Origin of the sequence: Anaeromassilibacillus sp. D41t1_190614_C2 (genome assembly GCF_015558525.1) — a bacterium.
Classification (GTDB): Bacteria; Bacillota; Clostridia; order Oscillospirales; family Acutalibacteraceae; genus Anaeromassilibacillus; species Anaeromassilibacillus stercoravium.
This window is the reverse complement of sequence record NZ_JADMOD010000004.1, coordinates 1-57,671: the sequence shown is the minus strand read 5'-3', so window position 1 is coordinate 57,671 and position 57,671 is coordinate 1. Positions and strand designations below refer to the sequence as shown.

General features: G+C 57.8%; 52 protein-coding genes (1 of these 52 running past the window's edge). 27 read left to right on the top strand and 25 right to left on the bottom strand.

All coding sequences use genetic code 11. The features are described from left to right. A protein-coding gene (locus tag I2G69_RS05365; RefSeq protein WP_087234906.1) for a helix-turn-helix domain-containing protein crosses the window boundary here: on the bottom strand, positions 1-116 show its 5' portion. 127 nt of this gene lie to the left of the window's left edge; the window shows 116 of its 243 coding nt (coding positions 1-116); it begins with the start codon at positions 114-116; its stop codon lies beyond the left edge, outside the window. Between the two features lie 106 nt (positions 117-222). Here I2G69_RS05365 and I2G69_RS05360 point away from each other — a divergent pair, with 106 nt between their 5' ends. Next, positions 223-606, top strand: coding sequence for an SLOG family protein (locus tag I2G69_RS05360; protein ID WP_195560369.1), 384 nt, complete (start codon positions 223-225; stop codon positions 604-606). On the opposite strand, the gene I2G69_RS05355 is transcribed toward I2G69_RS05360, so the two are convergent. The 3 genes from I2G69_RS05355 to I2G69_RS05345 all read right to left on the bottom strand — a co-directional run bounded on the left by I2G69_RS05355 (position 603) and on the right by I2G69_RS05345 (position 2,929). Then, complete coding sequence (locus I2G69_RS05355) at positions 603-884, bottom strand: helix-turn-helix domain-containing protein (protein ID WP_087234908.1); 282 nt, start codon at positions 882-884, stop codon at positions 603-605. The two genes, I2G69_RS05360 and I2G69_RS05355, sit on opposite strands and share 4 nt — an antisense overlap. Positions 885-914: 30 nt before the next feature. Then, a complete protein-coding gene (locus I2G69_RS05350) occupies positions 915-1,901 on the bottom strand; it encodes a hypothetical protein (protein ID WP_195560368.1) in 987 nt (328 codons plus the stop codon). Positions 1,902-2,230: 329 nt separating this feature from the next. Beyond that, positions 2,231-2,929, bottom strand: a complete 699-nt coding sequence (locus tag I2G69_RS05345; RefSeq protein ID WP_191441611.1) for a 4Fe-4S binding protein — start codon at positions 2,927-2,929, stop codon at positions 2,231-2,233. 131 nt (positions 2,930-3,060) lie between these two features. Here I2G69_RS05345 and I2G69_RS05340 point away from each other — a divergent pair, with 131 nt between their 5' ends. Continuing rightward, positions 3,061-3,738, top strand: coding sequence for a Crp/Fnr family transcriptional regulator (locus tag I2G69_RS05340; protein ID WP_087234911.1), 678 nt, complete (start codon positions 3,061-3,063; stop codon positions 3,736-3,738). Positions 3,739-4,014: 276 nt separating this feature from the next. On the opposite strand, the gene I2G69_RS05335 is transcribed toward I2G69_RS05340, so the two are convergent. From I2G69_RS05335 to I2G69_RS05305, 7 genes are all read right to left on the bottom strand, one after another. Further along, the gene (locus I2G69_RS05335) at positions 4,015-4,740 is read right to left on the bottom strand and encodes an acyl-[acyl-carrier-protein] thioesterase (RefSeq protein WP_191521315.1); all 726 of its coding nucleotides are present in this window, start codon (positions 4,738-4,740) and stop codon (positions 4,015-4,017) included. 145 nt (positions 4,741-4,885) lie between these two features. After that, the gene (serS, locus tag I2G69_RS05330) at positions 4,886-6,163 is read right to left on the bottom strand and encodes a serine--tRNA ligase (protein ID WP_195560367.1); all 1,278 of its coding nucleotides are present in this window, start codon (positions 6,161-6,163) and stop codon (positions 4,886-4,888) included. 47 nt (positions 6,164-6,210) lie between these two features. Then, positions 6,211-7,074 (bottom strand): ParB/RepB/Spo0J family partition protein, encoded by an 864-nt coding sequence (locus tag I2G69_RS05325; RefSeq protein WP_195560366.1) that lies wholly within the window; start codon positions 7,072-7,074, stop codon positions 6,211-6,213. A gap of 48 nt (positions 7,075-7,122) precedes the next feature. Continuing rightward, positions 7,123-7,890, bottom strand: a complete 768-nt coding sequence (locus I2G69_RS05320) for a ParA family protein (RefSeq protein ID WP_087234915.1) — start codon at positions 7,888-7,890, stop codon at positions 7,123-7,125. Positions 7,891-8,424: 534 nt separating this feature from the next. Further along, on the bottom strand, positions 8,425-9,315 hold the full coding sequence (locus I2G69_RS05315) for a hypothetical protein (protein WP_195560365.1): 891 nt from the start codon (positions 9,313-9,315) through the stop codon (positions 8,425-8,427). A gap of 144 nt (positions 9,316-9,459) precedes the next feature. After that, positions 9,460-10,158 (bottom strand): LytR/AlgR family response regulator transcription factor, encoded by a 699-nt coding sequence (locus I2G69_RS05310; RefSeq protein WP_191441614.1) that lies wholly within the window; start codon positions 10,156-10,158, stop codon positions 9,460-9,462. A 381-nt stretch (positions 10,159-10,539) separates the two neighbouring features. Beyond that, positions 10,540-11,454, bottom strand: coding sequence for a ParB/RepB/Spo0J family partition protein (locus I2G69_RS05305; protein ID WP_195560364.1), 915 nt, complete (start codon positions 11,452-11,454; stop codon positions 10,540-10,542). Positions 11,455-11,772: 318 nt separating this feature from the next. Between I2G69_RS05305 and I2G69_RS05300 the strand changes: the two genes are divergently transcribed. Continuing rightward, positions 11,773-12,306 (top strand): hypothetical protein, encoded by a 534-nt coding sequence (locus I2G69_RS05300; RefSeq protein WP_195560363.1) that lies wholly within the window; start codon positions 11,773-11,775, stop codon positions 12,304-12,306. Between the two features lie 231 nt (positions 12,307-12,537). On the opposite strand, the gene I2G69_RS05295 is transcribed toward I2G69_RS05300, so the two are convergent. From I2G69_RS05295 to rpmH, 9 genes are all read right to left on the bottom strand, one after another. Beyond that, entirely contained in the window at positions 12,538-13,107 is a 570-nt protein-coding gene (locus tag I2G69_RS05295; RefSeq protein WP_195560362.1) for a flavodoxin family protein, read from the bottom strand. A 332-nt stretch (positions 13,108-13,439) separates the two neighbouring features. Then, positions 13,440-14,150 (bottom strand): 16S rRNA (guanine(527)-N(7))-methyltransferase RsmG, encoded by a 711-nt coding sequence (rsmG, locus tag I2G69_RS05290; protein WP_191405229.1) that lies wholly within the window; start codon positions 14,148-14,150, stop codon positions 13,440-13,442. Further along, complete coding sequence (mnmG, locus tag I2G69_RS05285; RefSeq protein ID WP_195560361.1) at positions 14,147-16,018, bottom strand: tRNA uridine-5-carboxymethylaminomethyl(34) synthesis enzyme MnmG; 1,872 nt, start codon at positions 16,016-16,018, stop codon at positions 14,147-14,149. The genes rsmG and mnmG overlap by 4 nt, the downstream gene beginning before the upstream one ends. Before the next feature lie 342 nt (positions 16,019-16,360). Continuing rightward, the gene (mnmE, locus tag I2G69_RS05280) at positions 16,361-17,725 is read right to left on the bottom strand and encodes a tRNA uridine-5-carboxymethylaminomethyl(34) synthesis GTPase MnmE (protein WP_195560360.1); all 1,365 of its coding nucleotides are present in this window, start codon (positions 17,723-17,725) and stop codon (positions 16,361-16,363) included. A gap of 338 nt (positions 17,726-18,063) precedes the next feature. Continuing rightward, positions 18,064-18,915 (bottom strand): RNA-binding cell elongation regulator Jag/EloR, encoded by an 852-nt coding sequence (jag, locus tag I2G69_RS05275; protein ID WP_087234926.1) that lies wholly within the window; start codon positions 18,913-18,915, stop codon positions 18,064-18,066. Positions 18,916-18,975: 60 nt separating this feature from the next. Beyond that, positions 18,976-20,025: a YidC/Oxa1 family membrane protein insertase gene (locus tag I2G69_RS05270; RefSeq protein WP_087234927.1), complete on the bottom strand. Its 1,050-nt coding sequence runs from the start codon at positions 20,023-20,025 to the stop codon at positions 18,976-18,978. Positions 20,026-20,039: 14 nt separating this feature from the next. After that, complete coding sequence (gene yidD, locus I2G69_RS05265) at positions 20,040-20,276, bottom strand: membrane protein insertion efficiency factor YidD (protein ID WP_087234928.1); 237 nt, start codon at positions 20,274-20,276, stop codon at positions 20,040-20,042. Further along, the gene (gene rnpA, locus I2G69_RS05260; protein ID WP_237966939.1) at positions 20,273-20,611 is read right to left on the bottom strand and encodes a ribonuclease P protein component; all 339 of its coding nucleotides are present in this window, start codon (positions 20,609-20,611) and stop codon (positions 20,273-20,275) included. Before rnpA ends, yidD begins: the two co-directional genes overlap by 4 nt. Positions 20,612-20,935: 324 nt before the next feature. Further along, positions 20,936-21,070 carry a 50S ribosomal protein L34 gene (gene rpmH / locus I2G69_RS05255; protein ID WP_038322395.1) on the bottom strand — a complete coding sequence of 45 codons (135 nt, stop codon included), beginning with the start codon at positions 21,068-21,070 and terminating at the stop codon, positions 20,936-20,938. A 585-nt stretch (positions 21,071-21,655) separates the two neighbouring features. Between rpmH and dnaA the strand changes: the two genes are divergently transcribed. The 17 genes from dnaA to I2G69_RS05170 all read left to right on the top strand — a co-directional run bounded on the left by dnaA (position 21,656) and on the right by I2G69_RS05170 (position 37,563). Beyond that, complete coding sequence (dnaA, locus tag I2G69_RS05250; protein WP_087234930.1) at positions 21,656-22,975, top strand: chromosomal replication initiator protein DnaA; 1,320 nt, start codon at positions 21,656-21,658, stop codon at positions 22,973-22,975. A 484-nt stretch (positions 22,976-23,459) separates the two neighbouring features. Further along, a complete protein-coding gene (dnaN, locus tag I2G69_RS05245) occupies positions 23,460-24,569 on the top strand; it encodes a DNA polymerase III subunit beta (RefSeq protein ID WP_087234932.1) in 1,110 nt (369 codons plus the stop codon). Between the two features lie 88 nt (positions 24,570-24,657). Further along, entirely contained in the window at positions 24,658-24,897 is a 240-nt protein-coding gene (locus tag I2G69_RS05240) for an RNA-binding S4 domain-containing protein (RefSeq protein ID WP_195560359.1), read from the top strand. After that, positions 24,842-25,963: a DNA replication/repair protein RecF gene (gene recF, locus I2G69_RS05235; RefSeq protein WP_330610128.1), complete on the top strand. Its 1,122-nt coding sequence runs from the start codon at positions 24,842-24,844 to the stop codon at positions 25,961-25,963. Before I2G69_RS05240 ends, recF begins: the two co-directional genes overlap by 56 nt. After that, positions 25,929-26,201, top strand: coding sequence for an extracellular matrix regulator RemB (gene remB / locus I2G69_RS05230; RefSeq protein WP_087234935.1), 273 nt, complete (start codon positions 25,929-25,931; stop codon positions 26,199-26,201). The genes recF and remB overlap by 35 nt, the downstream gene beginning before the upstream one ends. A gap of 20 nt (positions 26,202-26,221) precedes the next feature. Further along, positions 26,222-26,719 carry a hypothetical protein gene (locus I2G69_RS05225; RefSeq protein ID WP_195560358.1) on the top strand — a complete coding sequence of 166 codons (498 nt, stop codon included), beginning with the start codon at positions 26,222-26,224 and terminating at the stop codon, positions 26,717-26,719. 172 nt (positions 26,720-26,891) lie between these two features. Further along, positions 26,892-28,832: a DNA topoisomerase (ATP-hydrolyzing) subunit B gene (gyrB, locus tag I2G69_RS05220; RefSeq protein WP_087234937.1), complete on the top strand. Its 1,941-nt coding sequence runs from the start codon at positions 26,892-26,894 to the stop codon at positions 28,830-28,832. Between the two features lie 120 nt (positions 28,833-28,952). Further along, positions 28,953-29,627 (top strand): hypothetical protein, encoded by a 675-nt coding sequence (locus tag I2G69_RS05215; protein WP_087234938.1) that lies wholly within the window; start codon positions 28,953-28,955, stop codon positions 29,625-29,627. 19 nt (positions 29,628-29,646) lie between these two features. Beyond that, positions 29,647-30,213 carry a hypothetical protein gene (locus I2G69_RS05210; RefSeq protein WP_191405235.1) on the top strand — a complete coding sequence of 189 codons (567 nt, stop codon included), beginning with the start codon at positions 29,647-29,649 and terminating at the stop codon, positions 30,211-30,213. A gap of 23 nt (positions 30,214-30,236) precedes the next feature. Beyond that, entirely contained in the window at positions 30,237-30,758 is a 522-nt protein-coding gene (locus tag I2G69_RS05205; RefSeq protein ID WP_191405236.1) for a flavodoxin family protein, read from the top strand. Next, a complete protein-coding gene (locus I2G69_RS05200; protein WP_207740544.1) occupies positions 30,728-31,396 on the top strand; it encodes a hypothetical protein in 669 nt (222 codons plus the stop codon). Before I2G69_RS05205 ends, I2G69_RS05200 begins: the two co-directional genes overlap by 31 nt. Before the next feature lie 109 nt (positions 31,397-31,505). Next, positions 31,506-31,856, top strand: a complete 351-nt coding sequence (locus tag I2G69_RS05195; protein ID WP_087234941.1) for a DUF6054 family protein — start codon at positions 31,506-31,508, stop codon at positions 31,854-31,856. A 229-nt stretch (positions 31,857-32,085) separates the two neighbouring features. Next, the gene (locus tag I2G69_RS05190) at positions 32,086-32,625 is read left to right on the top strand and encodes a YcxB family protein (protein ID WP_087234942.1); all 540 of its coding nucleotides are present in this window, start codon (positions 32,086-32,088) and stop codon (positions 32,623-32,625) included. A 95-nt stretch (positions 32,626-32,720) separates the two neighbouring features. After that, a complete protein-coding gene (gene gyrA, locus I2G69_RS05185; RefSeq protein WP_087234943.1) occupies positions 32,721-35,246 on the top strand; it encodes a DNA gyrase subunit A in 2,526 nt (841 codons plus the stop codon). Further along, the gene (locus tag I2G69_RS05180; RefSeq protein WP_087234944.1) at positions 35,236-35,889 is read left to right on the top strand and encodes a lysozyme inhibitor LprI family protein; all 654 of its coding nucleotides are present in this window, start codon (positions 35,236-35,238) and stop codon (positions 35,887-35,889) included. Before gyrA ends, I2G69_RS05180 begins: the two co-directional genes overlap by 11 nt. A 307-nt stretch (positions 35,890-36,196) precedes the next feature. After that, positions 36,197-36,742 carry an NUDIX domain-containing protein gene (locus tag I2G69_RS05175; protein ID WP_087234945.1) on the top strand — a complete coding sequence of 182 codons (546 nt, stop codon included), beginning with the start codon at positions 36,197-36,199 and terminating at the stop codon, positions 36,740-36,742. A 209-nt stretch (positions 36,743-36,951) separates the two neighbouring features. Beyond that, entirely contained in the window at positions 36,952-37,563 is a 612-nt protein-coding gene (locus tag I2G69_RS05170; protein WP_191448769.1) for a Type 1 glutamine amidotransferase-like domain-containing protein, read from the top strand. Positions 37,564-37,842: 279 nt separating this feature from the next. Here the strand turns inward: I2G69_RS05170 and I2G69_RS05165 are convergent, their stop codons facing one another. Continuing rightward, complete coding sequence (locus tag I2G69_RS05165) at positions 37,843-40,152, bottom strand: diguanylate cyclase domain-containing protein (protein WP_195560357.1); 2,310 nt, start codon at positions 40,150-40,152, stop codon at positions 37,843-37,845. Positions 40,153-40,469: 317 nt separating this feature from the next. Here I2G69_RS05165 and gluQRS point away from each other — a divergent pair, with 317 nt between their 5' ends. Beyond that, complete coding sequence (gene gluQRS / locus I2G69_RS05160; RefSeq protein ID WP_195560356.1) at positions 40,470-41,444, top strand: tRNA glutamyl-Q(34) synthetase GluQRS; 975 nt, start codon at positions 40,470-40,472, stop codon at positions 41,442-41,444. 106 nt (positions 41,445-41,550) lie between these two features. Then, a complete protein-coding gene (locus I2G69_RS05155) occupies positions 41,551-41,988 on the top strand; it encodes a GNAT family N-acetyltransferase (RefSeq protein ID WP_087234949.1) in 438 nt (145 codons plus the stop codon). A 274-nt stretch (positions 41,989-42,262) separates the two neighbouring features. Here I2G69_RS05155 and I2G69_RS05150 read toward each other — a convergent pair whose 3' ends face one another. The 4 genes from I2G69_RS05150 to I2G69_RS05135 all read right to left on the bottom strand — a co-directional run bounded on the left by I2G69_RS05150 (position 42,263) and on the right by I2G69_RS05135 (position 48,537). Beyond that, positions 42,263-42,721: a GNAT family N-acetyltransferase gene (locus tag I2G69_RS05150; protein WP_191448772.1), complete on the bottom strand. Its 459-nt coding sequence runs from the start codon at positions 42,719-42,721 to the stop codon at positions 42,263-42,265. Positions 42,722-42,839: 118 nt separating this feature from the next. Continuing rightward, a complete protein-coding gene (locus tag I2G69_RS05145; RefSeq protein ID WP_195560355.1) occupies positions 42,840-44,075 on the bottom strand; it encodes an ROK family protein in 1,236 nt (411 codons plus the stop codon). Between the two features lie 619 nt (positions 44,076-44,694). Beyond that, positions 44,695-45,945, bottom strand: a complete 1,251-nt coding sequence (locus I2G69_RS05140) for a [Fe-Fe] hydrogenase large subunit C-terminal domain-containing protein (protein WP_195451060.1) — start codon at positions 45,943-45,945, stop codon at positions 44,695-44,697. Between the two features lie 291 nt (positions 45,946-46,236). Further along, on the bottom strand, positions 46,237-48,537 hold the full coding sequence (locus I2G69_RS05135) for a helix-turn-helix domain-containing protein (RefSeq protein WP_195560354.1): 2,301 nt from the start codon (positions 48,535-48,537) through the stop codon (positions 46,237-46,239). A 984-nt stretch (positions 48,538-49,521) separates the two neighbouring features. On the opposite strand from I2G69_RS05135, the gene I2G69_RS05130 reads away from it, so the two are divergent. The 5 genes from I2G69_RS05130 to I2G69_RS05110 form a co-directional block, all read left to right on the top strand. After that, the gene (locus tag I2G69_RS05130) at positions 49,522-50,619 is read left to right on the top strand and encodes a glycoside hydrolase family 3 protein (RefSeq protein WP_195560353.1); all 1,098 of its coding nucleotides are present in this window, start codon (positions 49,522-49,524) and stop codon (positions 50,617-50,619) included. Next, positions 50,537-51,409, top strand: a complete 873-nt coding sequence (locus tag I2G69_RS05125) for a hypothetical protein (protein ID WP_330610127.1) — start codon at positions 50,537-50,539, stop codon at positions 51,407-51,409. Before I2G69_RS05130 ends, I2G69_RS05125 begins: the two co-directional genes overlap by 83 nt. A gap of 736 nt (positions 51,410-52,145) precedes the next feature. Further along, positions 52,146-53,408, top strand: a complete 1,263-nt coding sequence (locus I2G69_RS05120; protein ID WP_195560351.1) for an ROK family transcriptional regulator — start codon at positions 52,146-52,148, stop codon at positions 53,406-53,408. Positions 53,409-53,954: 546 nt separating this feature from the next. After that, on the top strand, positions 53,955-56,408 hold the full coding sequence (locus tag I2G69_RS05115; RefSeq protein WP_195560350.1) for a SpaA isopeptide-forming pilin-related protein: 2,454 nt from the start codon (positions 53,955-53,957) through the stop codon (positions 56,406-56,408). Positions 56,409-56,573: 165 nt separating this feature from the next. Further along, the coding region (locus tag I2G69_RS05110; protein WP_195560349.1) for a hypothetical protein at positions 56,574-57,671 on the top strand (1,098 nt) is incomplete at its 3' end.

Below are 57,671 nucleotides of genomic sequence, written 5' to 3'. Positions count from 1 at the left end.
ATATTCTTTACAGAGGATGGCGGCAATCCACAGATATTTGCTAATTTGTTTATAGAGATATTTCGCTCGCCACAGAGCTCCAAAATACGATTTCGCACAGCTGCAACTGTATTCATATCCTATTCTCCTTTGTTTTTTTAATAGGATATAAAAAACAGTTGCAATTTATAGGCTATGCATACTACTATATAGTCTATACATAGACGATAGGGATGTTCCATTATGAAAGTAGCAGTGATTGGCTCTAGAAATTTATACGTCGATCATTTAGAAAAATATCTTCCGGAAGATGTCACAGAAATCGTTTCCGGTGGCGCAAAAGGAATTGATACATGTGCAAGGAAATACGCCATAGAACATCACATCAAATTGACGGAATTTTTGCCTGAATACTATAAGTACGGGAAAGGGGCTCCTTTAAAACGAAACTTACAAATAATCGAATATACAGATGTTGTAATCGCGTTTTGGGATGGACAATCAAAAGGTACAAAGTATGTGATTGACAACTGTAAAAAAAAGGAATATCCCGATACGTGTATACAAAATTTGACATCTCGATTACACATCATCCATTTTATCAAAAGAAAAAGGCTTCCGCCCTAGAATTCCTCAGGGTGGAAGCCTTTTGTTTCCAGCAGCGCCTTGATCTCTGGGATGGACAACCCCTGCGCTTTCAGCCTCTGAATCTCCTGCAGGCGGGCGACCGCCTCTTCCCGCGGGAACCGCCGGGTGAGGTTTTCCTCCGGCTGCTCAAAGGGCAGCATCCCCTCTTCCGTGTAGAACTTTAGGGTGCTGTACCGGCAGCCGGTCAGACGCGCCAGTTCCCCAATGCTCACATAATCCGACGCCTGTATTTTTTCTATGGACCGCTGGCGCGACATACTCTTCCCCCTTTCCCGTTTGGTGAATCTTTACAGCGGGTATTTGCGCAGGCGCATCCCCTGCACCGGCACCTTCAGTTGCCTGATCGTCGGCACCGCCTCATACAATACATTGTCGATCTGGATGAGCGGCACAGCCCCCCGCCGCAGGACCGTGTATTGATGGCCATACTTTGCCAAACGCGCTTCCACATCCTGCAAGCGCTGTTCTTTGTTTTCAAACCACGCCTCTATGTCGATAAAGACCGACTGGGAGCGCTCCAAAAATGGGAATACAAAGTCGACCCCGATGCCGGTCGGGGTTTCCATGACCTCCTTCTTGCTCCGCAGGAAATTTTTCACGGCGATTTCCAGGGAACTGTGGATGTCCACCGCAAAGAGCATTTTTGCCAGCCGGTTGGCCCGGTGCAGCTCTGCCATGCGCTGTCCCACGCGCTTGCGCTCCTCCTTGGAGAAAAAGTCATAGATGCAGCTGCTCTCCCGCAGTAGCCACAGCAGCATCACCGTCTCGTCGGCCATTTCCCCGTCCTCGAGGACGTCGGCCCGCATGCCCTCGGTCAGCCGGGTATATGTGGCGGGGTCGCTCCGATATTCGCGCATCGTGACGCTCGCGCTGTCATAGTCCATATCGCAGCCGAGCAAGTTCGGAATCTCCTCCAGGAGATCCATGCCCTTGAGCGGGTCGGAAAAGGCGTGTTCAATCTTCTTCAGGGTGCGTCTGGAAAAATGCGTGACCTGGGCCAGCAGCTCCGGCAGCGGCATCTGGACGGCGTCTTTCTTTTTCAGGAGCGCACGGAAAACCTCCTGCCGGTGCGGGAACGCCGCTGCGTTTTCCACATCTTTCTCTGAAATGGTGGAAAATTCGCTTTGCAGCCCGTCCTCCTCCATGGCCCATTCCAGGATTGCGGCCGCGGCCATACAGCGCACCGCGATCTTTTTCACCGTCGTCATATGCAGGCTATCCTGCGCGTTGAGTGCGATCAGGGCGAATTGCTGTGCAAATGTCAATTCTTTCATGGTCCATTCCTCCTCATTGTGGATGGTACCGTCAGCTTACTTACTACTTACTACTTACGATTTAAATATACCATCTTTTTTTCCGTTGTCAATGGGTTTGAACGATTTTGATAAAATTTTTCACGCCATACGTTTCAACCATAGACGTTCCGCGCACGGGCCGCGCGCCGGTACGCCCTTTCCCGCTTCCCCGCGTCCGCCCGGAACGTTTCCCGCCGGTTTAAAACTAGCAAAACGCCCGCGAAGCCGAATCTTTTCCATCCGGCCCGCAGGCGTCCATTTGATTAATAAAACCATTTCACGCATCCAAGAGCGGGCTTATTTGCCGCTTATCGGGAGAGGACGTCCCCGTTGGTCGCGAGCACCACGACCTGCCAGGGGATCATCTTGCCGCTCTGCTGCAAGGCCCGCTTGACCGCGTTTTCAATCCCGCCGCAGCAGGGGACCTCCATGCGCACAACCGTCACGCTCTGGATGTCGTTTTGCCGCAGGATCTCCGTGAGCTTTTCCGCGTAGTCCCCCTCGTCCAGCTTCGGGCAGCCAATCAGGGTCACACGGCCGCGCATGAACCGGCGGTGGAAATCCCCGCAGGCGTAGGCGGTGCAGTCCGCGGCGATCAGCAGGCTTGCGCCGTGAAAATAGGGCGCGTTGACCGGGGCCAGCTTGATCTGCACCGGCCATTGGAGCAGTTCGCTCGGCGCTTCCTCGATGGGTTCCCGCACGGGCGGGGCCTTGCGCTCGATGCGCTTCGCCTGGCTCCCCGGGCAGCCGCACGGCAGGTTCCCGGCCTTTGCCTGTTTTGCCGCCTCCACCGCCGCCTGGTCATACGCCGGGGCCTCGCGCACTTCAAAGGAGATCGCCCCGGCCGGGCAGGCGGGCAGGCAATCCCCCAGGCCGTCGCAGTAGTCTTCGCGGAGCAGCTTTGCCTTGCCGTCCACCATGCCGATGGCCCCCTCGTGGCACGCCTGCGCGCACAGGCCGCAGCCGTTGCATTTGTCTTCGTCGATTTTGATGATTTTTCGTTCCATAGCGGATTTCCTCCTGTCGTCTCAAAACGGTTTCCCGAAGGGCCCTTGCCGGATTTCCCTTGCTTTCTTGCCCTTATCCTACTATACTGAATCCAGAATGTCTGTTGGAATTCCAACAAGCGGAGGGAACCATGAAAAAATACAACGAAATTTTGGAGTCCGTGCCCCTCTTCCGGGGGATTTCCGAAGAAGAAAGGCAGCAAATGCTGGACTGCCTGCGGGCGCAGCAACAGCGCTTTGCGGCGGGCGCGGTGATCCTGCTGGCCGGGGATCCGGCGGACCGCGTGGGCGTGCTTTTGGAGGGGCGCGCGCAGGTGATCCGGGAGGAATTTTCGGGCAGCCGGACGATTTTAACCGGCCTAAACCCGGGCAACCTCTTTGCCGAGGCGTTCGCCTGCGCCTCCGGGGAACACAAAACGCTCCCGGTCACCGTGCTGGCGGTGGCAGAGAGCGTTGTACTGTGGATGGATTACCGGAAAATTTTGCGTGCCTGCCCTGCGGGCTGCGCCTTCCACCACCGGTTGGTGGAAAATATGCTTGCGGTGGTCGCGGACAAAAATTTGATGCTCAACCGCCGGATCGGGCATCTCTCGAAGCGCAGCACGCGGGAAAAGCTGCTCTCCTATCTCTCGGAGCAGGCCGCCCTGCACGGCAGCGCGGCATTTTCCATTCCCTTTGACCGGCAGCAGCTGGCGGACTACCTCTGTGTGGAGCGCAGCGCCATGTCCACGGTTTTGTCCAAGCTGCGCGAGGAGGGCGTCCTCGAGGTGGAACGGAACCGCTTCCGGCTCAAGCAGCTCCCCCGGTAGGCGGCCGCTGCCGGAGGGATGGCGGGGTACGCGCAGGGCCAGAAGCCAAACAGCCGCAGCCGCTTGTACGAACGGAAGGGGAGCGCATTTGCCCGCAGCCGGAAAAACAGCAGGCTTCCCTGGACCTTTCCGGAAGGCCCTGTTCTTGGTAAAATCATTCCCCTTCTTTTTCGCGCTCTTGTTCCGCACGGTGGAGGCGGAGGGGTTCCCCTATGCGTTAAAAGGCCGGCCCATGGGGACTCCCCGTTGGGCCGGCCGTTTGATCCGTCTTTTCTGTTATGGTTCGGCCTTTGCGGAAAAGCTCAGGCCGCGCTCGTGGTCGCCGTATAGGAAAAACCCGCCGCCCTCTGTGGGGCCGCCGTAGATTTTGAGCGTCTCCCCCAGATTGCTCTCGCTGATATAGCTGATTTGGATTTTCCGCAGCGGCTGCCGGCGCATCTCTGCGGGCAGGAAGTCCATCAGCACGTCCCCATAGACCGCATTGTTGAGATGGTGGTTGAAATCCAGGTCCGAATAATAGATGGGCCGCTCGCCCAAAAATGGAAGCCCCTCCGGGACCGTGAGGCGGTCCACCCGGTCTTCCGGGGGGACCTTGGCGTCCTGGAAGATGTTGTACGCCAAGAACACCTTTGGGCGCAGGATTTTATGCGTATCCGGGTTGGCGGATACGGACGTCTGCATGATGCGGGCGATCTCCTCTCCATCCGCATAAACGACGAAATCGCGGTAAAACTGCACGCCCACCGTGCCGCGCGGATGGGTCTTTATGGTCAGGACATCGTTATGGACGGGCAAACGCTTGATGAGCAGGCGGTAGTTCGTCATCAAAAAGACGATCCCATCCGCCTTCAACCGCTCATAGCCGATCCCCAGCTCCCCAAGGTGCTGTTCGCTGGTCTCCTGCGCCATGCGCAGCAGGACGCTCAATTTGATCTTTTCGTTTGCGCCCACCTCATAGCTGGCGACCTGCACCGTCCGGCTGTATTCTTCTACTGTAACCATCCAACTCCTCCTTGCCACGTTCTATTTCATGGCAAATGATCACAATCCCCCGGGCCGCTAGATGGCGCCGGGGGATCTTGTCTGCTTGTTTTCCTTTCCGGCAAGCCCGGGGGGTTCCGCCGCGCGGCGGCCCCATGGACAGGGATTACCGGATTACGTCGACCCCCATATACGGGCGCAGGACCTCCGGGACGGTGATGCTTCCGTCCGCGTTCTGGTACTGCTCGACGATGGCCGGCATCACGCGGCTGGTCGCCAGGCCGGAGGCGTTCAGCGTGTTGACGAAGTGCAGCTTGCCGTCCTCCCCGCGGTACTTCATGTTGCCGCGGCGCGCCTGGTAGTCGCGCGCATTGGACGCGGAGCTGACCTCCTTATAGATGCCCATGCTGGGAATCCAAACTTCGATATCGTAGGTGCGCGCCATGGAGAAGGAGCAGTCGCCCGCGGCGAGCTTGCTCAGGCGGTAATGGAGCCCCAGCTCCTGCACCAAACGCTCGGCCTTGCCGACCATCTCCGCGAAGGCCGCGTCGGAGCCCTCCGGCGTGGTGTACTGCACCATCTCGACCTTATTGAACTGGTGGCCGCGGATCATGCCGCGCTCTTCCGCGCGGTAGGAGCCCGCCTCGCGGCGGTAGCACGGCGTATAGGCGATGTATTTGCGCGGCAGCTCGTCCAGCGTGAGGACCTCGTCGCGGTGGAGGTTCACCAGCGCGGTCTCCGCGGTGGGCAGCATGAATTTGCGGTCGGCGCTGGTCGGGTTGGCGATCCAGTAGTCCTCCTCCACAAATTTCGGGAACTGCCCGGCGACATAGCCGCATTCGTAGTTCAGCATATGCGGCGGCAGGATCAGCTCATAGCCGTCGCCCAGGTGTTCGTTCACAAAGAAGTTGAGCAGCGCCCACTCCATGCGCGCGCCCCAGCCGCGGTAGATCCAGGCGCCGTTTCCGCCGATCTTCGCGCCGCGCTGGTAGTCGATCATGCCGTGCGCCTCGCAGAGGTCCACGTGGTTTTTCATCGGGAAGTCGAAGACCGGCTTCTCCTTGAAATAGTGCAGCGGGACGTTCTGCTCCTTGCCGCCCGCCACGACGTCCTCGTCCGGCAGGTTCGGCAGGGAGAGCATCAGGTCCTTCTGCTTTTCCTCCAGCTCGCCGAGCTCCGCGTCATACTCCTTGATCTCCGCGGAGAGGACCTTCATCTGCGCCATCAATTCGGTGGTGTCCTGGCCCGCCTTCTTCATGGCCGGGATCTGCTTGGACGCGGCGTTCTGCTCCGCCTTCTTTGCCTCCACCTTGCCGGTGACGGCGCGGCGGTCCACGTCAATCTTCAAAATCTCGTCGATCACGCTGTCGAGATTCATTTCTCTCTTTTGAATGGCCGCTTTTACCTTGTCCGGTTCTGTCCGGATCATCTTTAAATCCAACATGTTCGTTGCTCCTTTGTTTTCTGTATGTGATGTTTCATGTGAAACATTCAATCGTCTTCCTGGTCAAACAGCTTCATCAGGCCCGCGAGGTCGTCCTCCCCGTAGAACTCGATCTGTAGGGTGCCCCGCTTTTTCGTGCCGCTCACCCGGACCTTCCGGCCCAGATGCTCGTTGAGCGCCAGCTCCACCTCGTCGAAGTAGTGGATGCGGCTGCTCTTGCGCGGCGGCTTCTTCTCTTCCTTGCCGTTTGCCTTGTTTACAAGCTTTTCCAGCTCGCGCACCGATATACCCTGCTCCACAACCAGCTTCGCCGCCGCGCGCATCTGCTCTTCGTCCGGAAAACCGAGCAGCGTGCGGGCATGGCCCGCGGAAAGCTTCCCGGCGGAGACCAGCGCTTGCAGGTCCTCCGGCAGATGCAGCAGGCGGAGCGCGTTCGCCACCGCGGGGCGGGACTTCCCGACCGTCCGGGAAATCTCCTCCTGCGTCATGCCGTACTGGTCGATCAGCGACTGGTAGCCCTGCGCCTCTTCCAGGGGGGTCAGGTCCTCGCGCTGCAAATTCTCGATCAGGGCAAGCTCCATGACCTCGTGGTCGCTCATCTCCCGGATGACCACGGGCACTTCCGACACGCCCGCCATACGCGCCGCGCGCCACCGGCGTTCCCCGGCGACAATCTGGTAACCGCCGCCCAAAAGCGGCCGCACCAAAAGCGGCTGCAACACGCCGTGCTGCGCGATGGAATCCGCCAGCTCCGCCAGCGCCTCGTCGTTGAAATCCTTGCGCGGCTGGGCGCGGTTCGGCTCAATCTCGCTGATCTTCAGCGTGACCGTCGCGTTGGCGTCCTCCATATCGTTCTCTGCGAAGATCGCGTCCAGGCCCTTGCCCAGGCCGCCCTTCTTTTTTCCCGCCATTTTCATTCACCCCCTGTGCGCTATATTCGGTATCCCTTCGTCCCCAAATCAGGGGGCTGCTTTTTTCAATACTTCGTCGGCCAGGGCGTCGTATGCATAAGCGCCCTTGCTGCTGCGGTCAAAATAGCAGATCGGGCGCCCGAAGCTCGGCGCTTCGGACAGGCGCACGGTGCGCGGGATCACGGTTGCAAACACCTTGCGCGGGAAATACTTTTTGACCTCTTCCACCACCTGCTGCGTCAGGTTCAGGCGGCCGTCGTACATGGTCAGGAGCACGCCCTCGATGTCGAGCTGCTCGTTGTACTGCCGTTTGACGCGCCGGACCGAATTCATCAGCTGGGAAAGCCCCTCCAACGCGTAATACTCACACTGGATGGGCACCAAGAGCGTGTCCGCCACACAGAGGGCGTTCGTCGTAATGATGCCCAGGGACGGCGGGCAATCGATCAGGATAAAATCGTATTCCGCCCGCAGGGGGACGATCGCATTCTTTAAGATGGATTCCCGGTGCTCCATTTCGATCAATTCGAGCTCCGCGCCCGCCAGGTCCATGCTGGAGGGCAGCAGGTCGAGGTTGGCAAATTCGGTGTGGATGCGCGCTTCCTGTGCCGGCGTCTCCCCGATCAACACCTCATACATGGTCTGCTTGACCCTGCGGCGGTCCACGCCGACGCCGCTGGAGGAATTCCCCTGCGGGTCCACATCGACCAGGAGGGTCTTTTTCCCCTTTGCACCGAGCGCCGCCGAAAGGTTGACCGCCGTGGTGGTCTTGCCCACGCCGCCCTTTTGGTTTGCTACTGCGATGATTTTTCCCATAGTCCGCCCCCGTTTCCAAAGAAAACCGTCCCCTTTTTCCATAAGGGGAGCCTTTACAACGCCCAGCGTTGTAACAATGGTTTTATTATAGCACGGAAGGGAAGGAAGGAAAAGTATTTCTCCTTGAAATTTGCAATGTTTCACGTGAAACGAAGAACCCCGCCGCGGATCGCTTCCGGCGGCAGGGCTCTCGGCTGCAAGATTTCTTATTCCATTGTGAGGACTTAATCGTAATAAATGAGACGCCTACAACGGGGACATATCTCTTGGCTGCCTTTCGCATGAAGCAATCCCATTACTCGCATAGAGTGACAATAGGGACAACGCGTCTTTTTATAATCTATAAATATCGCTCCTAAAAACAACCCATAGAATACTAAATTTACTATCCAATTAGGAAAATGCAATAAAGTAAATAGAATCATAAAAACACCTGCTGATATATACATGATACTTGTCAATACGCCCCAAAAAGCTTTCACGCTTTTAGGCTGATAATCTATAACGATCCCCCCTAAAATTCATAATACAATTTTATAATAAAGAAAGCCCTTTTTCTAATAACGCTTGTGTATCATAAAAGTCATCATCATGAATATCCCGTACATTATCATCGTGCACACAAGTCCCAAGGCCGGACGCCACGTAATAAACATATTTCAGTTCTCTACTTGCACGGTACGGGGAGATATTCCCTGAACGCACCTCCCGATAATAAACAACGCTTGCATTATAGGAATGTACCCCCGTGCTTTGGCTTAACTGATATTCACCGTTAATAAGTACAAGAACTGAACCTAAAAGAATCTTAACCTGTCGTGTCGTTATCTTTAACGTCGTTACAATTACCGCAACTGTGAGGCCCGCTTTTAATGTAAAATCTTCGATTGCCTTATCACGGATGTCAAAATACATGGATTCATATAAGGAGACTGTTTTTCCTCCGCCAGATAGGGAATCGATATATTTATCCGAATAAGGCTCTCCCCGGTCCGCTTCCAAATCCAGCCCAATCACGTTTGCATCGTCGTCTCCCGATCTGGTCAACAATACCTCACGATTGATGTCCATTGTTTTTAAATCAACACGGCCATCACAAACCATTTTTTCAATTTCTTCAAAGTTTTCGGGTTGTTCAACATCCTCTATAAAAGTAACGCTATGGTATATAAGATCGGGATTTGCGGTTTCCAGATAGGCTATATCATATCTTCCATCCGATAAAAGCCCAATCGTAATACGGTAGTCTTCCGTATAATTGTGGTAATAAGTTGCCTCGCCGAACTCTTCAATTCCACTTGGGTTATACTCTGCAACAGGGGTTTCACTTGTCTCTATCGCCGCAAAAGAAAAAATAGATGTATTACACACAAAGGTCATGATTAATAGCAAAGAAACGATTTTAAAAAGAATACTTTTTTTCATATTTATATTCCTTTCTCATATAATTTTAGGCCTCCTATCTTACGAATAAAAAATCCCATTGGACTATCCCCTTCCCCAATTATGAAATTTCAATTTATATTAACTATATTTTTTAAAAAATATCAATCATATCTGTATATGTGGTCATTTATTTTGACTATGATGCAATATCTTTTTATCCATGCTCTTCATATAATATCTGCTCATCCAAAGCACTTGTGTGTCATCCAATCGTATTTCGTTTTTATGGATCGATTTTATATGCTCTACATTGACGATCTCAGATTTATTAATCTGCACAAAACGATAATTTTGTAAATCTTGCAAGTAGTGGGATAAAGTCCCATTGGCACGAACAATTTCTTTTGTTGTATGAATCAAAATATGCCTGTCATATACTTCCACAAATACGATCTCTTTTATAGGGATCGTTATACTTTCACATCGATTGCGTGTAATATGCAGCATCCCTTGATCCATATACTCTTGCACAGCGCGTTCCATCTCTGCATTTAAAAACGCAAGATCGATTGGATGTTGAAAAACTTGAAATGCCTTGAGCATAAAGGAAAACGAATAAAATTGGGGATCATCAAAAATCAGCATCAGAAATGTACTGGGGAGTTGTGTTCGAACCTTTTGCAAACTTTGCAAAAAGTCAGCATCGTGAATCAATTGTATTAATAAAAATTCAACAGGAAATCGCCTATTACGTACTATATTAAATATGTCCTCTAAAATCTTTATAAAAGTGAAATGAATTGTTTGATTATAATTTCTATTGATAAATTTTTTAATTAACAGCTCCCTATCATCTTGATTACATAAGATTAAACAATTCATTATTTCTCGCCTCTAAATAAGAATATAACAATTATAATTCTATCCCGATTTATTATCAACTCTTTTTCCAATTTATAATTTAAAGCTGCTGTCAAATCAACAAAATGATACCTTAAATAACAGGAAAAAGCCGCCGCAGTGCAAAGCACCGCAGCGGCTTTTCACAGGGAAAATATAAGGGAAATGGGAGTAGTCTTGTAATCTGTTTTCGGTGCGCGGGCTTGCCGCGCGGGTTTGGCCAATGCCCATCCGACCGGCGGGCTGGCCGCCGGGATTTCCCGGCATTCCCCCTACCGCCCGCCAATCCGGGCGGTGTGGGGGTCTACAACTCGTGTTCTTCCCCAAAAAGGGCCCCGCAAGTTCCGGGGCTTGTACGGGCAATCACCCTGCAATGCGCGAAACAGGCTTGCCTTCCTGGTTGTCTTCCATGCTGGAATCTGGGGGTTGCGCCGCCTCCGGCGCGGCCGCCTGCTTCTCCGGCGGAGGTGTCATCCGGCTGGCGGCTGGCCCCGTCTTTGGGATACGGACAATGCACTCGATGTAATCGTCCGTCTCATTCCGGATGGTCTTTGCCTGGATGCCGGAGAGCTGCATGGTCTTGACCGCATGGCTGATCGTATTCATGAAGATACGGATATCTTTTACAATGATCCGCTTCTTATTCTTAGGCTTGTCCTCTTTTTCCGAGAGAATGCGCTCGATGAACTGGTCGGTCTGCTGCACATTCAAATGCTGGGCCAGAATCGCGTCCAACACCTTGCCGCGCAATTCGACGTCGTCCACCCGGAGCAGCGCGCGCGCATGGCGCTCGGTGAGTCCATTCTCGCTGATCTTTTTACGCTCCTCCTGCGTCAGGCGGAGCAGGCGCAGCTTGTTCGCCAGGGTGGACTGGCTCTTCCCCAGCCGGAGCGCCGCCTCTTCCTGCGTCACGCCCCATTCTTCGATCAAGCGCCGGATGCCCTCGGCCTCTTCAAAGATTTGCAGGTCCTGGCGCTGCAAATTCTCGGTCATCGCCAGCACCGCGCTCTGCTTATCGCTGCACGAATTGACAATACAGGCCGCGCTGTCCAGCCCAGCCAAGCGGCACGCGCGCCAACGGCGCTCGCCTGCGATCAGCTCATAGCCGTTTTTGGTCCGGCGCACGCTTAAAGGTTGCAGCAGGCCGTTCTGCCGGATGCTCCGGCTCAATTCCAGGAGCTCCTTTTCCGGGAACGACCGGCGCGGCTGGGCGGGATTCGGATAAATGTCGTCGAGCGGGATCTCGATCACGCGCCGTTTATCCTGCATGATGCCCATAAAAATACCTCCCATCTGGTTTCTTTCTGCACATCTATGTAACCGCCCCCAGGGGGCTTGTCCTTCTGTGCTTTAAGCATACCATATGGGAGGGAAACTTTTTGTTGGAATCTGTACGCGAAAAAGCGCTTTTCCTGCGGATTTTGGCGTGATTCCGGTCGATTGAGCCTCTGGAATTTTTGATACAGGATTGTTTGCCTATAGGGGCTCCATTTTGGGGATGATTGACCGCCCGGGCGGGCGGCGGCTTGGGATTCATCCCCACGTTCGCCATGCTGGTGCAATTTCCATCCACGCCATCCTCGCGGGTGGCGACATATGTACAAAGTATCACTCGATTATCTAACCGATTTCAATCCACGCCACCCTCGCGGGTGGCGGCCGCTGAACATCACGGCTTGGTCTACAAATTTCTATTTCAACCCACGCCGCCTTTTGAGCGGCGGCACATCCGCAAAATTGAGAGGCGGGGCAAGGACCAACCGCTTTGAGGCGCTTTTCCTTTCCCCCGCCATCCCATCCGGCGCCAATGCGGAAGGCTGCCTGCTGGCCACGCGCGGACACCCATTTCAGCCCACGCCGCCTTTTGAGCGGGCAGCTCTCGGGAATCCCCATGATCTGGGAACGCCCTTTCCATCCTCGCAGTCCCGCCTGCCGGCACCAAGCCGGTTCATTACCCATTTCAAATCCGTGTTTCAACCCACACGGCCCTTTCGGGCGGTGAACAAGCAACCCATCGACCCGCGCATCTGCTATGAGTTTCAACCCACGCCCTCCACACGGAGGGTGACATGTTTGGTGGTCAGCTTCTTTTGCTTGACCGGATCATTTCAACCCACGCCCTCTGCATAGGGAACATGGGCCATAGCAATAACCACCTCATCATGGACATGATTTCAACCCACACCCTCCGCACAGAGGGCGGCAAGCACGGCATACATGCCGACGCAAACCACCATCCGATTTCAATCCACGCACCCCTATCGGGGAGCGACCAGGGTTTTGCCGTCCTTCCGGCCGGCCACAATGGTTCAACCCGCGCGCCTGAGCGGCGCAAAGGCACGCCCCATGCGCGAAAGCGGCCTATTTCACCAGCGTTTTGGCGATCTCTTCCCCAAAGAACGTGACCTCCGCGAGTTTCCCCTCGTTGTTGTTCAGGTCGTCCTCGGTCAGGACGCCGCAGGTGTAGTAATTTGCCATGGGCCGGATTCCCATGCGCTGGAAAAACCGGTCGATGCGGGCCAGGATCTCCTTGCACTCCAGCGGGTCCTCGCGGGCACTCAGGGCGATGCTGATCCCCCGCTTGCCCATGGAAAGCGCCGCGTGCGGCTGGTGCGCGGGGCTGTACGGCGTGCAGCGGTCGATGAACGCCTTGAGCTGGCCGGTGATCCCGCCCCAATAGTCCGGGGACGCGATGGCGATCAGGTCCGCCTGTTCCATCTGTTCCAAAACCAACTGTACGTCGTCGTGCTGCACGCATTCCGCCGTCTGATAGCAGCTCCTGCACCCCTTGCAGAAGGCATAATGCAGATCGCCCAGGCAGAGCGTCTGCGTTTCCATCCCTTTTTTCTGAAATGCGTCCCCGATCAATTCCAACAGCCGGGCCGTGTTCCCGTTGTTCTTGGGGCTCGCATTGAGCAACAAAGCCTTCAATTCGACATCTCCTCCATCCAGTCTTCTTCCCCTTTTCCCCGCGCTGCGCCCGCCGGTGGGGAATCCTTCCCATAACGGCAGCGCCGCCCACGCAGAGGGTTCTGCGGTTTCCTCCGGCAAGCCGCAGGGCGCGCCTGCCCTTCTCGCCCCACTCAGAGCGGGCTTTTGGAGATCTTTGCGTCCTAGCGCGGATAGGCCGCCGCCAGGGGCTTTTCCCCCGCAACGCGCCCACCGGTGGGAAATCCTCTCCCTACGGCAGCGCCGCCCACGCAGGGGCTTCTGCAATTTTCCCCGGCAAGCCGCAGGGCGCGTTTGCCCTTGTCGCCCCACACTCAGAGCGGGCTTTTGGAAATCTTTGCGCCATGGCGCGGGTAGGCCGCCGCCAGGGGCTTTTCCCGGCGGATGCGCACCACGCTGCGCGCGTCGCCGCCCGGCAGGGTGAAGCGTTTCACGCCGTCCAACCGGCATCCGAGCAGGGAGACCGCCCGCTTTGCCGCCTCCACTTCGGCGTCCGGCTCCGGCCCCTTCATGGCCAAAAAGACGCCGCCCATCTGCAAAAACGGCAGGCAGTATTCGCACAGCAGGTTCAGCGGGGCGACCGCCCGCGCGGTTGCGAAGGCAAATTTTGTGCGCAGGCCCGCCTGCCGCCCGCCCTCTTCCGCGCGCGCATGGACGATCTGTGCGTCCAGCCCCAGGCGGTCCAGCACCTCCCGGAGGAAGATAAGGCGCTTGTTCAGGCTGTCCAGCAAGGTCAAATGGAGGCCGGGCCGCAAAATCTTCAGCGGCACGCCGGGAAAACCCGCGCCCGTCCCCACGTCGATCAGGGTGTCGCCCTGCTCCAATTCGGGCAGCAACAGGATGCTGTCCAGAAAGTGCTTGACCACCACGGCCTTCGGCTCGGTGATCGCGGTCAAGTTCATCTTTTGATTCCACTCGATCAGCAATTCCATATACCATTGAAACTGCTCCGCTTGCCCGTCGGACACGGCAATCCCATAGGACGCCGCACACTCCTGCAAATATTGCCGGATGTCCTCGCTCATGCCTTCCCCTCCTTTGCCAGCCAGATCAACAGCACGGAAATGTCCGCCGGGCTCACGCCGCTGATGCGGGACGCCTGGCCGATATTCGCCGGCATGACCTTTTGCAGCTTTTCCTGCGCTTCCAGCCGCAGGCCGGTGATGGTTTTGTAATCCACGCCGCGGGGCAGCTTTTTGCCCTCCAGACGGCGCATCTCCGCGATGTCCGCCTTCTGGCGCACGATGTATCCCTCGTATTTGATCTCGATCTCCACATTTTCGAACACCGCGGCGGGCAGCACCGGCCGCGTGATGTCCACCGCGGTCAGCGCTTCATAGCTGAGCTCCGGGCGGCGCAGCAGGTCCGCGAGCTTCACGCCCGTGGAAACCGGCGTTGTTCCACGTGAAACAAGGATGTCGTTGAGCACCTCGGTGGGCGGCAACACGGTGCGGCGCGCGCGCGCCATCTCCCGCTTTTTCTGATCCTCCTTCGTGCAGAAGCGCTCCCAGCGCTCGTCCCCGATCAGGCCCAATTTCCGGCCGGTCGGGGTCAGGCGTTCGTCCGCGTTGTCCTGCCGGAGGACCAGCCGGTACTCCGAGCGCGAGGTCATCATGCGGTATGGGTCGGAGACGCCCTTGGTGATGAGGTCGTCGATCAGCGTCCCGATGTAGGAGCCCGCGCGGTCCAAAACCAGCGGTTCCTTGCCCTGGATCTTGAGCGCCGCGTTGATGCCCGCGACCAAGCCCTGCGCGGCGGCCTCTTCATAGCCGGAGCTGCCGTTGAACTGCCCCGCACCGTACAGGCCGGGGAAATCTATGAATTCAAGCGTGGCTTCCATCTGCAAGGGGTCCACGCAGTCGTATTCGATCGCATAGGCGCAGCGCATGATCTCCACATGCTCCAGGCCCTTGATCGACCGGTAAAACGCGAGCTGCACATCCTCCGGCAGGGACGAGCTCATGCCCTGCAAATACATCTCCTCCGTATCCTTGCCGCACGGTTCGATAAAGAGCTGGTGCCGCTTTTTATCCGCAAAGCGGACGATCTTGTCCTCGATGCTGGGGCAATAGCGCGGCCCCACGCCCTCGATCTTTCCCCCGTAGAGCGGGGAACGGTGGATATTTTCCAGGATGATGCGCTTTGTCTCCTCGTTCGTCCAGGAGACGTGGCACACCGCCTGGTTCTTGCCCGGGTGCAGGGTGTCATAGGAGAAGGGCACGACGGGTTCGTCGCCCTCCTGCACCTCCAGATCCGTGAAATCGATGCTGGACCGCAGCACGCGCGCGGGCGTCCCCGTCTTGAAGCGGCGCAGGCGCAGGCCCAGCTTTTTCAGGGCGTCGCCCAAAAAGGCGGCCGGGAACATGCCGTCCGGCCCGCTCTCATAGGCCACGTCGCCCACAAAAATTTTGCCGCCGAGGAAGGTGCCGGTCGCGATGACCACCGCCTGCACGGTATACTGCGCGCCCATGCGGGTGGTCAAGACCCAGTTGCCGCCCTCCTGGTACAGGTCGACGATCTCCGCCTGCTTGAGCTGCAAATTCGGCTGCAATTCCAGCTTGTGCTTCATCACCTTGCTGTATTCGCGGCGGTCGATCTGCGCGCGCAGGGAATGCACGGCCGGGCCCTTGCCCTTATTCAGCATGCGGCTTTGCAAAAAGGTCGCGTCCGCCGTGCGCCCCATCTCGCCGCCGAGCGCGTCGATCTCGCGCACCAGATGGCCCTTCGCCGTGCCGCCGATCGACGGGTTGCACGGGCAGTTTCCCACCGCATCCATATTGATGGTGAATACCACCGTCTGACAGCCGAGGCGCGCCGAGGCCAGCGCCGCCTCAATGCCCGCATGTCCCGCGCCGATCACCGCGACGTCATATGTTCCGGCCTGATAGGTCAAATTGGGTTCCCCCTTTATCGTTTTCCAAGGATTTCGGGCGCATCCGGCAGCCGAAGCGCCAAGATGCACCCTCTTTGTTTTTCAGCAATTGTTTTTCAGAGACCGTCTTTCCAAAAACAGCCGCTTTCCCCCGCAAATGCGACGGAAAGCCCGCTATTTCTTCATTCATTGTAATCATCGGGTGTTAAGCGACCCGTTGTCCCCTTTTTCGCCCAACATGCGCGGGGTCCTGTTTTCTGCCCCGCATGTTTTCCATTGTTTTGTGCGATGGCGCTTGCCGGTTTTTGGCCGCCCGTTCGTTTGGCGTTTTCCCGGCGCTCTTTGCGCGCGTTCGCCGCGCGGTTACTTGCCGACGCAGAACTGCGCAAAGACCTGGTCCACGACCGCTTCCGTCGCGCGCTCGCCGGTCAGCTCCAACAGGGCCGAGACCGCCCCTTCCACGGAAACCGTGACGGCGTCCAGCGTCACGCCGGAGCGCTGCGCATCCAGCGCCTCCTGCACGCAATCCCGCGCACGCCGCGCCGCGTCGCGCTGCCGCTCGGTGAACAAAATCCCGCTCGACGGGTCCAATTCATTCGTCTTCAACAGGGACGCGACCGCCTGTTCCAACGCCTCCAAGCCATCGCCGGACAGCGCCGAAATATATACAATTTGTTTAAAATGATTTTTAATATACTTTAAGTCAATCACATTTTCCAAGTCGCTCTTGTTGACCACTGCAACCGCGGGCGTATCCTGGACGGACTCGATCAAGAGGCGGTCCTCCTCGTTCAGCGCCTGGGAGGAATCGAACACCGCCAGGACGAGCTGCGCCGCCTGCACGCGTTCCCGCGCGCGGTCCACGCCGATCCGCTCGACCGGGTCCTCCGTGGCGCGGATGCCCGCCGTGTCCGCCAGATGCAGCGGGATGCCGCCGAGCAGCACGGTTTCCTCCACCACGTCGCGCGTGGTGCCCGCGTATTCGGTGACGATCGAGCGCTCGCAGCCGGAGAGCAGGTTCATCAGGGTGGATTTGCCCACGTTCGGCCGCCCGGCGATCACCGTCTCCACGCCCTCGCGCAGGACGCGGCCCGCCTCAAACTGGGAGAGAAGGCGGTCCAGCTCCTGGGCCGCGTGTTCCAGCGATTCCTGGAGGCCGCTGCCGTCCACCTCCGGGATGTCCTCGTCGGGGTAGTCCGCCCAGGCGTCCAGATGCGCCGCGATGGTGGTCAATCCCTCGCGGATCTGGATGATCCGGCGTTCCAGCGCGCCGTCGCGCCCGGCCATGGCCGCTTTCCCGGCCTCCAGGCCCTGGGCGGAGATGATCTGCATCACGGATTCCGCCTCGGTCAGGCCGATCTTCCCATTCAGGAACGCGCGCCGGGTGAACTCCCCCGGCCCCGCCGGGGCAGCGCCCGCCGCAAAGACCGCCTGCAAGACGCGGCGCATGACATAGATCCCCCCATGGCAGGAGAGCTCCACCACATCCTCCCCGGTAAAGCTGGCCGGGGCGACAAAATTCAGGGCGATCGCCTCGTCGATCTCCCCCTCCGCGTCGTGGACGCGGCCATACAGGGCGGTATACCCGCGGCATTGTTCCAGCGTCTTCCCGCGCGCGGACGTGAAGACGCGCCCGGCGATGGCGCGCGCCTCCGGGCCGGAAATGCGTACGATGCCAATCCCGCCCGCGGCCTGCGGGGTGGAGATGGCAGCTATGGTCTTTGGCATGGATGTTCCTCCTTTTTCGATGCGTCCGCGGCCTTCCGGAAAATGGCCGCCCGGCCAGCAATCCCCATCCAGCCGCGGGGCCGGGGTTCGCGGGCTGGGAAGGAGGCGGCCGATCCCCTTTCCTCCCCTGCGTGGAAAAGGCGCTGCCCGGCCAGGCGCGCAGATTCCCCGCGGGGGCGCATGGCCTTCCAAAACAGAAAGGGCTTGCCGCGCGTCCCTGTGTTTCCGATGCGCTTCCTGGCGCGCAGGGGCCCTTCCCCCGAGCGCGCCCATGGCATGACAAAAAGGGACGATTCCGCAGAACCGTCCCCCTTCCGTCTGGTATCCAAACGACAGCCTTATTCGCCGTCTTTATTCCGATTGATGTCGATGCGGCCGTAGAGCGGGCCGGAGGTCTCTTTCCTCGGCTGGGAGCGCTGCTGCGTCTGCCCGGCCGGTCTTTGCCCCTGCGGGCGCGGGCCTCTGCCGCCGTAGTTGTTCTTGTGGTAGTCCCCGCGGGATTTATCGCCGTACGGTTTGCGGGGCCCGCGCGAATGATAGGGCTTGCGCGGCTGCGGACGCTCCCCATCTACCGGGCCGATCACCACATGGCGGTTGAGGTCTTCGCCTTCGCTCCAGCTCTTTGCGCCCTCCACAGTCTGCACCGCCGTATGGATGATGCGGCGCTCGTACGGGTTCATGGGCTCGAGGGAGCAATTGCGGCCCGACTTGACCGCCTTGTTCGCGATCTTTTTGCCGAGCACTTCCAGGGTGTCCTTGCGCTTCTCGCGGTAATTGCCGATATCGAGCGTAATGCGGAAGTACGTATTCTCAATGTGGTTGGCCACCAGGCCGGCCAAATACTGGAGCGCGTCGAGCGTCTCCCCGCGGTGCCCGATGATAAAGCCCACGTCCTCGCCGGACAGGGAGATCAAAGCGCCGCTCTCCTCCTCCTGGATGTCGAACTGCACGTTGGACAACCCCATATTGGAGAGGATGTTCTTCAAATACTGCGCCGCAGCATCTGCGGGGCTGTCTTTGACATAGGCGCGCACCTTTGCGGGATTGCCGCCAAACAGGCCGAATGTCTTTTTCACGGGCATTTCCAGAATCTCGAATTCTGCCTCGTGGGACTCCACGCCCAACTCCTTGCATGCGGCCTCAAAGGCCTCTTCCACCGTATTCCCGGTTCCAATTGCTTCTTTAATCACGTTTAACCCTCCCGGCTCCACACCGCACGGTTGTCTTCTTGATACGCGGCGCGTTTCTCGTTATTTTTTTGTTCCCCGGTAATCGTCGCTGCTCTGTTTTTGCTTTCCCTTTTGTTTTTGTGGATGCTGCGCAGACGCCTTTTCCTTTTTCTGCTGCTTTGGCGCGGGCCCTGCATGGATCTTCAGGGGCACGGCCAGAGGCTTCATCCTCGCCTCTTCCACCTCGCGCAGCGCGACTCGCTGCGCCTCCGCCTTTGCGCTCACCAGCGCGGGGCTATAGAATTTGCGCAATAGCATGGACTGCACAAAGCTCACCGTGGTCTGGATGGTCCAATAGAAGCCGACGGCCCCCGGGACGGTGTACGCGATCCAGGCGGTCAGAAGCGGCATCAGGTAGAGCATCCATTTCATGCAGCCCTGCTGCTGGCTCATGCCGGGCTGCATCTTCATCATAATCACCTGCGACAGCAGGGAGGTCAGAAGGCACAGCGCGGGGATGACCCACATAAAGGTCAGGAAGTGGCTGCTTTGCGGCGTATCCAAAAGGTTCAGGCCACAGAAATTGAATCCGCGGCTCAGGGATTCCATGCGGGACAGCTCGTCCCCGGTAAACATCGTCAGATGCGGACGGAGCTGGTCGAAATGTTTGATGATCTCCATCTGGGAGTAGTAGCCGACGTTCAGCGTCGTGCCCACGCCCGGGATCTGCGACAACAGGGCGGTCGCTTTATTGATCGAATCAATGCTGATATGCAGAACGTTCTGCAGCGGGTACAGAACCGTGTAGTAAATGCCGAGCATGATCGGGAACGGGATCAGGGTCACCAGGCAACCGCTGGTGGGGTTGACCCCCTCCTGCTCCATCAGCTTCTGCATTTCCTCCTGCATTTTCAGCCGGTCGTTTGCATATTTGGTGCGGATCTCCTGCTGCTTGGCCGCCATCTTGCTGTTGGCCGCCATGGATTTCTGCTGCTTGACCGAAAAAGGAAGGAGCAAAAGCTTGGTGATGATTGTAAACAGAATAATTGCAACACCATAGTTCGGGATAATTTCATAAAGGAACCACAACAAATATCCCAGAATACTGCCGAACCAATTGAAAATTTCCATGTATGCTTTCTCCTCTATTTTGATGTTCCCTTTTCCTTCTTCTCCGGGACCGGGTCATACCCGCCCCGGCTGAACGGATTGCAGCGCAAAATGCGGTACAGCGCCAAAAGGGAACCCTTCAGCGCGCCGAAACGCTCAATCGCCTCCAACGCATAATTGGAACAGGTGGGATAATATTTGCAGCAGGGCTGTTTGAATGGGGAGATCGCCTGCTGATAAAATCGAATAAGCAAAATAAGCAGGCGTTTCATTTCAAAACACCCGCGTCTTTCAATTGCCGCATCAAAACGCGGTAAATATCCGTGCTTTTTACAAAGGGCGTGCGGCCGCGCGCCACCAGGACAAAATCAAACCCTTCCCGCACCTGCGGGGCAGCCTGCCGGAACGCTTCCCGGATAATCCTGCGGGAGCGGTTGCGCTTGACGGCATTGCCGGTCTTTTTCCCCGTCGTAATGCCCACGCGCACGTTCTGGCTGCGGTTTTTTAAAACATAGGTCACGACCACCGGCGACACATACGACTTGCCCCGCGTATAGATGCGCCGGAAATCCCGATTCTCTTTGATTGGTGTAAACAAGTCCATCATTCTTCCACGATCCCTCTTCGGGATGCCAGAAACGCACATTGGATGCGCCATCCGGGACCTATTCCCGAAAAACATCCGCCGGTTTGCCCGTTGTTTGCCTCAACAGGCAAAAAAACGGCCCATATCCCCCTTATTTAGAGGGCTGCTGCAACAAATAGCGCGCAGCAAAACCGGCGCGTTTGAAAACCGGAAGGGCCGCCCTGTTTTTGGAGCCCCTTCCGCATCCGCGTGCCATTGTCTCCCGTCCAACGATTTCCGGCGGCCTGGGAAGCCGCCGCGCGGCTCGTGCTAAAAAGAAAGGCCACACTCCGGTGGCCTTTTGTCTTAGTAGCTCAGGCGCGCTCTGCCTTTTGCTCTACGGCGGGCTAATACCTTGCGGCCGTTGCTGGTAGACATTCTTTTGCGGAAGCCGTGCTCCTTTTTTCTGTGGAGCTTCTTGGGCTGATACGTTCTCAGCATACATACACCCTCCTTTCGGGGTACAAACCTTGCAATTTAGCATTATATATTATATGCGTCCGGGCTGTCAACCTTTTCTTAGCGAAAAAATGCGCGGGAAACCGGCATTCCTGCGGGATTTTCGCAAGAACTAAGGGGCATGCCCTTTCCCGACCACAAGATGCAGGGCCGTATCTTTTTAAAAGAACAATGCGAAAAAATTTTTCACCGGCAAACCGGGGGCGGATGGGGCCTTTTGCGGGGGTCCCCGGCCGGTTTCCCTCCTGGGGCGGGGGCGTCCCGGCGCCGCCTTTTTTGGGGAATCTGTGGAAAAAGCGGTTTTCTGCCCGGTAAAGCCCCGGTTTTTCCGGCGGGGACGCCCTTTTTTACACGGGATTCTTTTCCACAGCTTTTCACCAAATCGATTTCTAACTGTTGAAAAGTTGTAAAAGCGATGAAATTGTGATACTATAAGATATATACTGCCTGAAGTCTATCGATTTCCAAAACTGGTGAAATTTGGATATGCCGGTCCCGGTTTCACCCGCTTTGTTTGCAAGGAAAACATGCGCGCAAGGACGATTTTGAAAACACGGAGGTTCAAACATGGAATCTTTTACCGAAGCCTGGAGTTTTATTTGCGAATACTGCAAAAAACACATCACCGAGGTGGCTTACACCACCTGGATCAGCCGGATTGAGCCGGTCAGCCTGGACTTTGCAAAGGGGATCGCCCTTCTGAAGGCGCCGAATGAATTCCACCGGCAGACGCTGAACCGGTGCTATATGGATCTTCTGAACGATGCGGTGGCCGAGATCTTCGGGCCGGGCATCCAGGTGCAGATCTGCGTGCCGGAGGACGTGCCCTCCGCGGAGAAGGAGGAGGAAGAGGACGCCTCTTCCCAGAACGACGACTACGAGTTCACCTTCGACACGTTCATCGTGGGGCCGTCGAACAAATTTGCGCATGCGGCTTCCATGGCGGTCGCCACAAAGCCGGCGACACTCTACAACCCGCTGTTCATCTACGGCAATTCCGGCCTCGGGAAAACCCACCTGCTCTATGCCATCTGCAACGAGATCGCAAGAAGGCATCCGGAGATGAACATCGTCTACATCAAAGGCGACGAATTCACCAACGAGCTGATCGAAGCCATCCGCCACGGCACCACCGCGGAGTTCCACCAGCGGTACCGCAAGGCGGACGTGTTCCTCGTGGACGATATCCAGTTCATCGCGGGCAAGGAATCCACCCAGGAGGAATTCTTCCACACCTTTAATACCTTATATGAGGCAAAAAAGCAGATCGTCCTCACATCCGACCGTCCGCCCAAGGACATCGCCACCCTGGAAGAGCGCCTGCTCACCCGGTTTGAGTGGGGCCTGACCGCGGACATCCAGCCGCCGGATTTTGAAACGCGCATCGCGATCATCAAGCGCAAGGCGGAGCTGCTCGGCATCGACCTGCCGAACAACGTGATCGAATACATCGCCAACCGGCTGAAGAACAACATCCGCCAGTTGGAGGGCACGGTCAAGAAGATGAAGGCGTACTACCTGCTCAACGGCGACGCCCTCAACCTGTCCACGGCGCAGATGGCGGTCAGCGACATCATCAACAACGAGCAGCCGGTCCCGGTGACCGTGGAGAAGATCATCGAGGAGGTCGCACGCACGTACGGCACCAGCCCGGAGGACATCCGCTCGAGCAAGCGCTCGGCCAACATCTCCAACGCGCGCCAGGTGGCCATGTATGTGGTGCGCGAGATCACCCAGATGCCCATGACCTCGATCGGCGAGGAGTTCGGCGGCCGCGACCACTCGACGGTGGTCTACGCCATCCAGCAGGTGGAGAAGGGCATGGCCCGCGACCCCAAGACCAAGGGCACCGTGGAGGACATCATCAAGAACATCCGCGACCGGTAACCCCCGGCAGGGTCCCGGTGTTTTGCGCCCGCAGGGCGGCTGTGTAACCATGCGGCGCTTTGCGGATTCGTGCGCCCTTTGTTATACAAATAGTTATAATACAGATTGTATAGATGCACTATCGAACGGACCGTTTCTTAAAAAGAGCCTTTTAAGAAACCGGATTTTTGCGCCTTGAAATCTTTTAACGTGTTTTCAACTTTCCCCACAGAGTTTTCAACAAATTGTTGATTCTGGGGTGGATAATACAACCTTCCACAATGCATAAACATACAAAAAATGAAAATTCCGGCGTTTTTTGCCGCGCCAGCGCTGGGTTTCCGGAGATTTTCCACATTTCCCCGGCCCCTACTGCTGGTACTAAATCAAAAGCATTCCATTGCTATGCTTATAAAGAGAGAAAACCGGAAGTTGCGGTGGAAACCCCGCAAACAAGGTGGAAAACATCGAGCCGCTTGGCCCAAACAGATAAAAGGGTGATACAATGAAAATAACTTGCAGCAAACAACAGTTGACGGAAGCCGTCTCCAATGTGCAGCGGGCCGTCTCGACCAAATCCTCCATCCCCGCGCTCGAAGGCATCCTCCTGAAAGCGCACGGGCAGGAGGTGACCCTCTGCGGGTATGACCTGGAGCTGGGCATGACCACCACGATCGAAGCCTCTGTGGAGGAGCCCGGCAACCTGGTCTTAAGCGCACGTTTGTTCGGCGATATCGTGCGCCGCCTCCCCGGGGAGCAGGTCTGCATCGCGTCCGATGAAAAGAACATCACCGCGATCACCTGCGGCCTGAGCGAATTTTCGATCGTCGGCATCCCGGCGGAGGAGTATCCGGAAATCCCCTCGATCACCGGGGAGACCACGATCGATTTGCCGCACAGCATGCTCAAGAGCATGATCCGCCAGACGATCTTTGCCGTGGCGGACACGGACGCAAAGCCCATCCACACGGGGACCCTGTTTGAGCTGGGCGGCGGCACGCTGCGGCTGGTATCCGTGGACGGGTACCGCCTGGCGATCCGCGAGGAGCCGGTGCAGGCAAACGAAGAGGCCAGCTTTGTGGTCCCGGGCAAGACGCTCAACGAGGTGACGAAGCTGCTCAGCGACAGCGAGGAAGAGACCCTTTCCCTGGTCGTAGGGCGCCGCCATATCCTGTTTAAGATCGGGAATTATACGGTGATCTCCCGGCTTTTGGAGGGCGAATTCCTCGATTACAAGGCGGCGATCCCCGCCGCAAGCAGCACCGAGGTGCTGGTCAACACGCGCAGCTTTATCGAGAGCGTGGAGCGCGTGTCGCTTCTGATCACCGACCGCCTGAAGAGCCCGGTGCGCTGCCTGTTTGAGGACAATGAGATCAAGCTGTCCTGCTCCACCTCCATGGGGCGCGCGAACGACCAGTTCGAAGCGCAGATTACAGGGGGGAATGTGGAGATTGGATTTAACAACCGGTATTTGCTCGACGCCCTGCGGAATGCGGAGGGCGACGAGGTCAAGGTGCAGCTGAACGGCCCCTTGAGCCCGATGAAGGTCCTCCCGCGGGAGGGGAACGCCTTCCTGTTCCTGGTGCTTCCGGTCCGCCTGAAGAGCGACAGCTGACGCCCCGCTTTGCCCGGCGTTTGCGAAAAAACCGGCGCGGCTGCCTGCGCAGCACGCAGCCCATATTTTACAGAAAAGAGACCGATCTATGAAGAAAGAAAGCATTTCGATCGACACAGAGTTCATCCGCCTGGACGCCCTGCTCAAACGCGGCGGCGCCGTGGATACGGGCGGGCAGGCGAAATTTGAGATCCAGGCCGGGAACGTGCAGGTGAACGGCGAGCTGTGCACCATGCGCGGGAAAAAGATGCGGCCCGGCGACCAGGCGGTCTATAACAACGTATGTTACGAGGTGTGTAGTTCTGAAAATACAGAGTCTGGCGTTTGAACACTACCGCAACCTCTGCGCGGGAAGCCTCACCCCCTGCCCGGGGATGAACGTCATCTACGGCAGGAATGCGCAGGGGAAAACCAACCTGTTGGAGGCGGTCTGGCTGTTTACCGGCGGGCGCTCGTTCCGGGGCGCGCGCGACGGCGAGCTGGTGGCCTTCGGCCAGGAAAAGGCGGCGCTGCACCTGCAATTTTACAGCGAGGAGCGCGAGCAGGAGGCGGAGCTCACCATCCAGAACGGGCGGCGCAGCGCGTCGCTCAACGGCGTGCCAAAGCGCTCCCCCGCGGAGCTGGTCGGCAAATTCCGCGCCGTGCTGTTCTCCCCGGAGCACCTCTCCCTCATCAAGAGCGGCCCGGCGCTGCGGCGGAATTTCATCGACGCGGCCCTCTGCCAGGTAAAGCCGGCCTATGCGCCGCTTCTGTCGCGGTATAATCACACGCTGGTGCAGCGCAACGCGCTGCTCAAGGACATCCCGCGCCATGCCGAGCTCCTGGATACCCTGGAGATCTGGGACGACCGCCTCGCGCGGTACGGCGACGCCGTGGCAAGGGAGCGCGCGGCGTACATACAAAAAATCGAGGCGCCCGCGCGGGAGCTCTACGCGGGGATTTCGGAAAATAAGGAACAATTTGGAATACAGTATCAAAAAAGCGCCGAAAATCTAAGGGAGGCATTGGCGGCGGCGCGCCGGGACGACCTACAGAGCGGCCACACCACGGTGGGGCCGCACCGCGACGACCTGGAGGTCACCGTGGACGGCGTCTCCGCGCGGGCCTATGGGTCCCAGGGGCAGCAGCGCTCCCTGGTGTTGGCGCTCAAGCTGGCCGAGGCCGATGTGCTGGAGCAGGAGGGCGGCGAAGCGCCGGTCATCCTGCTGGACGATGTGATGAGCGAGCTCGACGCCGGCCGGCAGCATTACCTGCTCAACCGCTTGGACGGGCGGCAGGTGTTTCTCACGTGCTGCGAGCCGGGCGCGGTCAAGCGCCTGGAGGAAGGCGCGCTGTTTGAAGTGCGGAGAGGAGAACTTTATGTACCTACATCTGGGGCAGGACACGGTGATTAAGATGGACGAAATCGTCGGCATCTTCAATATGGAGACCTCGACGATCTCCAAAACCACACGGAACTACCTGGCGCAGGCGGAGAAGGCCGGAAAGGTCGTCAACGTCAGCATGGAGCTGCCGAAGTCCTTTGTGCTTTGCCGCGACAGCCAGAACCGGGAGACGGTCTATATCTCCCAGATTTCCTCGTCCACGCTGTTGAAGCGGACGGGGTACATCGACGAAATTTCCAATGTTTGAAACAGTAGAAGGGGAACATCATGCGACTCATGCTTCCAAAATGCCCGCACTGCGGGAAACAGGTCAACTGGTTCCGCGCATGGGCTCTGAAAACACAGGGGGAATACCGCTGCGGGAAATGCGGCGAATGCTCGAACGTCGCGCTGGATAAAGCGCTTTATCCGCTTGCGGCCGTGGCAGCCATCGCCGGCGCGGTGTTTTTCGTCCTGTTTGTGACACTGGTGCAGGAATTCAGCTTTACCTCCCTGGTTCTGATCGCCGTCCCGTTTTTGCTTTTCTTTTTGATCAGCCCGTTTTTTGTCCGCCTGCGGCCCATCCAGCCGGCAAAGGTGCCGCCGGCTGCGCCGGAGAGGGCGTGCCGCAGGCCGGCTCCGGGACAGATGCACGATACGCAGCGCGTGGACCTTCCGCGCGGGGGCCAGCGGCAGAGCCAGGCGCCCGGCCGGACGGCCAGGGGCGCACCCAGCGGCGGGGAATCCGGGCGCCGTCCGAATCCGCGGACGGCCCGGCGGTTATAGCGCCTTTTGAACATCGCGGAAGGTTTTTTGAAACAGGCTGGGAATGTGCCGGAAAAAGCGGCGGCCTGCCGGATTTGGGCGGCCAAAGGGCCGGGAAAACCAGGGCCCGCTGCGGCCGCAGGCAGGGAAGGTCCCGCAGCCTTTATGTGTGTTATTGGGGGAATCATGTAACATGGATATAAACGAAGTCTTGCAAACGAATCAGACATACGACGAAAACCAGATCCAGGTGTTGGAGGGGCTGGAGGCTGTCCGGAAGCGCCCGGGCATGTACATCGGCTCCACCGGGCCGCGCGGCCTGCACCATCTGGTCTATGAGATCGTGGACAATGCGATCGACGAAGCGCTGGCCGGGTACTGCGACAAGATCGACGTGGTGATCCTGCCCGGCGACGTGATCCGCGTCACGGACAACGGGCGCGGTATCCCGGTGGGTATCCAGCACAAGACCGGCCTGCCCGCGGTCACGGTGGTCTTTACGATCCTGCACGCGGGCGGCAAATTCGGCGGCGGCGGCTATAAGGTCGCGGGCGGCCTGCACGGGGTCGGCGCGTCCGTGGTCAATGCGCTGTCCGTCTGGCTGGAGGTCGAGGTCTACCACGAGGGGAAGATCTACCACCAGCGGTTTGAATACGGCAAGGCGACCGGCGACCTGGAGGTCATCGGCGACTGCCCCGCGGACAAGACCGGCACCACCGTCACCTTTAAGCCGGATGCGTCGATTTTTAAGGACACCACGGTCTATGACTATGAGACGCTGCAAAAGCGCCTGCGCGAACAGGCATTCCTGAACGCGGGCGTACACATCGAGCTGCGGGACGAACGCGACCCGGAGAACCTTTTGCAGGACAACTACTGCTACCAGGGCGGCATTTCCAGCTTTGTGGAGTTCCTCAACAAGGAGAAGGAGCCCATCCACGACGACATCATCCATTTCTCCTGCACGGCGGCGGACAACAACTCCACAGCGGAAATCGCCATGCAGTACAACGACTCCTATAACGAGCTGATGCTCAGCTTTGCCAACAACATCCACACCACGGACGGCGGCACCCATGAGGACGGCTTTAAGCGGGCGCTCACGCGCGTGATGAACGAATACGCCCGCAAATACAACATCCTCAAGGACAACGACAAGAACCTGTCCGGCGAGGACGTGCGCGAGGGCCTGACCGCGATCATCAGCATCAAGGTCAAGGACGCGCAGTTCGAGGGCCAGACCAAGGCGCGCCTGGGCAACACCGAGGTAGGCACGCTGGTCAGCCAGCTGGTGTCCGACAAATTGGCCACCTACCTGGAGGAGAACCCCGCCACGGCGCGCACGATCTTTGACAAGGCGCTGTCCGCCTCCCGCGCGCGGGAGGCCGCGCGCAAGGCGCGCGAGCTGGTGCGGCGCAAGTCCGAGCTGGAGACCGCCTCCCTGCCCGGCAAGCTGGCCGACTGCCAGAGCCGCAACCCCGACGAGACCGAGATCTACATCGTCGAGGGCGATTCCGCAGGCGGGTCCGCCAAGGGCGGGCGCGACCGCAAATACCAGGCGATCCTCCCCCTCTGGGGAAAGATGCTGAACGTCGAAAAGGCGCGCCTCGACAAGGTGTACGGCAATGAAAAGCTGATGCCGGTCGTCACGGCGCTGGGCTGCGGCATCGGCGAGGAATTCGATATTTCCAAGCTGCGCTATGGGAAGATCATCATCATGGCGGATGCCGACGTAGACGGTTCCCATATCCGCACGCTGCTTTTGACCTTCTTCTTCCGCTTTATGAAGCCGCTTGTGGAGGAGGGCCACATCTATCTGGCGCAGCCGCCCCTGTTCCGCGTGAGCAAGGGCAAAAACCACTATTACGCCTTCTCCGACAAGGAGCGCGACAAGCTGATGGCGGAGCTGGTCAGCGGGTATGAGATCCAGCGCTACAAGGGTCTCGGCGAAATGGACTCCGAGCAGCTCTGGGAGACGACCATGAACCCCGAAACCCGCACGATGCTGCGCGTGGAGGTGGAGGACGCCGCCGCCGCGGACGAGGCCTTCACCATCCTGATGGGCGACAAGGTCGAACCGCGCCGCGCGTTCATCGAAAAGAATGCGAAGTACGTCCAGAACCTGGACATTTAACCCCTGTGCTGCCGGTTTCCCGGCAGACGGAAAAAATTCGTTTGAATGGCCCATGCCGGTTCCCTGCATACGGGCTATACTATGGCGCATCGCGCCGGAACATACAAAGGAGAATCCTACATGAAAGACTTTACGAAAGAAAACGAAGAGACCGCCCAGCCTCCGGAACCCCAGGGGGTTGAGGCCCCCGAACCGGAATTTTTGGAGGATGAAGAGCAGGAGGAGGCCGTCCAGTGGGACGGCAGCGACGCGGAGATCGTGTCCGAGGGCGCCGACCAGGAGTACAAAGACACCATCACCGGCGTGAAGCTCTCCTATGTCCTGACCGAGGAGGAGATCCGCACCTGTATGCGCGGCACGCAATTTGGCAAACGGCGCAAACGGCGCATGCGCATCGAGCTGGTGGTCTTTTCCGCGCTGCTGTTGGGATTCCTGGTCTTTTTCTTTTTGAAACGCAACCCGGACAACCTGTTTTTTGCCACGGTCTGCGCGGCGATGATCTTCATCATGATCTTCCTGCCGGACATCCGCATCAAACAGGACGCCAAGCGCAATGCGAATGGCAAGGAAATCTGTATGGAGATCTATCCGCATAAGATCGAGATGGGCCGCGGGGAAAACCAGTGGGAGATCCCGTTGGACGGCTCGTGTAAGAGCGCGATTTATCAGAAGAACATCGTCGTGTATTTCAAGGGCGACGATATGGTGATCCTCCCCATGCGCTGCGTGGAACCTTCGGTCCTGCCGGAGGTGCGGGCGATGATCCAGGCGGGCACGCAGCCGCGGGAGGATTGACCGGAAGGAGGACTGCCCTTTGCCAACGTTTTACGAGGGGGAACCCATCGCGGTGGTGCATCAGACGCTCACCGCGGAGGAATATGCGCAGGCGGCCGTGTTTGCGGAAAGCCACCGCTCGGTTTGGAGCCGCAGAGGGGTGCGCGCGGCGGCGGCGCTGACCGTGGCGGCCCTGGCGTTTTCCTGTATCCCGGTCTACCGGTATCAATACGCCACGGCCTGGATTCCCATTGCCGTGGGCTGTTTGGGCGTGCTGCTGGCGGCCTATTTTTTCTGGTTCCAGCCGGTGCGGATGCAGAAACGCGCGGCGGCGGTCTTCCAAAAGAACCGCTTTTGGCAGCAGCGCTGCAAAATCGCCTTTTACCGGGACAGCGTCTGCTGTGAAACCGCTTATGAAAAAATCAGCGGATATTGGAGCGATTATTACGCATGCTATGAATGCCCCGCGTATTTGGTCGTGGCGGGCGGTTGGGACCGGCATCTGCTGATTGTCGATAAAAAGCAGCTTTCCCCCGGACAGCGGGAGGCCGTGTCCGCCCATATGCGCGAACAATTCGCCAACCGGTATCTCTGGGCCAAACAATAGGCGGGGGAACGGAGGAACGATCGATGCGTGAAAACCATCGCTTTCTGGTGATCCAGGATGTGGAGCGGGCGGAACCGGTCCGGGAGCTGGAGCCCCCCTTTGCGGGCACGGTGTTTTCGGACAACGGCACGATCCGCCCCTGCACCGGCTGTTTCGGCTGCTGGATCAAAACGCCCGGACGCTGCGTGCTCCCGGACCCATACCGGGATATGGGGGCCTATCTTGCCAACAGCGGCGAGCTGGTCCTTGTGAGCCGGTGCTGCTTTGGCGGGCCGGGCCCGTTTGTCAAAAATGTGCTGGACCGGTGCATTTCGTATGTCCATCCCTATTTTGTCATCAAAAACGGGGAGATGCACCACCGCCAGCGGTACCATCATTCGTACGGTTTGACCGTGGCCTTCTACGGCGGGGCAACGCCGGAGGAACAAAGGACCGCGCAGGAATGGGTGCAGGCCATGGCGGTGAACCTCTATGGCCGGGTCAACGAGGTGCGCTTTGTGGAACAGCCGCCGGATTGGAGGGATTTGCTACGGACATTGCTTTGATTTGCGGAAGCCCAAAGGGAAAAAACAGCGCGTCCTGGGTGATCTTGCAGGGGCTGCGCGATGCATTGCCCCCGCAGGCAGCGGTGCGGGAATACGCCATCCGGACCGCCCCCCTCCCGGAACAGGCGCTGCGCGGGATTGCCGCGTGCGATGTGCTGGTGTTTGCCATGCCGCTCTATGTGGACGGCCTGCCCTCCCATATGGTGGGCGCGCTGCTGCAATTGGAAGCGGATTTCCGGGAAACGCCGCAGAAGGAGCGGACAGCCTATGCGCTCGTCAACTCCGGGTTTTATGAGGGCCATCAGAACGCCCATGCGCTGCACATGCTGCGCCATTGGTGCCGCCGTGCGGGGGTGCGCTGGGGCCAGGGGATTGGCGCCGGCGGGGGCGGGATGCTGCCGGAGACGCAAAACATCCCCATGGGCCACGGGCCCAAAAAGCGCCTCGGGCAGGCGCTCCAAACGCTCGCGGAGGCCATCGTTTCCGGCGGGCAGGCGGAAGACCTCTATATCACCCAGAATTTCCCGCGCGTTTTGTACCGGATGTCTGCGGAGTCCGTCTGGCGGCGGAAAGGGCGGAAAAACGGCCTTTCGAAACAGGAGCTCTTTGCAGCGCCGGGCGAGGGACCTACGGCCTGACGGCCGTCCGTTCCGATGGGCCAAACGGGTGTTGGCCGATCGGAGCGGATGGGACGGCAGTACGGCGGCTTTCAAACCGGCCATATGCAAACTAAGGAGGAAGGAATCCATGGCACAATTTGAGAAGGAACTCCATGATGCGGATTTCTACACGGTCTTGTCCCTGTTGGAGAAGGAAATTCTGGCGAGCGGCGCCTCCGTGGAGCTGGTCGGCACTGCCAGATACGACTTGGGGGATACGCAGGTTGCCGTCCGTGTGTACGACCGCTATTTTATGCGCAACGCCAGCCGCGCCAGCCTCACCTTGACGTTGGTCGGGCACGGCGGCACCGTGCAGGTGTCCGCCATCGGTGCGGGCGGCGGCACTGGTGCGTTCACCCACTTCGATTGGGGCACGGGGGATGCGTTCGTCCAACTGGTGAAGAAGATCCTGTCCAAGGGCCCATTTGAAGGGATGTAGGCATCCAAGCAGAACAAACGAAATCCAGAAAATACGATTTGTATTATTTATTTTGAAATATACATATAGAAATGAATTTGATTTTCCCGGCGGGCAGAAATGGGCGGCGCGCGCTTTGAAACGCGGGCGCTTGGGGCAAGCCTGCACCACCAGGCAGGGCTTTTTTGGCCCCCGTGCATCGAAGCGGGGCCGGTCCCGTGGCCCAGCACGCACCGGGATAGGAGGACAAATGGAACAACAGACACCGCTGCTCTCGGTCAGCTTTTTACCGACCAAACAGGATTATGCCGATTATCAGATCGCCGCGTGCAATGCGGCCGCGTCGCCGGGCGAGCGGCTGTTCCTGCGCGCCGCCGGGTTTGTGCTGGTGGTGGCGGGCTTTGTGCTCTGCCTGCTCTTCGGCGTGGGGAACCCGCAGAATACGGTATTTTTCTCGCTTTTGGTGCTGCTGGGCCTGGCGGTGGGCTTTTTCCACGATTCCATCCAGCCCCTGCTGGTGCGCAGCCGCGCGCAGTCGTTTTACGACCACGCCGGGGAGCGCATGACCGCGCAGTCCCTGTCCTTTTTTGCGGACCATGTGGACGTAAAATCGGACCGCTATGCGGCGTCCCTCCCCTATGCGATGCTCTCGGTTTGGGAGGACGGCCGCATCCTCCTGCTGCGGCTGGGGCCCGGCGAATCGCGGTATGTCCCCAAGCGGGCGCTCTCCCCGGAGGATGTGCAGAAGCTCCATGCGCTGTTCCCAACCGGCGGGCAAACGCAGAAGTGAAGGCGCGCCCCATTTCAAGAAGATCAACAAGTTGTTTTTTGATAAAGCGGTCCATGGGATCGCCGTAGGCTCGAAAGAAAGGATTGGTTTCTACAATGCAAGACATGCAGGAAAACGATCGCATTATTAACGTAGATCTGGAAAAGGAGATCAAGAAGTCCTTTTTGGATTACTCGATGTCGGTCATCGTGTCCCGCGCGCTGCCGGACGTCCGCGATGGGCTCAAGCCCGTGCATCGCCGCATCCTCTACACGATGTATGAGAACGGCCTGAGCCCCGACAAGCCGTACCGCAAATGCGCGGATACCGTCGGTTCGGTGCTGGGCCGGTACCATCCGCACGGCGACGCCTCCGTCTACGACGCGCTGGTGCGTTTGGCGCAGGACTTCTCCATGCGCTATATGCTGGTGGACGGACACGGCAACTTCGGTTCCGTGGACGGCGACCCGCCCGCTGCCTACCGTTATACGGAGAGCCGCATGAGCAAAATTGCGGTCGAGATGTTGCAGGACATCGACAAGGAAACCGTCGATTTCATGCCGAACTACGACGACCGCCTGAAAGAGCCGGTTGTGCTGCCCAGCCATTTCCCGAACCTTTTGGTCAACGGGTCCACGGGCATCGCGGTCGGCATGGCGACGAACATCCCGCCGCACAATATGGGCGAGGTCATCGACGGCATGTGCTGCCTGATCGACCACCCGGACGCATCGCTCGACGAGCTGATGCAGTACATCAAGGGGCCGGACTTCCCCACCGGCGCCATCATCATGGGGCGTGCGGGCATCCGCGCGGCCTATGCGACGGGCCGCGGCCGCATCACGGTGCGCGCGCGCGCGGAGATCGAGGAGGAAAAGAACGGCCGGTTCAGCATTGTGGTCACGGAGATCCCCTACCAGGTGAACAAGGCGCGCCTGATCGAGAGCATTGCGACGCTCGTCAAGGAAAAGCGCATCGACGGCATCTCCAACGTGGAGGACCACTCCGACCGCCAGGGCATGCGCATTGTGATTACGGTCAAGCGCGACGCCTCCCCGCAGATTGTGCTGAACAAGCTTTATACATTTACGCAGATGCAGACGACCTTCGGCGTCATCATGCTGGCCATTGTGAACGGCGAGCCAAAGACCTTGACGCTCAAGGAAATTTTGCAGAATTACATCGACTTCCAGGAGGACGTCGTCACACGCCGCACGCGCTTTGAGCTCAAAAAGGCCGAGGACCGCGCGCACATCCTGGAGGGCCTCAAAATTGCGGTCGATTTCATCGACGAAGTGGTCTCGATCATCCGCACCTCCAAGGACCGCGCCCAGGCGCGCCAGCGCATGACCGAGCGGTTCGGCCTGGACGATGTGCAGACGCAGGCCATCGTGCAGATGCAGCTGGGCGCGCTGACCGGCCTGGACCGCCAGAAGCTGGAGGACGAGCTGGGCGCGCTGCACCTCAAGATCGAAGACCTGAAGGACATCCTTGCCAACGAGAGCCGCGTGCTCGCCATTGTCAAGGAGGAGGCGCTCGCGGTCAAAGCGAAGTTCAACGACGAGCGCCGCACCGAAATCGCGGCGATCAGCGGCGAAGTGGATATCGAAGACCTCATCCCGGAGGAGGAATGCGTGCTGACGCTGACCAACTTCGGCTATATCAAGCGCCAGAAGGCCGACACCTACCGCACCCAGCGGCGCGGCGGCCGCGGCGTTTCCGGCATGACGCGCCGGGAGGAGGACGTGGCCACCGAGATGTTCGTCATCAACAGCCACGACTATGTGATGTTCTTCACGGACCTGGGCCGCGTCTACCGCCTGAAATGCTATGAGGTGCCGGAGGGCGCGCGCACCAGCAAGGGCATGAACATCGCCAATCTGCTGCCGATCGCCCAGGACGAGCGGGTCACGTCCATGATCCGCGTGCCAAAGCTCGACGAGGACGGCTATCTGGTGATGGTCACGCGCAGAGGCGTCATCAAGCGCACCCCGCTCTCCGCGTTCCAGACCACCCGCAAGGGCGGCGTGATCGCCATTGACTTGGACGAGGGCGACGAGCTGTGCTGGGTCCGCCTGACCAACGGCAGCGACGATTTGCTGGTCGCGACCAAGAAGGGCATGGCGATCCGCTTCAGCGAGAACGATGTGCGCGCCATGGGCCGCACGGCCCGCGGCGTCAAGGCCCTGACGCTCAAGGAGGGCGACTGCGTGGTCGGCATGAGCGTTGTCCGCGAGGGCGGGCTGGTCCTGACCGTCAGCGAGACGGGCTACGGCCGCCTCTCCTCCACCGACGACTACCGGATCCAGTCGCGCGGCGGCAAGGGCCTGACCAACTACCACGTGGAGAAATACGGCGACGTGGCCGCCATCAAGGTGGTCGACCTGGACGACGACATCATCCTGATCGCATCGGACGGCGTGATCATCCGCATCCGCGCGAATTCCATCCGCGAGTGCGCGCGGCCCAGCAAGGGCGTGCGCGTGATGCGCCTGAACGAAGGAAGCCGCGTTGTCACCCTGGCGCGGACCGCCCACGAAGAGGACGAGGAACCGGACGATCTGCCGGAGGACGACGGCGACGCCGGGGACGAGGATTTGACCGAGGAACCATCGGAACAGGAGAACAGCAATGAAGAATAAATGGATTGCCATTCTGCTGGCGGCGGCCGTCGGGTTTGCCGCCCTGGTGGGGTGTACGGGGGACAACGGCACGGAGGACCCGCCGGGCAGCAGCTCCGCGCCCACGTCCAGCGCTTCTTCCGAGGAGAGCGCCCCGGCGCCCGCCCCGCAGCCGGACGGCGAAGCGCCGTCCACGCCGGAGAGCTCCACGGAGCCCGCGCCGGAGCCGCCGGAGGACAGCCCCGGCCAGGTGCTGCCTGTGGAGACGGAAAACCCGGGTTTTGACGAGAAATTCGCGGACAACCCGATCGACCAGGCGTATATCCAGGACAACAACCAGGCGATCTCCAACAAGGATATGGTGGAGGTCTCCCAGAAATACGCGGAGATCTGGCGCGAAGAGGTGGCGTATGCCTACGAAACCCTGCTGGAAAAGGTCTCGGACGACCGCAAGGCTACGCTTGAGAGCGAGCAGCAGGCGTGGAGCGACGGGACCGAAGCGGCCCTGGAGGAATTCCGCGCCGACGCCCAGGCGGTCGGCGGCACCATGGCGCAGGTCGATGAGGCCAGCCGGGTGATGGATTATTACCGCAGCCGGGCGGTGGAGCTTTACGAAGAGTTGTATGCCATCGACCCGAACTATACGTATCACTTCGAGGGATAAGGGGAGGCATGCTATGCCGCCCATCATAGGACGGGCAAATACATATTCCAATTTGTAATATGTATGTTATTTTATTCGTAAAGTATATTTTTTACTGCGCAAAGCCCCGCATTTCCCTTTTTGGGCCTTCCTTTTGCAAATGGGCCGGAAGGGACGTTTGCCTTTTTGCGGCGGCGAGCAAGCGCAGAACGGATTAACTTTTAGTATTATCAACCGAGTTTTCAACAATGTGATGAATTTGTCAAATACAAATTGTTTTATAGATTATTTATATTACGTTTTGTATTTTAAATAAGGAGGCCGGACCATGAAATTGATCGAAAAGCAGTTGGGCCGCACGGATATCTACAAGGGCCGGATCATCGAGGTCGCCGTGGATGACGTGGAGCTCGAAAACGGCGCCAAATCCAAGCGCGAGCTGGTGATGCATCCCGGCGGGGTGTGCGTGGCGGCGCTCACGGGACAGGACGAGATGCTCTTTGTCCGGCAATTCCGCTATCCGTACCAGGAGGTGGTCTTGGAGGCCCCGGCCGGGAAGCTGGAGCGCGGCGAGGACCCCTTTGAAGCCTGCAAGCGCGAGCAGCGCGAGGAGACCGGCACCACCGCGGAGCAGTATTTGAACCTGGGGCTGCTCTACCCCACGCCCGGCTATTGCGACGAGATCCTGCACCTCTATGCCTGCCGGATCACGGGGTACGGGGAATCGCAGCTGGACGAGGACGAATTCCTGGAGGTCGAGCGCATCCCGCTGCAAAAGGCGGTGGAGATGGTGATGGACAACACCATCAAAGACGCGAAGACCCAGGTGCTGGTTTTAAAGGCCGCCCGCCTGGTGGAGCAGAAAAAGCTATAACAATCCGTAAAATAGTTTTAAAAATTACGAGTTGTAAATAAAATGCGTCCGAAACTTGCATTTTTGAAACGGCCCTTCCTCCACATATCCCATGGGATGGGCGGCTGCGCTTTCGCACGCAGGGCTGGAAACCGGGCGCCTTATAGACGCTTCGCGGTATCGGAATGCCCATCAAACCGGCGAGGTTTGTTTACAGGGAGGAAAAAGCGATGAAAAGATTGCTACTGGTATCCATGTTTCAAAATGTCTCCCACCTCTTGCAGCGGGTGATGCCCGATTACAAAGGGAAATCGGTCGCCTATATCCCCACGGCAAGCCTTGCGGAGGAACCGGGCGGTTGGGCCGCCCTGGAAAAGCAGAATTTGGAACAGATGGGGCTGGTTGTGGACGAAGTGGAGGTCTCCACCGCCCCCTATGCGGCCATCCAAAGGGCGCTGCAAAAAAATGACCTGATCTACATCGCGGGCGGGAATACCTTTTTCCTGCTGCAAGCGCTGAAACAGAGCGGCGCGGACCGGCTGATCCGCGAGGAGGTCCACAAGGGAAAGCCCTATATCGGGGAATCGGCGGGCGCCATCGCCGCGGCCCCGGACATCGCCTATTCGTCTGCGATGGACGACCCCGGGAAAGCGCCGGGATTACAGGACTATACGGGGCTGCATCTGACGGAATGGTATCCGGTGCCGCACCGGGGCAACCCGGAGTACGGGGCGGCGGTCGAACAGATTGTGGCCGCGTATGCTTCCACGCTGGACCTGAAGGTCATCGACGACCACCAGGCGCTTTTCGTGGAGGACGGCCAGGTGGAGGTTTTGAAGTAAGGAAACCCCAAAAGGAAACCAACGGCCCTTGGCCGTTGGAGCTCCAAGAACCCGAATAGAAATCGGGAAAGCTTTCATAAAATTGCATATGCAAAAAGCAACAAAAAAGGCGGTGCCCTTTGTGAGCGTTTCAGGCTCAAAAGGACGCCGCTTTTCTGCGTATGTATGGCGATTGCACCAGCGCCGTATGGGCTGGCTGCAAGGCGTTTTTGGTGCCGCACGGTTTTGGCCTCGGGGCGCGGAGCGGCCCGGCTTTGCCGGCCCTCCCCCTCCGCCCGCTCAGGGACGGAGGTTCTTGTCCAGCAGGTCGTTCGTCCCGGCCTTTTTATAGGGGGTGATGTCAAAGCAGCACATCAGGACGGCGGGCCGGTTGTGCCAGGTCACCATGGAGGTGTCGGTCATCAGCCAGAGGTCCAGGGCCGCATGGTAAACCTCCTGCAAAAGGCTCTGGTTTTTCTCCGTCAGTTTCCGGAACAGGCATTCCGTGCAGGGATGGTCCCGCCTGAAAAAGGCTTCGTAGCAGTGCATGCCGATTTGCGCGCTCGGGAAGATCTGGCCCAGGCAGCGGTTCACATAGAGCAATTCATACGACTTCGGGTCGATCAGGTAGATCCAGGTGCTTTGGTTTTCGAGGATCGAGCGGATGGACTCCTCGGCCTGTACAGTGCGCTGCTGGGCGCGGTGCTTCAAGAGGAATACGCTCAGGATCTCCGAGATAAACGCCAGCGCGTCCACCTGGTCCTGCGTCCAAAACCGGTTGATCGAGCAATCGTCAAACCCGACAAACCCGCGGAACACGCCGTTGTCGTATATGGCGCTCTGCAACAGGGCCTTGATCCCCTGCGGGGCGAGGATGGCATAGGGCTCTTCCTCCAAAAGGCGGATGTCGCGGCAGTAGAAGATGCCCTCCTCATTGAAGTTATCCCGGTAACGGTTGTTTAAATCCTTTTCATAGGAGATACAGCGCAGGTTGTCAATTTGCGGGGAGATGCCCTCGTTGCACCATTCGAACGTATTGCGGCAATAGCTCCCGTCCTCGCTGTCCTCAAAGATATACGACCGGCTGACGTTGAACTTCTTCCCCACCATCTCCAAGATGGATTGGACCGCTGTCTCTACGTCGCGGGAGTGGTACAGGATGTGGAAGCAATGCTCGGAAAGGTGGTCGAGAAGGTTGCCCGGCCCGTCCGCATCCACTTTTTCCTCGGGGATGGACGCCGGCTGGGTGTAAGGGCGCAAAATGCGCTCCTGCTGGTAGGAACCGTCGTAGACGTTGTACTGGTTTTTCCCGTTCTTTTTGGATTGATAGAGCGCCAGGTCCGCGTGGCGGTACAGTTCTTTGAAGCTTTTCCCATGTTTGGGATAGATCGCGGCCCCGATGCTGCAGGAGAGGGCGATGCTGGGGGAATTCTCCATGCCGTTGTTCACCGTCCCGATGTCCCCCAGCTCGAGGATCAACTGTTCCGCCTTTTTCTGAACGATGGAAACATCCTGGATGTTTTGGATATGGATGATGAACTCGTCCCCGCCGAGCCGCCCCACCGTGTCGGTGCTGCGGAAATGCGTTTTCAGGCGCTGTGCGGCGTCCACCAGGATGGCGTCCCCCACCAGGTGTCCCATGCTGTCGTTGATCTGCTTAAAATTGTCCAGGTCGACGATTAAGAGCGCCGAGCAATCGCCGTCCGCCGCAGTGTTGAGATACTCCTCGATGCGTTTTTGCGAGGCCACCTTGTTCAGCAGGTTGGTCAGGGGATCGCGCTGGGCGATCTCCAGCAGTTTTTCGGCCTGCCGCTTTTCGCTGTCGATATCGACCAGCAGGCCGATGGCATGGACGGGATGGTTGGCCTGGCTGGTCTGCACCGTCATGCGCGCGCGGCACCAGAGGTACCGCCCGTCCGCCGTGCAGATGCGGAACTCCAGGTCGCTGTGCAACGCGCCCCGCCGGATGGAGCGCAGGGCCTCGGCCACGCGCTGCCGGTCCTCCGGGTGGATATGGGAATCGCCGTGCAGGATATGCCTTGTGATATGCTCCCTCTGCGGCATGTAGCCGAATTTCGTCTCCCACTTCGGGGAGCAGAGAAAGGAATCCGTCTCCATATTCCATTCGATGATGATGTCGTCCGTCTGGTCCATGAGGATCTGATGGCGTTCCAGGCTGAGGCGCAGCTGTTCTTGGAGCTTTTTGCCCTCGGTGATGTCCGTCAAGGTGCAGCAGAGCGTATCCGGCTCGCCATCCCGCTGCATCAGATGGCTCTGCTCCAAAATCCAGAGCGTATGCCCATCCCGGTGCTTGACCCGGTATTCCAGGCAGTGGTCCGTTCCGGTTTCCATATGCTTCTGAAACGCGCGGGTGACGGCCCGGCGGTCGTGCGGGTGGATCATGTCCAGGTAATGGTTGTGAAATTTTTCCCGCATCTCCTCCGCCGTATAACCGAACAGGTTCAAAAACCCGCGGCTTACCTCCAAAATGGTCCAAACGGGGTCGGGCAAACAGCGGAAAATCCCGCCGGGAATGCCGTCGCACATCAGACGGACCAACCCCGGCTGTGCGGGCAGCTCCGTCGGCCTGATCGATCGATTGTCCACCATTTTGGTTCCCCCTGACATCTTAAAGGATTCCCAGACCATGAGAAGCTTCTTCCGAGCGTGAAAACGGACGGCTGCCGGATCGGAAAAGAGGTGGCCCGCCGGATGTAAAAAATACCCGGCTATCCCGTCTCGCGCCACTGTTCTTCCAATTTATCTATTTTTTGAGGAACCCTATGCGAATTTCTGTTTGTTTTATTATAGCGTTTTGCCTTATATAAGTCAAAAGAAAATAAAAAAAGTTCTGGGGCGGCCGGAACCTACCGCAAAAGGCCCGTATATGGTATACTGGACGGGAACAACGGCGTTGGAGGGAAACGATGGACATAGAAGGGAAAAACAGGATCACCGGGCGGTTTGCACCCTCCCCCAGCGGGCGCATGCATGTGGGAAACCTGCTGAGCGCCCTGCTGGCGTGGCTTTCGGCGCGCGCGGCGGGGGGACGCATGGTCCTGCGCATGGAGGACCTCGACCCGGACCGCACCTCGCGGGCGCTGGCGGACCAATTGGAGGACGACCTGCGCTTTTTGGGATTTGATTGGGACGAGGGCGGCTCGGCGGGGGGACCGAACGGGCCGTATTACCAGAGCGGGCGGACGGGGCTTTATGCGGAAGCGCTCGCGCAATTGGAAAAACAGGGGTTGCTCTACCCCTGCTTTTGCACGCGCGCCCAGCTCCATGCCGCGGAAGCGCCGCACAATTCGGACGGGGAAACAATCTACTCCGGCCGGTGCCGGGGGCTGGCCGCGGAACAGATCGAAGCGCAGGCCCGCCTGCGCGCCCCGGCGGTGCGGCTGCGGCTGCCGGACGAGGCCGTGCGGTTTGTGGATGGGCATTATGGCCCTGTGGAACAAAACCTGGCGCGCGAATGCGGGGACATCATCCTCCGCCGGTCGGACGGCGTGTTCGCCTACCAGCTGGCCGTGGTGTTGGACGACATCGCCATGGGGGTCACCCAGGTGGTGCGCGGCCGGGACCTGCTGTCCTCCACGCCGCGCCAGATGTATCTCTACCGCCTGTTCGGTGCGCGCCCCCCGCAATACATCCATGTCCCGCTGTTGCTGGCGCGGGATGGGCGGCGGCTTTCCAAGCGGGAGCACGACCTGGACCTGGGCGCTCTGCGGGCGCGCGGGTTTTCCGGCGAGGAGATCGTGGGCCGGGTGGCCTATCTTGCGGGGCTTCTCCCCCATCCGCGTCCCGCCCGCCCGCGCGACCTGCTCCCCCTGTTTTCCTGGGAAAAGGTGCCGAAGGAAAACCTGGTGCTCCCGGAGGACCTGTTCCGGGACGCCCAATAGGGCTTGGCCCGGTTTGCCGCCCCGGGCGGGCCGCGGAGCGCGGTTGAACCCCGGGGATGGCCCCGGTCATGCAAAAAGATCCCCTTGGGAGAAAGGATGGGTTTGGATGGAGATCCGGCAGCTCCGGGAGACGGAGATGGAGGAAGCGCTGCAACTGGTGTGGGAGGTATTCTGCGCGTTTGAAGCGCCGGTCTACTCCGCGCAGGGCGTGGAGGAATTCCGGTCGTTCCTTCAAAACCGGGAGGAGATGGCCCGGCAACAGTTCTTTGGCGCTTGGGAGGGCGGCCGGCTTATCGGCGTGCTGGCCACGAGCGGGCCGCACATCAGCCTGTTCTTTGTGCGCCGGGAGTGGCACCGGCGCGGCGTGGGAAGGGCGCTGCTGCACGCGATGGCATCCGCCGCAGACTATCCGGAGATGACGGTGCATTCCTCCCCCTATGCGGTGGAGGTTTACCGGCGGTTTGGGTTTGTGCCGCTTGGGGGCGAGCGGGAGGAAAACGGGATTCGCTATACGCCGATGGTTTGCAGGCATTGGACGTTTTGACGCGCTGCCCGCAGGGCCGCCCCTGCGGGCAACAGCCCTCCCCTTTCCCTTCTGCATGGGGACGGAGGGCGCTGCACAATCGGATGGAAGCCGCCGCTTCCACAGGCCAACCCTTCCAGAAAAACCGAAACGGCGTCCAAGCGGGTGCATACTCCCTTGGACGCCGTCTTTTTTGTGCCATGCTTTCCCAGCGGTTCTTTCCCAGCCGCCCTTTGGCGTTTGCCGCTTCCCCGTTTTTCCAGCGGGCATTCTTGCGGCTGCCCTGCAAAAAGGCTTACCTGCCCAGGATATTCTCCGAAGCATTTTCCCCATACAGCCGCTTGGAAAATTTGTAATGGAAATTGTGCATGTCCTCCCGCAGGTAGAAGCGGTGCGCGCCTTCGCGCAGCTGGTTGGTGGCCGCTTCGATTTGGGAGCAGCCCCGCTTCCTGGCCATTTGGCAGGCGCGGTCGAACATCTCCCTGCCGACCCCTTTGCCCCGGCAGGATTCCGCAACGGAGAATTCCAAAATCTCCGCAATGCGTTCCGTGTGATGCAGCTGCTCCTCCATGCGCAGGTTCAGTGCCGCGACCACGGAGCCGTTGTACTCATAGACCAGGCAGTAATAGCGGCTGTCCTGTATCTGCTGATAGTAAATTTCCGAAAACCGTTGGTAGGGCAGTTCTTTCTGCTCCAGTTCACAGATCAGTTGATAGATTGCCCTGCAATCCTCCAATGTGCTTTTCCGGTACATAGGTCCCCCGATCCTTTCCCCGGCCGCCGCAAGAGCTTGCAAAGGGGCGTTCCCACCCCTACAAAGAAGCCCGCCCTTTTGCAAAAGGGGGCGGGTTTCCAGTTCCCTACGGAAAGCCTTATTTTTCCTCCGGCATATCCATCAGCTTGCCCGGGTCGGAGAGCACCTGCTGGGCCGCGATGGCTGCCGCACCCATCAATACGGGGTTTTCCGGCATGGAATCGAGCTCGATCACAATTTCGTTGTAGATCAGCGGATTGACGCAGTCGTGTACGCGCTTTTGGACAATCGAGAGGAGCAGCTCGCCGTCCACCTGGGTCAGCTCGTCGCCGATGACAATCAGGCCCGGGTTGAACTGGTTGATGAGGTTGATGATCCCGATGGCCAGGAACCCGCAGACCTTCTCATACTCCTCGCGCGCAACCGTGTCGCCCGCGCGCACCGCCTCGGAAATCTTTGCAGTGCTCAGGTCGTCGGGCGTGAGCATGGAGGACTCGCCGTTCCGGATGCGCTTCTCGATGTTTTCGCACAGGACGATGAAGGAGCAATACTTTTCCAAGCAGCCATAGTTGCCGCATTCGCAGCGCGGGCCGTTGAAATTGATGGTGTTGTGGCCAAATTCCCCCGCGAGGCCGCGGTGGCCCAAAACCAGCTTGCCATCCGTGATCATGCCGCAGCCGACCCCCTGCCCGGCCAGGACATAGATCATGTTCCGGATGCCGTATTCCTTGCTGCGATACCACAATTGTGCAAAAGCGCCCGCGTTGGCGTCGTTGACAATCTGGATCGGCACGGTGAAGTCCTTTGTCAGCGCATCCTTAATTGGGAAATTGTGCCAGCCGGCCAGCTCCGTGACAAAGAAGATGCTGTCCCGTTCCTCATAATACGGGCCGGGCATCGCCATGCAGACCACGGGGATCTCCGTATCGGTGTTTTCCTGCAGCATGGTGTAGATGGCGGTGCGGATGCGCGTGATGGTGATCTGTACGTTTTCCTTGGGGCCTATTTTGTACTGCTTGACGCCGTACAATTTTCCGGACAGGCCCGCCAGGCACAGATAGAACGCGCTGCGCGTCATGCGGATGCCGATCACCTTGTACTTTTGGTCGTTCAGGGAAATGCCGATGGAACGGCGGCCCTTGCTGCCGCTCATCAGGCCGGTTTCGATCACAAGGCCACAGGCGATGAATTCATTGATGATGTTGGTGATCGTGGCCTGTTTCAGGCCGGACAGCTGGGAGAGCGTGGCGCGCGAACAGATCCCCTCCTGCCGCAAAAGGTCGAGCACCAGCGCGCGGTTGATCAGTTGGCTTTTTTCTTGATTGATGCTTTTCCGGGTATTGTATTCGTTCATGTTTTTCCCACCCATCTAAAATGAAATGATTGGTAAAGGATCTGGTAATTTCTTTTATTATACACGCAACGATTCGACAAATAATTCTAATATTAAATTAAATATGTACAAATAGCACCATTTTCTCGAAAAAAATTTATTTTTTATAGAAATCATTTAGAAAGAACACATAAAATCCATTTTCAACTTGAAAAGTTTTAATATAGAACCCATAGATAAATTTATGGCAGGGCGTTTTATCCGGCAGGAAAGGGCCGCGCGCCCCGCGGGAGGGTTATTGCAAAAATGGGATTTTTACAAATAAATTTCTATATGAGAAGGCTTTCGAAAGGGGGCCGGAAGAGACGCCTGGGAGGCCTCCGGCCGTTTTTCCAGCGGGCCCGCCCCTGTATGGGCGTAGCGGGAGACCGGGGCCGGTTTTGATGGCGTTGGGTTGGCCGAAAGGGATATGTACGGTGGGCGCAAGACGGCCCAACCGGCAAAAGCCCGGCCGGTTTGCGCGGCCAGGCCGGCGAGGGCAACGCAGGGCCGCCCCGCACCTGCATGGCCCTGTGGCGGAGCGTATCCAAAAGGGAGGAAGGCTGCCCACAGGCGCCGCGTGGTTGCCTTTCCCCGCACGTTAAAATGTGCGGGTAAAGAGGGTGTCGTTCTCCAGCAGGCTTTCCACGGTTGGGAATCCCAACCGGTGCAGCAGCTCGATCACATAGGGGTTGTCCACCGGCGTCGGCGTGGGGGCCTCTTCCCCATACCGGTTGACGTTGTCCCGGGCAAGCTCCTTGCCGATCAGTGCGCGGGGGCCGCCCACGCACCCCCCGGCGCAGCCCATCCCCTCCAGGAAGTTGGCGTCCAGCTTCCCCTCCTTGAGGTCGTTCAGAAGCTGTTTGCATGCGGGGACGCCGCTGGCCTGCACCGCATGCACCTTGATTTTGCGGCCCGGGTTCAGGCGCTGCACGCAGTCCTGCACCGCCTGGCTCACGCCCCCGGCGCGCGCGTAGATGCGGCCGCCCGTCGAGGAATGCTCCCGGTTGTCCTCCGCCATCATCTCCGGGTGGATGTCCGCAAAGTCGAAGAGGTCGCGCACCTCCTGGAAGGTGAGCACATAATCCACCGCGTCCGCAATGTCGGGCTCGCGCGCTTCGGATTTTTTCGCCAGGCACGGGCCGATAAAGACCACCTTTGCCCCGGGCTCCAAGCGCTTGATGGCGCGGCCGCAGGCCACCATGGGCGAGACCGCCGCGGGCACATGCGGCATCAGTTCTTGATAGACCCGCCGCAGCATGGCGATCCACATCGGGCAGCAGCAGCTTGTCAATTGGTAGTCCTGGTCGGTGAGGATGTTCGCATCGAATTCCAGCGCCTCTTTCAGGGTCAGGATGTCGGCAAAGAGCGCGACCTCCACCATGCCCGCAAAGCCCAGCGCTTTGAACGCCGTGCGCAATTTGCCGGGCGTGACCTCATCGGAAAACTGGCTGATGACCGCCGGCGCGACAATGGCGTAGACCGGCGCGCCCCCGCGGTGGATCAGGTCGAGCGTGGGCAGGATGTCCTTGCTTTCGACCAGGTTTTTCGCTTTGCAGCGCTCCACGCAGGCGGCGCATCCCACGCACATCTTGCTGTTCACCTGTACATTGCCGTTTTCGTCGGTGTAGAGCGCGTCGAACAGGCACTTCCCGGCGCAGTTGGCCGCCTCCTCTTTGGAGCAGTTGCAGTCGCCCACGCGCCAGACCGTGGGGTATTTTTCCGGGTTCAGCAGGCAGTCGAGGTGATGGGGGTCAAAATCCTCCTGGCGGAGCTTTTCCAGCTCCTCTTCGCTCTTGCCTTTTACGGAGGCGCGCACTAGGCGGCCGTAGAGCGCGTTAAAGGTCGGCATATGATCAAATCCTTTCCACAGGGGCCCTGCACGGGCCCGCAAGATCGTTGCCCCCGCAGAGGGTCCGCTTAAAGGGCGCCCAGGCGGGACGCCTCGCCGTTTGCAGGGGGAAAATAGCGTTGCGGCGGGCTCCCCCATATTTCGCGGGACAGGCCGCCGCCGCATCTGTTACACTAGGGTTACCAAATTTTTTCCCTGCATTCCAAAAAGCCGCCTTTGCAGGGCGGCGCCTTCCCCCAGCCCATGGGCGCGCAGCCGCCGGAGAAGGCGCGCGGGCGTCCCGGCGGACGGTCAGGGCGAAACGTCCCCCGCCCCCTTTTGGGCCGCCGCGTGGGAGGACGCCGATTGCCGGTACCAGCCGGGGGTCACGCCCTCATATCGTTTGAACGCGCGGTTCATGGTGATCGAGTTGGCATACCCCACCATGGCGGAGATGTCGCCGATGGTGTGGTCGGTGTGGACGATCAGCTCTTTGGCGCGCTCAATGCGGAATTTGTGCAGGTAATCCAGGAACCCCACGTTGAGTTCGGATTTGAACAGGTTGGAGAGCACCGGCAGGCTGATGTGGAAATGTTCGGCCACCGCGCCCGCCGAAAGGTTGATGTCCTGGTAATTTTCCCGTATGTATTGGGTGATCTGCTCAATGCGCTTCCCCTGGGGGCGGGATTGTTCTTTTTTCGCGTCCAGATAGGCGAAGATACGGTATGTACACTGGCACAGGGAATCAATGCTGCGCGGCTTGCGGAAGGTTTCCGCGTTTTGCAGATGGTTCAGGAGTTCCGGGTCGAGGTCGCTGTCCGAAAGGGAGAGCAGGATGGCGTCCGTCAAATAGAAGATCTGCAATTTTGCCTGGGGCATTGCGGCCGGATGTTTGGAGCAGGACTCTTCGATTTCCTTCACAAGCGCTGCGGCCTGCTGGTAATTGGCGGACTGGATGGAATTGGAGAGCTTATTCACTTGCGCCAGGAATTCCCGGCAGCCGTTTGGCCCGGACATCAGGCTGGACAGGCGGCTATAGGTAGCGGTTTTTCCATATTCGCCGGCCAGAAGCTGGTAATCCGCCACCTGCGTGGCTTCATGGTACGCTTCGTGCAGCTCGTCCAGCGAATGGTGTTCGCCGCTTAGGGCGATGGAGACCTGCATATGCAGCTCCGAGACGGTAAACGCCTGGATGGCTTCCGCGCACGCCTTGACCTCCTCCAGGCCGCCGCTGTCCAGGCCGACCACGCCGAGAAAGGACGTATGGTCGGCGACGACATAGGCGGCGAACCCACCGTTGAGCAGGAACGAACGGCATGTCTCCTTTAAAAGGCTCCCCGCCTCTTCCTGTTGGATGGGCGGGGACTCGGCGTCCGCGTCCTCGTCAATGGATAGGATCAGCACAACAAACTTCTGGCAGGCAATGGGGAACCCGCCCTGCCGCAGCGCTTCCGCGATGTCGGGCGAAAGGAAGATTTCGCCTTTCAGAACGCGGGTGGTGAGGCTTGCCGCTAAAAGGTCGCTTTGCGAATGGAGCTGGGTCTCGTAATCCTTGGCCCTTTCCGAGAGTTGCTGGACCGTGCTCGCCACCATTTGGAATTCGCTCTCATCCCGGCTGCCCTTTTTGACAGGCAGCGTATCCACCAGTTTTTCGACCGGCCGGTATAACGTTTTCGAGAAGAAATAGGAGAGGCTCCCGCCTGCCAATAGGGTTACGACCAGCGTGTTGAAGATGGCGCCGGCCATGACCACGATCCATTCCTGGACGCCTGCGTCCGGGATGGCGATCACCTGCTGGAGCGTATTGTTGGAAAACCCCTGATGGTAGACGAAATAGGTCTGCCCGTCCCACGTCCTTGCGCTGAAGGGCGGCAGGGCGGAAACCTGTTTAAAGTCCAGCGGCAGGTTGCCCGGCTGCCCATAAGCGTTGGCGGAAGAAATGCTCCGGTTGTTTGCCGTCAGGAAAAGCGTCTGGGCGTCCTCCGGCAAATAGTAATAGCTGAGATCTTCGGCAATCCGGCTGCTATTTACGCCGATCATCCAGACCACGCCCGGGTAAATCTGCCGCACGTAGACGAAGCGGGCGAAATCCATGTTTGGATCTTGGATAATGGTGCAGGTGCCCTCTTCCCCGGCCTGGATCAGCTGGTCCCATGTGGCGGCGTCCATCCCGAACAGCCCCGTCACGATCCCGCTTTCCAGGGGATCGACATCGGCCGATTTGTCGAACACCCGCCCGCTTTTCTGGAAATAGAGGAACATGGGCTGGTCCGTGGCAGGGATGGTCTTGCGGACCGTATGCAGGTAAGAACGGACAAAATGTTGGGCCTCTGGCGATCCCAAAGGGATGTTTTCAGATGTTGCCAGTTCCGCCATCCCATCCAGCTGGGCGATGCGTGTGCCGGCCTCTTCTATGTAAGACAGCATGCTCTCGGTATTCTTCATGCTTTTTTCCACCATGGAATGGTAAGATTCGATGGTTTCTTCGCGCTGTGTTTTCTCGTTGGCCAGGTACTGGGTCAACATCAACATGCTGCAAAGCAGCGTCACGGCAAAAAACGCGGCCAGCAGCTTATAAAAGCTTTTCCCGCGGTATGGTTTTGTCTTTTTCAAAACGCAATCTCCCTTCTCCCTAAAAACAGCCACGGTTCCACGCAGCATCATCCCCAATACAAACCCGGCCTGCCCTCTTCCCCCAAAGCGCCAGCGCCACAGCGGCCATACATCTGGAGATTGTGGCTACAGAAGCGGGGCGCTTCCGAGTTATATTTTACCGGGTTTTAGATATATTACATAAAAACTATATATTATAAAAATAATATCCCATTTTATACATAAATATAGTAAGAATCAAACCTTTTGATCTACATTTTCTAATAAAATTTAGCGGAAGACGTAATTATTGCTGTGAGGAAGCCTATAAAATACTGAGAAATAGACGAATTCCCCACACAATTTGCGGACAAAAAATTTTATTTACGCTATTATACATGATTTTATCGCAGGGTAGATTCATTGAGGGAGTAAAAAGCAATTTATTTTAAAGGAACTTTGCAAAAAGCTGCTTTTTTTGCCGGGCATCGCTCCCCAAAAGCCTCTAAAGTATTTGCTTACATACAATTTTTTGGGAGTAACAAATTTTTTGTTCGTTAAATTGCATAGTTTATTTTAGAATTATTCGTGCAAAATAGTGATTCTTGATTTCCCTTTGTATCCATCATTATACTATATCCAGTCAGATATTCAAGCCGATAAATGAATAGGCTGTGAAAGAGTCCCATTTTATCCTGCTTTTGTGCATCTTCGTAAAAGGGGGGCTGGACCAGCACATATCGCTACCGGCTTGAATCGGATATTTTAAAGAAATTTCCTTTGAGAAAGGGGGCCAGAAGAGAAAAACGTTGAGGAATCCTGCAAAGAAAGAGGGCCTTTTGGCAGGAAAGAGGCCGGTCCGTGCGGAACCCGCTGCACATTTGCAATGGAAAGAGGAAGTATCTGCATATAGAAACGTACGGATTGGCTGCAAAGCCCTCCCGTTTGGTTTTTGAAATGGGTAAGGTTGGAGACACGATTTCAAAACAAAGGAGAATTGGATTTATGAAAAGACTACGGAAAGTCATTTCGCTGGTCCTGACGCTCTCCATGATCGCCGGATCAGCTGTGACAGCGGCCTTTGCGGCTTCTCCCACGGACGAAATGTCCGAACGCGAGATCCGCAATGCAGAACTTTCCAGGGACGTTGCCGCACAGGGCATGGTTTTGCTGGAAAATAACGAAAATGCACTCCCAATCCCGCAACAGAGCAAGATCGCCCTGTATGGCGGCGGCGCATATGCGACCGTCAAGGGCGGCACCGGCTCCGGCGACGTCAACCAGCGCTATGTGGTCAACGTTTGGGACGGCCTGAAGAACGCAGGCTATGAGATCACCAGCGAGGACTGGCTGAACGACTTTAAGGTTGCCTACGACGAAGGCGAAGAGGATTTCCAAGGCGGCATGTGGGCGACGTTCTCGATGCCGGACCCGGAGATCACGGACGCAAACATCGAAGCGGCTTCGGATGCAGGCACAGCAGTTTACGTGATCTCCCGCAATTCCGGCGAGGGTTCGGACCGGAAAAACGAAAAAGGGGACTACCAGCTGACGGACATCGAATATGCCAACCTGCAAAAGCTGGGCGCAAACTTCGACAAAGTGGTGGTCGTCCTGAACGTGGGCGGCATCATCGACACGAAGTTCTTCGGCGAGATCGAGGGCCTCGATTCCATGCTGCTGATGAGCCAGGCCGGCATGGAGGGCGGCAACGCGGTCGCGGACGTCATCTCCGGCAAGGTGACCCCGTCCGGCAAATTGACCGACACGTGGGCCGTCAATTATGAGGATTACCCGTCCTCCGCCGATTTTGCGAACAACGACGGCAATTCCCAGACGGAATTCTATAAGGACGGCATCTATGTCGGCTACCGCTATTTCGACACCTTCCGCATCGACCCGGCGTATGAATTTGGCTATGGCCTGTCGTACACCACGTTTGATACGGAGATCAACTATGTGCAGGCGGACGCAGAGACCGTCACGGTGAACGCGACGATTACCAACACCGGCGACACCTATTCCGGCAAGGAAGTCCTGCAGGTGTACTTCTCCGCCCCGGGCGGCAAGCTCGAAAAGCCGTATCAGGAGCTGGCGGGCTAAGTCCTCCCTGCAGGCCGCCGTCGATAAGGCGGACAGCCTCGACCTCAACGACTACACCGACAACGATGCGAAGGCGGCATTGCCGGATGCACTTGAGGCGGCAAAGGAAGTCCTTGCGGACGAAACGGCATCGCAGGAAGCGGTGGACGAACAGACCATCGCACTGAATGACATCCTCATGGGCCTGCGCAGAAAGGCCGACAAGAGCGAGCTCAACAGCATCCTGAGCAAGGCACAGGCGGTCGATACAAGCGAGTACACGGCGGCGTCTGTTGCAACCCTCAAGAGCGCGATGAACCGTGCGTTGGCAATCATTGACGACAAGGACATGACCGAAGAGGATCAGCCCAAGGTCGACCGTGCCACCAGAGCACTGGCGAGCGCCTACAACGCACTTGTCCCGAAGAGCACTAGCTCCTCCGGCAGCAGCTCCAGCGGCAAGGGCAGCACGTCTGCGAACATTGGCAACGCATACGGCGCAGCGGGTGTGGTATCTGCAAGCCAGAGCGTGGCAGCGAATGCGTATGTGGTTTCCGATACGACGGTCAACTTTATGCTGAAGCGCGGCCAGGCGTATTGCTTCAAGATGACGGTCGTCAACGGCAACGCCATGACGCCGGGCTTCACGGCCGGCAACGGCGATGTGCTGAAGACGCAGTTCGTGGCGAAGATCGGCAACGACTACTATTACAGAGTCTATGCCACCGGCACGCCGGGCCAGAGCACGGGCGTTTATACGACCCTGCCGGGCAATACCCCAGTCAAACACTGTGCAGTAACGATTGGCTGATTGCTTCCGTAGGATTTCCCCTGTGGAGCGGAAAGCAAACTCCTCGCCGTTTGCTTTCGTAGGGAACGCCGTAGGCGAGAGAGGCACTTTGTGCCCGCCGTAGGCGCGTCCCGACCGGAGGTCAGCCGTAGGCGCGGAAGGCACTGTGTGCCCGTTGTGCGTCTACTAAAGGGGGAAAAGTGCAATTTTTTATAAAAATACACATTTTTAGAGGCAAAATATAATTAGTTTGCAATATTATGGATAAAAATTGAAAGAATTGTTACTGCAAAAATAGTGATTCTTGTGTTTCTATTTTTACAAGATTATACTGTTTTCGAAAGCATTACTTCGAAAGCATTACTAAAATCGATGACTATATGAAATGGACGGTATTTTTATTTTCCCAGAAGTATTGTGAAAATAAAAATGAGGACCCTTTGGGGGAGGGCTGGAAGAATGCCCTCCCCCAAAGGGCGGTATGCGCGTCAAGCGCCTTACCGGATCAAAACCGGCCATAGGCATCGGTTCTGCCGGATGCAGCAAGGGGGTATGCCGCCAAGAGGATCGCGGCTTTGCACGCACACAAAGCTGATTGTTTGCATCCATCAGGGAAATGATCGGGCAGAAAACTACAGACAGCCGGAGCCGGGCAGTGAGGGGCGCCTGGCACGGCGGCAATGCATCCATCCGATATGCTTGTATAACCACCGGCGGCATAGCTACGAACGATATTGTGCGTTGGAGGGAAGAAGTTATGAATCAAAGCAACAAACCAGCTAGTATCAACCAAGAACGCAGCCAACTCATCAACCGGGCCTTAATCCTCAACCTCCTGCGGCAAGAGGGGATTTGCTCGCGCGCGACGCTGTCGCGCCTTTCGGGACTCAAACAGGCCACCATCACCAACATTGCAGCGGAACTGATCCAATGCGGCCTTGTGGTGGAAACCGGCCTGATCCCAGGGGAAAAAGGCAGGCGCTCCATCGGCGTAACCTTGAACGACGCGCGGTACAAGGTGATTGGGATCAGTATGACGCGCGACCAGTTTTACGTTGACTTGGTGGGGATCTCCGGGAAGGTATATGAAACCCGTTCGTTCGAAATTTCCCAAACGGAGGACCCGCAGTCCGTCCTATCGCGCATCCGCACGGCTATCCTACAGCTCCAACAAGACTATGCGGATTCGGAGCTCCTTGCCGCATGCTTGGCTATGCCGGGGCCGTACCTGGAAGACCTGGACCGCCTTTTGTTTGTGACAGAGCTGTCCGGCTGGCAGAACTTCCCCATCCGTGCGGTGCTGTCCGAAGGGGTGGGGATGCCGATCTATGTCCTCAACGATGCGAAGGCCAGCGCGTTTGCGCAGCTTTGGTCCCGCTGGCAGGAGCCGGCGGTGCAGAATATGGCCTATATTTTGGCGGGCCAGGGCGTTGGGTGCGGCATGATATCCGATGGAAAACTCGTCTCGGGGCAACACGGGATTGCCGGGGAATTTGGCCACAGCAGCATCAAGTTTGACGGCCCTCTCTGCGAATGCGGAAACCACGGCTGCCTGGAAAAGTATTGTTCCCTTTCGGCGCTCCGGTCCGAGATCCGGGACCTCTTGCGTGCGCACCGGCCTTCGTGCCTAGACGCGGGCAACCTGCACGATGAAGCGATTGCCCTTGCGGTGCGCGCGGGGGACCCTGTGGCGGTGCAGGCTTATGAACATGTGTGTGAACGGTTGGGCGTCGGCGTTATCAGCCTGATCAACCAAATGAACCCGGGCCTGATTGTCCTGGGCGACGCTTTGGTGGATATTTGCCCGGAACGCCTGCTGGAGGTTGTCCGCAGGTGCGTCGAAGCCGGGGTCAATGAACGGATCTACAGCGACCTGGCCATCGAGATCAACCAGCTGGAGGGGAGCCCCGCCCTCTTGGGCGCGGGCGCTTATGCAGCACAGCAGGTGCTCGCCAATCCGGGCATGCTGATTTATGAAGCGGACTTCCGGTCTGGACGCGCCTCCAGCGAGGCCACCTAAGCAAACCGGTGGGTCCCGCGGCCCGCTCCCCAGAGGCCAGCAATAGGCGCCCTTGTGAAATCCCCTTTTTGAAAGCATGCGCTTTTTTAGAGGGGGAGCCCAGCCTTCCCAACAGGCCGGCTTGCGAATCCTATCATTCCTATAATTAGAAGGCCAGAATCTTAAAAAGGACCTCGCCCTGTTTTCCAGGGCGAGGTCCTTTTGCTATCGGGAAGGGCTTTCCATACTTTTACTATAATAAAGTCTTATAAGCTTGCATTTTATAGATAAATATGATAGGATTAAAACAACCAACGGTATCTTAATAAGATAATAACGTTTTTTCAAGATTCTAAAGGGGATGCCCCAGTGGCACAATCCATCGCACAAGCGGGCAGATGGATCTTTTAGCGGCCGGCGGATGCCGCTAAATCACGCGAAGGAGGCGGTAGGGCGGCTATCGTGGCATGGAAAAGCCGCCTTAGTTGCAGAAAGATGAAAAACCCAGAAAGCCCGGATAGGGCTTATTTTTTCATCGAAAATTTTCAGGAGGGGTAACAAAAAATCATGAAAAAGAGTATGAAAGTGCGTTTGTTTAGTGGATTGGTAGCGCTGTGTATGCTGTTGGCGTTCCTGCCGACAGCCGCATTTGCAGCAGGGAACGATGTGGCGCAGATCGGGGACCAGACGTATGCAACGCTGGACGACGCCATTGCAGCGGCCTCGGACGGCGACACCATCTTGCTGCTGGATGACGCGACGGTCAGCAAAACCTTGGACAAGTCCATCACCATCGACGGGCAGGGCCACACATTGACCTCGACCGATGTGCGCTATGGCTTCAGCAAGGGCCGCAGCCTGACGTTTCAAAACATGACCGCCCATTTCGGCTATACCATCGAAATTGAGAACCCGGAATACACCTCGGACCTGAGCCTTTTCTATGTCAATGGGGATACGGACTTCACCTTTAAAAATGCCAAGGTCTATATGGACGGCGCGGGTGCGTCCAACCGCCTGCACGCCATTTATTATGATGGCGGCAGCGTGGGAACCATTACGCTGGACCATTCGCGGCTGGAGATTACAAATTTCCCGGAAGATGCAATCGAATGGAGTGGAAACGAAAGCAACCTGAATGTCCTGCATTCCACGTATATTTCCGACCAGAACCGGAGCGGCATTACCGGGACCTGGAATGTCAAAATCGACAGCAGCAATGTCCAGGTCATCAACAGCATTGGCAACGGTTCCAATGGCTCGAATTACGACATCAAGAATTCGGTCGTCAATTTCAGCGATAACGGCTCGCATGGCCTGTCCGCAAAAAATCTGATGGTGGATTCCTCGACGGTCACGGCAAACGGCAATGGATTTATCGGCGTGGCCGTGGACGGGGATATGGCGATTCAAAACAACTCCACCGTTTCGCTGACGGGGAATGCGGGTGGCTCGCTCGCCGGCTATGCGGCCATGCGCCTGTACAACAACAACACGTTTACGGTCGATGGGACCAGCAAACTTTCCATCAAGGACAATCAAAATACCGGCCTGTATGTCCGCCAGGGATCGTTGACGGTGGAGGACGGCGCGGTCCTGGAAATTATGGGGAACCACGTGACAAATGATCTGCTGGACGGCTTTGGCGGCGGCGTTTATGTTGGCTATGGCGCCAACTACGATCCAACCGTAACGCTTCCTGCGGACGCCAAGATCTATAACAACCATGCCACGGTTGGCGGCGACGACATCTATGTTTCGCAGGGCGTAAACGGCCCCAGCCTCACCTTTGGCGAAACCAGCGCGAGCTGGGTTATGGACGGCGAGGATTGCGGCGGCAAAGAGCATCTCATCGACGGCTGGTATGACGATTCGGAAGGAACACGCTGGGAAGCCCATGCGGGAACCGAAGAGGGCAACCACATCGAAGAATTCACGGATTTCTCGGAAGAAACCGGCTTGGCCACGGTAAGCGGCGTGACCTCTCTCAAAGCAGCCCACGGAAAGGACCCCATCGAAAAGACCAGTTTCCCGGGGCTGGAAAAGTGGATCGTACGGACCAATTCCGATGAATCCACAACCGATGTGAAGGACGACACGGTTGCTGCGGGCAATACCGTCGATTTCAAATTGACCACCAATGTGCCGGACGACCTGCTCAACTACATAAAGCCCGAGGATGCAAACGATCCGGAAGTAACCGGACCGGCAATCAACACTTTGGCGAACGTACCCCTGGAAGAGCGCGGCGAATATCTCCTGACCCTCCATGACGCGATGGACGACTATCTCGTGGAACCGGATTCCTTTGTGATTACGATTGACCGCGAGGGCACGGACAACGATGTGACGTTGGACGCCAGCCAATATATCTTGAACCAGCCCGGTGTGATCGACGCAGATTGTGACTTTGAGATCACGATGGACCTGGTGGCCCTGTACAATGCAGGGGTCATCACCGACGCGGACATCGAACATGCAACCGACATTGTCGTGACGTATACCGCCAAGCTGGACGGCACAGCCACGGCCGGCAGCTATCAGAACACCGCATGGGTGTCTTACCCGGGCGGCGAGACCATGAGAGATAAGGTCACCGTTGAGACGTATAAAATCGACGTATTCAAGTACGATCAGACCAACGAGGAAAAGGGCCTGGAAGGCGCAACGTTCGAGTTCTACCAGAAGGATGAAGGAGGGAACCCCATCAACGTGGTGGAACTGACGTCCGGCGCGGATGGCCACATCCTGATCGACGGCCTCGATGCCGGCGTCTACTACCTCAAAGAGACCAAAGCGCCGGAAGGCTACGTTTGCAGCGAGGAAGAACTGACCATTACCATTCCCGACCAGGCGGATGGCAGCAATTTGGTCAGCGTCAAGTTTGCAAACAGCCCGGTCCCGCACACCGGCGGCATGGGCACCATGCTGTTTACTGTTGGCGGCATGAGTATCCTTGCAGCAGCGGGCGCCGTGATGATCGTCCCGCGCACATTCCGCAAAAAACAGGAAAATTCCTAACCATTCCCTAGAAACCGGCTCCGAAACAACAGGAACAGAAAAGGAAAACGTTCCTGTTGTTCCGGCGGCGGGTGCGGCGCAGGGCTTGGAATGCGCGCATCCAACGGAACAGGAAAGAACCCGAAAGGGGCTTTTATAAATGAAGTTGAAAGGAGAACAAAATTTATGAAGAAGAACATGAAGACACGCTTGTTCAGCGGCCTGATGGCCCTGTGCATGCTGCTGGCCTTATTCCCGGTCACGGCATCTGCTGCGGAGGTCCCGGAGTATAACACGCCGGAATACCCGGAAACCTCGGAGGGGGTTACGGTGGAGTCAAGCTTTGACAGCGAAGCACAAAAGGTCCTTACGACCATCGTGATCGGGGAAAACGTTGAAGGCGATACGCTGGATATAAATTTGACGGATGCCCTTGGCGAGGCTCTAAATAATAGCCTAGCGGTTCCCGGCGACGTCTGCGATTTCATCATTGAAATCGAAAACCATTCCAATCAGCCGTATGTGTACGAAGACGGCAGCCTGGTGCTCGGCACGGACGATTATGACGGCACGCAGGATGCAGGATATACCGGCGAGTATGTGACAGCATTCGACGGCTTTAACGTTTATATCGGTTCCAAAAACAATGTATGGCGTTCCTATAACCATGCGTTGGCCGCATTGGATATTGGCATTGATCCCGATTGGCCAAGCCTAAGTGAGTTTGACCGGAATCTGACCGATGCAAATATTGCGGACGCCCTTGCGAAAAAGGGATACGAAAACGGCATCGACGATCTGGACGATTATTACATTGATTATTACAATGAGACCCATGGGGCGTCCATTACCGACTTGAAAGAGGCCGACGAAGCTTATATTGCCGACCTGTTCAGTTGTTATAACCCCCGTGGCGGGCAGCACCCGAAAGTTGGCATTCCGGAGAGCAACCTTGGGGTAGCGGCGCTTGGCCATTATTATTTTTACAATTCGCTGATTTCTGTGAGCGGAAATTCCCTGGCAAGTTATATGGCGGAGGGTTCCTCTTCTTATTCGGCCTTGAATGCGGAGCTGGCAGAAGCCATCAAGGATTCCCGCGAGGAGAAGGCCACGATTACGCTGAATGCCGGAATTGATGGCCCGAATATGTGCAACTGCTATCAAGGCCGTGTAATCGTATTTGGCATGGCGTTTTCCCTGACCAAGGGCGGCGACAAGACCAGCTATCCTGGCTTGGAGAAGTGGATCGTCTTGGAGAACGGTACGGAAGTGGAAGCCGATACC

Bases quoted from the DNA above. Each gene is read 5' to 3' on its own strand.
- I2G69_RS05205 (WP_191405236.1), top strand. From the start codon at position 30,237: ATGCGTGAAAACCATCGCTTTCTGGTGATCCAGGATGTGGAGCGGGCG.
- I2G69_RS05305 (WP_195560364.1), bottom strand. From the start codon at position 11,454: ATGGGCATCATGCAGGATAAACGGCGCGTGATCGAGATCCCGCTCGAC.
- I2G69_RS05145 (WP_195560355.1), bottom strand. From the start codon at position 44,075: ATGAACGAATACAATACCCGGAAAAGCATCAATCAAGAAAAAAGCCAA.
- I2G69_RS05120 (WP_195560351.1), top strand. From the start codon at position 52,146: ATGAATCAAAGCAACAAACCAGCTAGTATCAACCAAGAACGCAGCCAA.
- I2G69_RS05315 (WP_195560365.1), bottom strand. From the start codon at position 9,315: ATGAAAAAAAGTATTCTTTTTAAAATCGTTTCTTTGCTATTAATCATG.
- gyrA (WP_087234943.1), top strand. From the start codon at position 32,721: ATGCAAGACATGCAGGAAAACGATCGCATTATTAACGTAGATCTGGAA.
- I2G69_RS05350 (WP_195560368.1), bottom strand. From the start codon at position 1,901: ATGAAAGAATTGACATTTGCACAGCAATTCGCCCTGATCGCACTCAAC.
- I2G69_RS05130 (WP_195560353.1), top strand. From the start codon at position 49,522: ATGAAAAGACTACGGAAAGTCATTTCGCTGGTCCTGACGCTCTCCATG.
- dnaA (WP_087234930.1), top strand. From the start codon at position 21,656: ATGGAATCTTTTACCGAAGCCTGGAGTTTTATTTGCGAATACTGCAAA.
- I2G69_RS05165 (WP_195560357.1), bottom strand. From the start codon at position 40,152: ATGGTGGACAATCGATCGATCAGGCCGACGGAGCTGCCCGCACAGCCG.
- I2G69_RS05180 (WP_087234944.1), top strand. From the start codon at position 35,236: ATGAAGAATAAATGGATTGCCATTCTGCTGGCGGCGGCCGTCGGGTTT.
- I2G69_RS05215 (WP_087234938.1), top strand. From the start codon at position 28,953: ATGAAAGACTTTACGAAAGAAAACGAAGAGACCGCCCAGCCTCCGGAA.
- yidD (WP_087234928.1), bottom strand. From the start codon at position 20,276: ATGAAACGCCTGCTTATTTTGCTTATTCGATTTTATCAGCAGGCGATC.
- I2G69_RS05155 (WP_087234949.1), top strand. From the start codon at position 41,551: ATGGAGATCCGGCAGCTCCGGGAGACGGAGATGGAGGAAGCGCTGCAA.
- rnpA (WP_237966939.1), bottom strand. From the start codon at position 20,611: ATGATGGACTTGTTTACACCAATCAAAGAGAATCGGGATTTCCGGCGC.
- mnmE (WP_195560360.1), bottom strand. From the start codon at position 17,725: ATGCCAAAGACCATAGCTGCCATCTCCACCCCGCAGGCCGCGGGCGGG.
- I2G69_RS05355 (WP_087234908.1), bottom strand. From the start codon at position 884: ATGTCGCGCCAGCGGTCCATAGAAAAAATACAGGCGTCGGATTATGTG.
- I2G69_RS05140 (WP_195451060.1), bottom strand. From the start codon at position 45,945: ATGCCGACCTTTAACGCGCTCTACGGCCGCCTAGTGCGCGCCTCCGTA.
- serS (WP_195560367.1), bottom strand. From the start codon at position 6,163: ATGTTGGATTTAAAGATGATCCGGACAGAACCGGACAAGGTAAAAGCG.
- I2G69_RS05300 (WP_195560363.1), top strand. From the start codon at position 11,773: ATGTACAAAGTATCACTCGATTATCTAACCGATTTCAATCCACGCCAC.
- I2G69_RS05270 (WP_087234927.1), bottom strand. From the start codon at position 20,025: ATGGAAATTTTCAATTGGTTCGGCAGTATTCTGGGATATTTGTTGTGG.
- remB (WP_087234935.1), top strand. From the start codon at position 25,929: ATGTACCTACATCTGGGGCAGGACACGGTGATTAAGATGGACGAAATC.
- I2G69_RS05320 (WP_087234915.1), bottom strand. From the start codon at position 7,890: ATGGGAAAAATCATCGCAGTAGCAAACCAAAAGGGCGGCGTGGGCAAG.
- gyrB (WP_087234937.1), top strand. From the start codon at position 26,892: ATGGATATAAACGAAGTCTTGCAAACGAATCAGACATACGACGAAAAC.
- I2G69_RS05115 (WP_195560350.1), top strand. From the start codon at position 53,955: ATGAAAAAGAGTATGAAAGTGCGTTTGTTTAGTGGATTGGTAGCGCTG.
- I2G69_RS05345 (WP_191441611.1), bottom strand. From the start codon at position 2,929: ATGGAACGAAAAATCATCAAAATCGACGAAGACAAATGCAACGGCTGC.
- I2G69_RS05175 (WP_087234945.1), top strand. From the start codon at position 36,197: ATGAAATTGATCGAAAAGCAGTTGGGCCGCACGGATATCTACAAGGGC.
- I2G69_RS05340 (WP_087234911.1), top strand. From the start codon at position 3,061: ATGAAAAAATACAACGAAATTTTGGAGTCCGTGCCCCTCTTCCGGGGG.
- I2G69_RS05325 (WP_195560366.1), bottom strand. From the start codon at position 7,074: ATGGCGGGAAAAAAGAAGGGCGGCCTGGGCAAGGGCCTGGACGCGATC.
- I2G69_RS05225 (WP_195560358.1), top strand. From the start codon at position 26,222: ATGCGACTCATGCTTCCAAAATGCCCGCACTGCGGGAAACAGGTCAAC.
- I2G69_RS05335 (WP_191521315.1), bottom strand. From the start codon at position 4,740: ATGGTTACAGTAGAAGAATACAGCCGGACGGTGCAGGTCGCCAGCTAT.
- rpmH (WP_038322395.1), bottom strand. From the start codon at position 21,070: ATGCTGAGAACGTATCAGCCCAAGAAGCTCCACAGAAAAAAGGAGCAC.
- I2G69_RS05190 (WP_087234942.1), top strand. From the start codon at position 32,086: ATGGAACAACAGACACCGCTGCTCTCGGTCAGCTTTTTACCGACCAAA.
- I2G69_RS05360 (WP_195560369.1), top strand. From the start codon at position 223: ATGAAAGTAGCAGTGATTGGCTCTAGAAATTTATACGTCGATCATTTA.
- I2G69_RS05170 (WP_191448769.1), top strand. From the start codon at position 36,952: ATGAAAAGATTGCTACTGGTATCCATGTTTCAAAATGTCTCCCACCTC.
- gluQRS (WP_195560356.1), top strand. From the start codon at position 40,470: ATGGACATAGAAGGGAAAAACAGGATCACCGGGCGGTTTGCACCCTCC.
- I2G69_RS05195 (WP_087234941.1), top strand. From the start codon at position 31,506: ATGGCACAATTTGAGAAGGAACTCCATGATGCGGATTTCTACACGGTC.
- I2G69_RS05310 (WP_191441614.1), bottom strand. From the start codon at position 10,158: ATGAATTGTTTAATCTTATGTAATCAAGATGATAGGGAGCTGTTAATT.
- dnaN (WP_087234932.1), top strand. From the start codon at position 23,460: ATGAAAATAACTTGCAGCAAACAACAGTTGACGGAAGCCGTCTCCAAT.
- rsmG (WP_191405229.1), bottom strand. From the start codon at position 14,150: ATGAGCGAGGACATCCGGCAATATTTGCAGGAGTGTGCGGCGTCCTAT.
- I2G69_RS05240 (WP_195560359.1), top strand. From the start codon at position 24,658: ATGAAGAAAGAAAGCATTTCGATCGACACAGAGTTCATCCGCCTGGAC.
- I2G69_RS05150 (WP_191448772.1), bottom strand. From the start codon at position 42,721: ATGTACCGGAAAAGCACATTGGAGGATTGCAGGGCAATCTATCAACTG.